This is a genomic window from Marinicella marina, assembly GCF_030065545.1.
Taxonomy (GTDB): Bacteria; Pseudomonadota; Gammaproteobacteria; order Xanthomonadales; family Marinicellaceae; genus Marinicella; species Marinicella marina.
In genome coordinates this window covers 54,739-112,409 of sequence record NZ_JASJNC010000002.1, presented here as the reverse complement: position 1 = coordinate 112,409, position 57,671 = coordinate 54,739, and the positions used below count along the sequence as shown (strand labels likewise).

Annotated in this window: 50 protein-coding genes and 1 tRNA gene (2 of these 51 only partly in view); 17 read left to right on the top strand and 34 right to left on the bottom strand. The window is 44.3% G+C overall.

All coding sequences use genetic code 11. The features are described from left to right. A protein-coding gene (locus QNI24_RS03215; RefSeq protein ID WP_283708490.1) for a calcium-binding protein crosses the window boundary here: on the top strand, positions 1 to 2,875 show its 3' portion. It extends 647 nt beyond the left edge of the window; the window shows 2,875 of its 3,522 coding nt (coding positions 648-3,522); its start codon lies beyond the left edge, outside the window; the stop codon is at positions 2,873 to 2,875. Positions 2,876 to 3,073: 198 nt separating this feature from the next. Further along, positions 3,074 to 3,586 (top strand): hypothetical protein, encoded by a 513-nt coding sequence (locus QNI24_RS03210; RefSeq protein WP_267174843.1) that lies wholly within the window; start codon positions 3,074 to 3,076, stop codon positions 3,584 to 3,586. Between the two features lie 30 nt (positions 3,587 to 3,616). Here the strand turns inward: QNI24_RS03210 and QNI24_RS03205 are convergent, their stop codons facing one another. Next, positions 3,617 to 5,803 (bottom strand): tetratricopeptide repeat protein, encoded by a 2,187-nt coding sequence (locus QNI24_RS03205; protein WP_267174842.1) that lies wholly within the window; start codon positions 5,801 to 5,803, stop codon positions 3,617 to 3,619. Between the two features lie 149 nt (positions 5,804 to 5,952). Continuing rightward, positions 5,953 to 6,078 (bottom strand): YqaE/Pmp3 family membrane protein, encoded by a 126-nt coding sequence (locus QNI24_RS03200; protein ID WP_458367998.1) that lies wholly within the window; start codon positions 6,076 to 6,078, stop codon positions 5,953 to 5,955. Between the two features lie 214 nt (positions 6,079 to 6,292). On the opposite strand from QNI24_RS03200, the gene QNI24_RS03195 reads away from it, so the two are divergent. Beyond that, positions 6,293 to 6,709, top strand: coding sequence for an MAPEG family protein (locus QNI24_RS03195; RefSeq protein ID WP_267174841.1), 417 nt, complete (start codon positions 6,293 to 6,295; stop codon positions 6,707 to 6,709). Positions 6,710 to 6,886: 177 nt separating this feature from the next. Here QNI24_RS03195 and QNI24_RS03190 read toward each other — a convergent pair whose 3' ends face one another. After that, positions 6,887 to 8,728 carry a hypothetical protein gene (locus QNI24_RS03190; protein ID WP_267174840.1) on the bottom strand — a complete coding sequence of 614 codons (1,842 nt, stop codon included), beginning with the start codon at positions 8,726 to 8,728 and terminating at the stop codon, positions 6,887 to 6,889. A 3-nt stretch (positions 8,729 to 8,731) separates the two neighbouring features. Beyond that, complete coding sequence (locus tag QNI24_RS03185) at positions 8,732 to 10,594, bottom strand: tail fiber domain-containing protein (RefSeq protein ID WP_267174839.1); 1,863 nt, start codon at positions 10,592 to 10,594, stop codon at positions 8,732 to 8,734. 381 nt (positions 10,595 to 10,975) lie between these two features. Here QNI24_RS03185 and QNI24_RS03180 point away from each other — a divergent pair, with 381 nt between their 5' ends. Beyond that, positions 10,976 to 12,589 (top strand): hypothetical protein, encoded by a 1,614-nt coding sequence (locus tag QNI24_RS03180; protein WP_267174838.1) that lies wholly within the window; start codon positions 10,976 to 10,978, stop codon positions 12,587 to 12,589. 103 nt (positions 12,590 to 12,692) lie between these two features. On the opposite strand, the gene QNI24_RS03175 is transcribed toward QNI24_RS03180, so the two are convergent. Further along, entirely contained in the window at positions 12,693 to 13,361 is a 669-nt protein-coding gene (locus QNI24_RS03175) for a helix-turn-helix transcriptional regulator (RefSeq protein WP_283708489.1), read from the bottom strand. A 141-nt stretch (positions 13,362 to 13,502) separates the two neighbouring features. Between QNI24_RS03175 and QNI24_RS03170 the strand changes: the two genes are divergently transcribed. After that, on the top strand, positions 13,503 to 13,889 hold the full coding sequence (locus QNI24_RS03170) for a VOC family protein (protein ID WP_267174836.1): 387 nt from the start codon (positions 13,503 to 13,505) through the stop codon (positions 13,887 to 13,889). A 111-nt stretch (positions 13,890 to 14,000) separates the two neighbouring features. On the opposite strand, the gene QNI24_RS03165 is transcribed toward QNI24_RS03170, so the two are convergent. The 6 genes from QNI24_RS03165 to rluF form a co-directional block, all read right to left on the bottom strand. Continuing rightward, complete coding sequence (locus QNI24_RS03165; protein WP_267174835.1) at positions 14,001 to 14,432, bottom strand: BLUF domain-containing protein; 432 nt, start codon at positions 14,430 to 14,432, stop codon at positions 14,001 to 14,003. 170 nt (positions 14,433 to 14,602) lie between these two features. After that, on the bottom strand, positions 14,603 to 15,385 hold the full coding sequence (locus QNI24_RS03160) for a DUF1028 domain-containing protein (protein WP_267174834.1): 783 nt from the start codon (positions 15,383 to 15,385) through the stop codon (positions 14,603 to 14,605). Between the two features lie 195 nt (positions 15,386 to 15,580). After that, positions 15,581 to 15,796, bottom strand: a complete 216-nt coding sequence (locus tag QNI24_RS03155) for a hypothetical protein (protein ID WP_267174833.1) — start codon at positions 15,794 to 15,796, stop codon at positions 15,581 to 15,583. A gap of 200 nt (positions 15,797 to 15,996) precedes the next feature. Then, positions 15,997 to 16,230: a hypothetical protein gene (locus QNI24_RS03150; protein WP_267174832.1), complete on the bottom strand. Its 234-nt coding sequence runs from the start codon at positions 16,228 to 16,230 to the stop codon at positions 15,997 to 15,999. A 171-nt stretch (positions 16,231 to 16,401) separates the two neighbouring features. Beyond that, positions 16,402 to 17,241: a S1 family peptidase gene (locus QNI24_RS03145; RefSeq protein ID WP_267174831.1), complete on the bottom strand. Its 840-nt coding sequence runs from the start codon at positions 17,239 to 17,241 to the stop codon at positions 16,402 to 16,404. Between the two features lie 110 nt (positions 17,242 to 17,351). Further along, on the bottom strand, positions 17,352 to 18,044 hold the full coding sequence (gene rluF, locus QNI24_RS03140) for a 23S rRNA pseudouridine(2604) synthase RluF (RefSeq protein WP_267175168.1): 693 nt from the start codon (positions 18,042 to 18,044) through the stop codon (positions 17,352 to 17,354). Positions 18,045 to 18,358: 314 nt separating this feature from the next. On the opposite strand from rluF, the gene arfB reads away from it, so the two are divergent. Further along, entirely contained in the window at positions 18,359 to 18,778 is a 420-nt protein-coding gene (arfB, locus tag QNI24_RS03135) for an alternative ribosome rescue aminoacyl-tRNA hydrolase ArfB (protein WP_267174830.1), read from the top strand. Between the two features lie 151 nt (positions 18,779 to 18,929). Here arfB and QNI24_RS03130 read toward each other — a convergent pair whose 3' ends face one another. After that, positions 18,930 to 19,805 carry a tetratricopeptide repeat protein gene (locus QNI24_RS03130; RefSeq protein WP_267174829.1) on the bottom strand — a complete coding sequence of 292 codons (876 nt, stop codon included), beginning with the start codon at positions 19,803 to 19,805 and terminating at the stop codon, positions 18,930 to 18,932. Between the two features lie 71 nt (positions 19,806 to 19,876). After that, positions 19,877 to 20,668 carry a DUF2306 domain-containing protein gene (locus tag QNI24_RS03125; RefSeq protein ID WP_267174828.1) on the bottom strand — a complete coding sequence of 264 codons (792 nt, stop codon included), beginning with the start codon at positions 20,666 to 20,668 and terminating at the stop codon, positions 19,877 to 19,879. 176 nt (positions 20,669 to 20,844) lie between these two features. On the opposite strand from QNI24_RS03125, the gene QNI24_RS03120 reads away from it, so the two are divergent. After that, positions 20,845 to 21,969, top strand: coding sequence for a helix-turn-helix transcriptional regulator (locus QNI24_RS03120; RefSeq protein ID WP_267174827.1), 1,125 nt, complete (start codon positions 20,845 to 20,847; stop codon positions 21,967 to 21,969). A 125-nt stretch (positions 21,970 to 22,094) separates the two neighbouring features. On the opposite strand, the gene QNI24_RS03115 is transcribed toward QNI24_RS03120, so the two are convergent. The 6 genes from QNI24_RS03115 to QNI24_RS03090 all read right to left on the bottom strand — a co-directional run bounded on the left by QNI24_RS03115 (position 22,095) and on the right by QNI24_RS03090 (position 30,961). Continuing rightward, positions 22,095 to 23,300, bottom strand: a complete 1,206-nt coding sequence (locus QNI24_RS03115) for an RtcB family protein (RefSeq protein ID WP_267174826.1) — start codon at positions 23,298 to 23,300, stop codon at positions 22,095 to 22,097. Between the two features lie 118 nt (positions 23,301 to 23,418). Continuing rightward, positions 23,419 to 23,495 (bottom strand) — tRNA-Leu (locus QNI24_RS03110). A gap of 559 nt (positions 23,496 to 24,054) precedes the next feature. Next, positions 24,055 to 24,618, bottom strand: a complete 564-nt coding sequence (locus tag QNI24_RS03105; RefSeq protein ID WP_267174824.1) for a hypothetical protein — start codon at positions 24,616 to 24,618, stop codon at positions 24,055 to 24,057. Positions 24,619 to 24,933: 315 nt separating this feature from the next. Then, positions 24,934 to 26,178, bottom strand: a complete 1,245-nt coding sequence (locus QNI24_RS03100; protein ID WP_267174823.1) for a ribonucleotide-diphosphate reductase subunit beta — start codon at positions 26,176 to 26,178, stop codon at positions 24,934 to 24,936. 290 nt (positions 26,179 to 26,468) lie between these two features. After that, on the bottom strand, positions 26,469 to 29,354 hold the full coding sequence (locus QNI24_RS03095) for a ribonucleoside-diphosphate reductase subunit alpha (protein WP_267174822.1): 2,886 nt from the start codon (positions 29,352 to 29,354) through the stop codon (positions 26,469 to 26,471). Positions 29,355 to 29,629: 275 nt separating this feature from the next. Beyond that, positions 29,630 to 30,961 (bottom strand): MATE family efflux transporter, encoded by a 1,332-nt coding sequence (locus QNI24_RS03090; protein ID WP_267174821.1) that lies wholly within the window; start codon positions 30,959 to 30,961, stop codon positions 29,630 to 29,632. Positions 30,962 to 31,044: 83 nt separating this feature from the next. Between QNI24_RS03090 and QNI24_RS03085 the strand changes: the two genes are divergently transcribed. Together QNI24_RS03085 and QNI24_RS03080 are read left to right on the top strand one after the other, a co-directional pair. Further along, positions 31,045 to 32,022 (top strand): NAD-dependent epimerase/dehydratase family protein, encoded by a 978-nt coding sequence (locus QNI24_RS03085; protein WP_267174820.1) that lies wholly within the window; start codon positions 31,045 to 31,047, stop codon positions 32,020 to 32,022. After that, entirely contained in the window at positions 32,022 to 32,702 is a 681-nt protein-coding gene (locus QNI24_RS03080) for a YjjG family noncanonical pyrimidine nucleotidase (RefSeq protein WP_267174819.1), read from the top strand. Before QNI24_RS03085 ends, QNI24_RS03080 begins: the two co-directional genes overlap by 1 nt. A 60-nt stretch (positions 32,703 to 32,762) precedes the next feature. On the opposite strand, the gene QNI24_RS03075 is transcribed toward QNI24_RS03080, so the two are convergent. The 11 genes from QNI24_RS03075 to QNI24_RS03025 all read right to left on the bottom strand — a co-directional run bounded on the left by QNI24_RS03075 (position 32,763) and on the right by QNI24_RS03025 (position 42,582). After that, positions 32,763 to 33,326: a hypothetical protein gene (locus tag QNI24_RS03075; RefSeq protein WP_267174818.1), complete on the bottom strand. Its 564-nt coding sequence runs from the start codon at positions 33,324 to 33,326 to the stop codon at positions 32,763 to 32,765. A gap of 127 nt (positions 33,327 to 33,453) precedes the next feature. Continuing rightward, on the bottom strand, positions 33,454 to 33,762 hold the full coding sequence (locus QNI24_RS03070) for a hypothetical protein (RefSeq protein WP_267174817.1): 309 nt from the start codon (positions 33,760 to 33,762) through the stop codon (positions 33,454 to 33,456). Positions 33,763 to 33,927: 165 nt separating this feature from the next. Further along, positions 33,928 to 34,464, bottom strand: coding sequence for a hypothetical protein (locus QNI24_RS03065; RefSeq protein ID WP_267174816.1), 537 nt, complete (start codon positions 34,462 to 34,464; stop codon positions 33,928 to 33,930). An 11-nt stretch (positions 34,465 to 34,475) separates the two neighbouring features. Next, positions 34,476 to 36,215: an OPT family oligopeptide transporter gene (locus QNI24_RS03060; RefSeq protein ID WP_267174815.1), complete on the bottom strand. Its 1,740-nt coding sequence runs from the start codon at positions 36,213 to 36,215 to the stop codon at positions 34,476 to 34,478. Between the two features lie 154 nt (positions 36,216 to 36,369). Then, positions 36,370 to 36,564, bottom strand: coding sequence for a hypothetical protein (locus QNI24_RS03055; protein ID WP_267174814.1), 195 nt, complete (start codon positions 36,562 to 36,564; stop codon positions 36,370 to 36,372). A 1-nt stretch (position 36,565) separates the two neighbouring features. Beyond that, the gene (locus tag QNI24_RS03050; RefSeq protein WP_267174813.1) at positions 36,566 to 37,765 is read right to left on the bottom strand and encodes a type III PLP-dependent enzyme; all 1,200 of its coding nucleotides are present in this window, start codon (positions 37,763 to 37,765) and stop codon (positions 36,566 to 36,568) included. Beyond that, positions 37,762 to 38,625, bottom strand: coding sequence for a polyamine aminopropyltransferase (gene speE / locus QNI24_RS03045; RefSeq protein WP_283708487.1), 864 nt, complete (start codon positions 38,623 to 38,625; stop codon positions 37,762 to 37,764). The genes QNI24_RS03050 and speE overlap by 4 nt, the downstream gene beginning before the upstream one ends. Continuing rightward, entirely contained in the window at positions 38,622 to 39,113 is a 492-nt protein-coding gene (gene speD / locus QNI24_RS03040; protein WP_267174811.1) for an adenosylmethionine decarboxylase, read from the bottom strand. Before speD ends, speE begins: the two co-directional genes overlap by 4 nt. A gap of 244 nt (positions 39,114 to 39,357) precedes the next feature. Then, positions 39,358 to 40,314, bottom strand: a complete 957-nt coding sequence (locus QNI24_RS03035) for a hypothetical protein (protein WP_267174810.1) — start codon at positions 40,312 to 40,314, stop codon at positions 39,358 to 39,360. After that, positions 40,301 to 41,638 carry a hypothetical protein gene (locus QNI24_RS03030; protein WP_267174809.1) on the bottom strand — a complete coding sequence of 446 codons (1,338 nt, stop codon included), beginning with the start codon at positions 41,636 to 41,638 and terminating at the stop codon, positions 40,301 to 40,303. Before QNI24_RS03030 ends, QNI24_RS03035 begins: the two co-directional genes overlap by 14 nt. 89 nt (positions 41,639 to 41,727) lie before the next feature. After that, positions 41,728 to 42,582, bottom strand: a complete 855-nt coding sequence (locus tag QNI24_RS03025; RefSeq protein ID WP_267174808.1) for a substrate-binding domain-containing protein — start codon at positions 42,580 to 42,582, stop codon at positions 41,728 to 41,730. A 98-nt stretch (positions 42,583 to 42,680) separates the two neighbouring features. On the opposite strand from QNI24_RS03025, the gene QNI24_RS03020 reads away from it, so the two are divergent. Then, positions 42,681 to 43,436 carry a hypothetical protein gene (locus QNI24_RS03020; RefSeq protein ID WP_267174807.1) on the top strand — a complete coding sequence of 252 codons (756 nt, stop codon included), beginning with the start codon at positions 42,681 to 42,683 and terminating at the stop codon, positions 43,434 to 43,436. Position 43,437: 1 nt separating this feature from the next. On the opposite strand, the gene QNI24_RS03015 is transcribed toward QNI24_RS03020, so the two are convergent. Together QNI24_RS03015 and hemL are read right to left on the bottom strand one after the other, a co-directional pair. Further along, positions 43,438 to 45,333: a DedA family protein gene (locus QNI24_RS03015; RefSeq protein ID WP_267174806.1), complete on the bottom strand. Its 1,896-nt coding sequence runs from the start codon at positions 45,331 to 45,333 to the stop codon at positions 43,438 to 43,440. A 2-nt stretch (positions 45,334 to 45,335) separates the two neighbouring features. Further along, positions 45,336 to 46,610, bottom strand: coding sequence for a glutamate-1-semialdehyde 2,1-aminomutase (hemL, locus tag QNI24_RS03010; RefSeq protein ID WP_267174805.1), 1,275 nt, complete (start codon positions 46,608 to 46,610; stop codon positions 45,336 to 45,338). 99 nt (positions 46,611 to 46,709) lie between these two features. Here hemL and QNI24_RS03005 point away from each other — a divergent pair, with 99 nt between their 5' ends. Beyond that, positions 46,710 to 48,146, top strand: a complete 1,437-nt coding sequence (locus QNI24_RS03005) for a gamma-glutamyltransferase (RefSeq protein WP_267174804.1) — start codon at positions 46,710 to 46,712, stop codon at positions 48,144 to 48,146. 335 nt (positions 48,147 to 48,481) lie between these two features. On the opposite strand, the gene folE2 is transcribed toward QNI24_RS03005, so the two are convergent. Next, complete coding sequence (gene folE2 / locus QNI24_RS03000) at positions 48,482 to 49,402, bottom strand: GTP cyclohydrolase FolE2 (RefSeq protein ID WP_267174803.1); 921 nt, start codon at positions 49,400 to 49,402, stop codon at positions 48,482 to 48,484. 85 nt (positions 49,403 to 49,487) lie between these two features. Next, on the bottom strand, positions 49,488 to 50,618 hold the full coding sequence (locus tag QNI24_RS02995) for a class I SAM-dependent methyltransferase (protein WP_267174802.1): 1,131 nt from the start codon (positions 50,616 to 50,618) through the stop codon (positions 49,488 to 49,490). Positions 50,619 to 50,623: 5 nt separating this feature from the next. Between QNI24_RS02995 and QNI24_RS02990 the strand changes: the two genes are divergently transcribed. The 6 genes in view from QNI24_RS02990 to QNI24_RS02965 are tightly spaced (at most 13 nt apart) and all read left to right on the top strand, a layout consistent with a single transcriptional unit that may run on beyond the window. Then, positions 50,624 to 51,217: a 4'-phosphopantetheinyl transferase family protein gene (locus QNI24_RS02990; RefSeq protein WP_267174801.1), complete on the top strand. Its 594-nt coding sequence runs from the start codon at positions 50,624 to 50,626 to the stop codon at positions 51,215 to 51,217. Next, positions 51,210 to 52,946, top strand: coding sequence for a phospholipase D-like domain-containing protein (locus QNI24_RS02985; protein WP_267174800.1), 1,737 nt, complete (start codon positions 51,210 to 51,212; stop codon positions 52,944 to 52,946). The genes QNI24_RS02990 and QNI24_RS02985 overlap by 8 nt, the downstream gene beginning before the upstream one ends. A gap of 13 nt (positions 52,947 to 52,959) precedes the next feature. Next, a complete protein-coding gene (locus QNI24_RS02980) occupies positions 52,960 to 54,285 on the top strand; it encodes a hypothetical protein (protein ID WP_267174799.1) in 1,326 nt (441 codons plus the stop codon). A gap of 6 nt (positions 54,286 to 54,291) precedes the next feature. Then, positions 54,292 to 55,257, top strand: coding sequence for a FecCD family ABC transporter permease (locus tag QNI24_RS02975; RefSeq protein WP_267174798.1), 966 nt, complete (start codon positions 54,292 to 54,294; stop codon positions 55,255 to 55,257). Continuing rightward, positions 55,257 to 55,967, top strand: a complete 711-nt coding sequence (locus QNI24_RS02970; protein WP_267174797.1) for an ABC transporter ATP-binding protein — start codon at positions 55,257 to 55,259, stop codon at positions 55,965 to 55,967. The genes QNI24_RS02975 and QNI24_RS02970 overlap by 1 nt, the downstream gene beginning before the upstream one ends. Next, a protein-coding gene (locus QNI24_RS02965) for a GspE/PulE family protein (protein ID WP_267174796.1) crosses the window boundary here: on the top strand, positions 55,945 to 57,671 show its 5' portion. It continues 43 nt past the right edge of the window; the window shows 1,727 of its 1,770 coding nt (coding positions 1-1,727); the start codon lies at positions 55,945 to 55,947; the stop codon falls past the right edge of the window. Before QNI24_RS02970 ends, QNI24_RS02965 begins: the two co-directional genes overlap by 23 nt.

Sequence of the window (57,671 nt, the reverse complement as noted above, 5' to 3'; positions counted from 1 at the left end):
AGACTACACCAACGCTGTTTTACAATTGAGCGAAGCTGGTGAACTGTTACTCACCAACAACGAGACCGAAGTGCTCGAAGTGGTCAATGCTGGCACCACACAAATTGAACAAGATTTGGCAGCAGCCGATGAGACAATCAATGAAATTCTGGTTTACTTGGATAAAAACAAGCACAACACAGCGCATTATTTTAATTGTATTGACCAAGGTGGTATCCAGCTTGAAAATGATTTGAATGAGTTTGAATTGGTGGCTGACGCCTATGAAGAGGAAAGTGACCGTGAAGATCCTTTGGAAGACCCTTTGGATGATTTATCTGAAGCTGAAGAGGCACACTATGATGCGTTACAGGAGGAGATGCACAACTGCGTTGGCACCGAAGAATCAATTGAACAAATGGCCAATTATTTGCCGACGGTAAACATCACTGAAACAGGTGATTACCAAGAAGTTGCAGCATTTGAAGTCAGGGCCACAGGCCTCATGACAGAGGCTGAATCATTGGGAGTTCTAGCCTATGACAAAGGAATGAGCTTTGTTGATACCGCCACTGCCATCGTAAACGTTGATGAACTGGCCTCAATTGAACATGCATTTGATGCTTGGATCAGTCCTGCTTACCTCGAAGCCACAAGCGAAGGTGTTGATCAACTTAACAAAAACTCCGATCAATGGCTCAACCGCAGAAAGCCTACAGATGCTGATGAAATCGCACAAAAGTTAAGCGAGACTTTGTGTGAAGATTACACAGATTTTGACATTGAATTTGATGTATTTGGCGTCGGTGTGGTGATTGGCACCCCTTTGGATGACAGCATCAAAACAGGAGATGAGCCCAATTTGGTGGTGACACTACAAGGTGATGACTGTATCGAGACCCATGACGGTGTGGACTTCGTTTTCGCTGGCCCCGATGAAGATAAAATTTTTGGTGGCGACCACCATGATTTTTTGATTGGTGGAAAAGGAGATGATGAAATCCACGGCAGCGCGGGTAAGACCTACAGCTGGGCTTCTGGCAATGTTGACATCGGCAACCTGATTCTGGGCGCTGGTGGTGATGATAAGTTGTTTGGTGGTGAGGATGATGCTGACAAAGGTGAAGACGGCATTGTTGCCACTGAAGGTTTCACTGACATCATTTTAGGTGATTTGTGGTACACCGGTGAGCCAGGTAAAGACACCATCAAAGGTGAGCGTGGTATTGATTTTATTTTTGGTGAACAAAAAGATGACACCCTAAGTAATGCCAAGACTGGAGCCATTAATTTGTATGGCATTAATTTCAAACTAGGCAGCTTTTTCTTCGCCGGCGATGGCAACGACAACATCACCGGTTCTGATTCCACTGGTGCAGGCCTGACCCAGTTGTTGGGTGACTTTGTTTTTGGCAGCCAAGGCAACGACACCGCCGATGGCAAAGGTGGTTTTGATTTCATCTTTGGTGGCGAAGGTAACGACAACTTATCTGGTGGAAAATATTTTGACCTGGTTTTTGGCAACAAAGACGATGACACCGTAAAGGGCAATGACGGTGCTGATTTAGTCTCTGGTGACACCGGTAACGACAAAGTTTATGGCAACGATGGTCCCTTTGATTTGTTGTTAGGTGGTGTCGGAACCGATGCCATGTATGGCGGCAATGGCGTTGACTTAATTTTTGGTAGTCAAGATGCTGATCGCATTGAAGGCAATGATGGGGTTGATTTGATTTTTGCTGGCGATGCATCTGACACCGTTAATGGCGGTAATGGCGTTGACCTTATTTTTGGCAGCCAAGGCGCTGACTTTTTATATGGTAACGATGGTGTTGACATCATCTTTGGAGGCGACGATGCTGATTACATTTCAGGCGGTGGTTCTACAGATGTGATATTCGGCAATGAAAATGGCGAGGGCAGTAAACGTGACCGCTTATACGGTGATGCTGGTGTAGATATCATTTTTGGTAATCGCGGCGAAGATTACATCAACGGCGGTGCTGATACCGATGTGCTATTTGGTAACAGTGACAACGATGAAATCATTGGCGGAGAAGGCGTTGATATCATGTTCGGGAATACTGGTGATGATAACCTCTCTGGAGAAGGCGGAACGGATGTGGCTTTTGGTAACTCAGGCAACGATACCATCTCAGGTGGTGGATCAACTGATGTCATATTCGGTAATTCTGGCTGTGACATAATTTCAGGTGATGGCTCCACTGATGTGTTATTTGGTAACAGTGGCGCCGATCGAATCATGGGCGGAGATGGCACCGATGTCGCATTCGGTAACACCGGAAACGACATGATTTATGGTGAATCCGGTACAGATGTGCTGTTTGGTAATTCAGACAATGACTACATCAATAACGGCAGTGGCACCAACATTACTTTTGGTAACAGTGGAAATGACCACATCATTGGCGGTGATAACAAAGACATCATTTGGGGTAACAGCGGCAATGACTACATCGCAGGTGGCGCGGATAAAGACTTTATTTGGGGTAATCGAGGCCATGACACCATAGATGGAGGCAGCAGCGGTGACATCATCTTTGGTAATCGTGATAATGATTTAATCAACGCAGGCTCTGGTACTGACTGGATCTGGGGTAACCGTGGCAACGATCGCATCCGTGGCCTGTCTGGTAAAAATCGCATTTGGGGCAATCGCGGCGATGATACTTTGGATGGCTACCTGGCAGGCGGTGATACCAAAGATAAATTACGTGGCAACCGCCACAGCGATACGCTGACCGGTAACAGTTCTAATTCTCGCGATAAATTACGCGGTGGTTGGGGCAGTGACACCAAAATGAGGAACGTTACTTTATTGCCTGCAAATTTATTCAATGAGCCCACTTATGCGGTGGATGCATGTTTACAATAACTTTAAACCGCATTTAACAGAAGGGCCCCGCGGGGCCTTTCTTGTTTTTCAACCATCAAACTCCTTCCACCTAACTGGCTGATGCCAATGGTTTTTTATCAAAGCTTCCCGCTTTATACCCATGTTTTAACACCTATATTTTAACTACAGGCTATAATTATTTTTCCCGATAAAAGCGATAAAAAAAGAGGTAACAAAATGAGTGATAACAAGCACAGCACCCTATTGAAAACAGCAGCAGCTTTGACCTTGGGTCTACTGTATGTCAGCAACAATGTGATGGCTCACCAAGATGCATCGGATCCGACATTCTGTTCAGAGGGATCGTTGATTGAAATTGGTACGGTCAACATCACCGGCAATGCCATGGAAGGGATGCTGAAAGACAAACCGGTTGATTGCCCTATTGGCATCAAAGATGTGAAACAACTGAGTGGCAATGACAAGGAGCTCAAAATTTATGTGGGTGGCGTTTTAGTCAATCGAAACCCAGTGAAAAGACATGATTTTTTTGATAACACGCCCGCCAGGCTGGCTTATGCTTATGCCAGTTGTGTTTGCGCCAGCATGTCCAACCAAGATTACAGTCCCAGTGAAGTAAGGCCATTGATTCTTGGCCCAGCTGTGCTACTTGATGAGAATCACCATGTTGATTATGACTTGAGTGAAGGCTTGGAGTTCTCTTGCCAAGTTTGTAAAACCAGACAGTAAAATAAAGTTAACCAGTCATCATTACCTGATTTAAATACCTGAAGTATAAGCTTTTAAGTTAACCATAAATACTTCCAAACGATCATTGAGGTACTTGCGCTGCTCAAATGAGAGTTGACATTCAGCCAAAATATAATGACTGGTTTTTACCACAGAACGCCAACGCGGTGTTTTCGGTAATGTTTTTAAACTCAAGTAACGGTCCATGGCCCGAGTACGTAACCTGCCATCATCAATGGTCACTTTCCAAACGGCACTTTTTTCTGCCAGTGTGATGCGATCACCTTGGGTGTTTTTGCGCCACACTTCCAGATTGCTGGTCATCAGCTCAACCATCGAAGTACGGTATGCTTGGGACAAATCATCGACCCCGGAATCAGCCAGTTTAAGCTTTTGATCAATTTGTAAGATTAAATCTTTGGTCAGGATGTTATTGGTGTTTTTCAGCACATTCAATTTAGCAACAATGGCATTGATTTGGTTGCTGTTTGCTACCAGGTTGAAACTATCTGTTGGCAGCGGTTGTTGGTGCTGCTCAAGTTGTAATGACAACACGATGGTATTATCCATATGACTCATGACGTTGATCCACATCAGCACTTGTTTGGTTTGACTGATCTGCACCGGCACAAACTGCTGCTTGGGTAATTCATCCTGATTGAATGTGATGCCATTAATCGCAACCTCAAAAACCGGCAGGAGGGTTGGTAAATGCATTTGTAAACTGGAATCCATTTGTAGTTTAAAAAACTGACAAAAAGCGCTGTTGAGGTGAGTGATGCGATAGGTTTGATCAACGCACACCATTGGTTCTTTGATGTTTTTAAAAAATGATTCCAAGCGCTGTTTTGGTGTTTTCAACTCATCTAATTGTTTTCTGTGGTAGGTGATTTGATTTAATAACTGTTGTTTTTCTGCGGCTTTTTTCTTGAAATACCACCACACCAACAATGCTGAAATTGCTGCCAACAACAACACCGAAAAAACCAACCACTGTTGATTCCTGATTTGAAGCTCTTGAATTTCATTGTTCTTCTGTAACAGGCTTAAATTCTTTTGTTGCACCTGTAATTCGATTTCGTTTTGTAAGTACTTGATGCCTGTGTCGTAGTTTTGTTTCAAGTTATTTTCATGAGAAGCAATGAATTGACGCAAATAATTCAATGCAGCGGCATCATCACCTTGGGCCTGGTTGATGTCCGATAACATCTTAAAAAACAATGAAATCTGTTCTTGGTCTTTGTTCAATTGAGCCAAATTAAGTCCAGCCAAAGCTTCACGCTCTGCTTGAAAAAAATCGTTTTGGGCCCTATGAACTGCGGCATACACCTCATGCCTTAACAGCACTTGGTCAGACCTCATGCCTGATATATCCTGAGTTTTATTAATGGCATCATATGCTGCTGCAACTTGTCCATTAAGTAAGTAAATTTTCGCTAAATTACAATGGGTTTCAAATAACAACAATTCATGCGCAGGCCATTCACTTGTCTGTTGAATTGACTGTTCCAAGATCTCAATGGCTTCATCTACTTTACCGATCCGGCTGAGCGCTAAGGCTATTTGGTCTTTGATGTGGATGACTTGTTCTCGACCATCAAAGTCTTGTTGATCAAATTGTTCAAACAATGCCAACGAGCGACGGTGGTAGGTGATGGCTGACTCGTACTTTCCCATTAACAACAGCACATTAGCAATGTTATTCAAAGACTTGGCAATCTCCAAATCAATGCCAAGCGTTTCTTTGATTTTTAAGCTTTGCTGATAAGCAGACAGTGAGTCAGCAAATCTAGATTGGGCTTTATAAACCACACCCAAATCATTGTAGCTTTTTGATAAGGCCAACAAGTCCTGTTGAACATCCGCAATATCAAAAGCTTGTTGAAAAATTTGTAACGCCTGTGAATAATCTTTTAAATAGTAATGGTTGATACCCATGTCTCGGAGCAGTTGATGCCTGATTAGAAACTGATTGGTCAAATCCGGGAACTGCTGCGACATTGACAATAAAAATTCATTACTGCGTGCGAATTCGCCTTGCTGTTGGTATAAATCAGCCACCCTAAAACCGACCTCAATGGCACCGTGGTTATTGGCGCTGTAAGCTGCACTATCATATGCCTGCAAACACAATGCCAATACATCAGTATCCTGATCTTTTTGCCAACAATCAGACTGTTGCTGAGCAGCCACACTGAGACACAAAGAAAGGCTCAAAATTGATACAAACCAGTTTATTAAAAGGCGTTTTCTGAATGGATAAAAGATCAAAATTTCAATGTCTATGAAGGTCTTTTTTACTTTAACACAGCTTGCCCCATTCACATAGTTGGCATCCTTTTTAGCCACTTGTTATTTAAATGACCTTATTTTTTTGCAATGACATAGCTCGCATGAACCACGCCAGGAATATAACCCAAGATGGTTAAAATAATGTTCAACCAAAACGCACCGCCCAATCCCACTTGCAGAAATACCCCCAGTGGTGGGATTAATATTTAAAATAAGATTCTGATTAAGTCCACGTATCCTCCTAGATAATTAATTGCTCAAGAATAATCTTTTCAAACATGCGGTAAAAAGTGTGTCAGAATATCATTAACAGCTTGTATAAAAAAACCAAATGGTCATTGGATGGGGTCTAGAAACAGCGGGTCATTCAGTGGCTGTAGATTGATTTAACGCGCTATAAAACATGAACATAGAATGAAAGAAACATACACCTTGGCCTACCTTGGAATACTCATTGCACTGACGACCTTGGTCACACAATCGTTGATAGCTGCGACCACCAAAGCCAGTCAAAAAGGGGCTGTACCTGGAAAAATCGATAAAGATCTGAGTCATTCCTCTTTTGTTTTTCGGGCACACCGAACCTTTATGAACTCATTAGAAAATTTTCCTGCCTTTTTGGGAGCCGCGTTATTGGCTGTGATGACAGGTGCCAATGTGATTTGGGTCAACGCCTTGGTTTTGACTTTTGCAGCCGCACGAATCGTACACATGACTTTATACTATGCCATAGCCACAGAGAAAAACCCCAGCCCACGTTCCTACTTCTACTTAATTGGTATGGCATCTACCATTGGTCTGTTGGTGTTGTGTGCCATGGCTTTGATTTAAAAAAGACTATTCAGCAGTATTCCGTGGCATGTGTCTGAAGTAGCTTACTCTGTTTAGAAAAAGCTGAATATTCTTTTAATCAAGCTATGTTGCATGAGAAGTTACCTGCACGGTCAAGGTAACTCCTCTTGAATAGACATGCCATAAAACTGAACACTTTGAGTTTCAGTAAAGGCTTTATTGATTCAATGGCTCAAAACCATCCTTAAATATCAAATCAGCGCTGCCACAACCAATGATCACATCAACAACAGCTTGACCTGATACATTTCCAGTTGCATTTTCAATGGTACAGGTCTGTATGGGTGATGTTGGTTTTTCGATTATGGTCACTTCATATGTGCCCAAATCATCAACCTGATCAGTAAAAACGAAATCACCGTTCTCACTCAAGATCAATTCATCATTGCCGTTGTTTTCAATGGTTAAGGTCTCTCCAGGCAAAAGCCCATTCAAACTACCACCAATCGTATAGGTAACAACCACACAATTGACATTCACATTGATGACATCATCTCCTGTTACAGTTCCAGCTCCTTGGTTGATTTGACAGTTTTGATCTGGCTCGGTTGGAGCAGTAGCTACTGTCACGTCGTAATCAGTCTTATCAGCCAACGGCTGTGAGAAGACAAAGGGTCCGTTGTCACTTAAAATCAAATCATCACCGGAGTTATTTTGCAGAATCAGTGTATTGCCATTTTCTGTGACTAAGCCTGTTAAGCCGCCACCCACAAAATATTCATTGACTTCACATGACACTGAAACATCATTGACATCAGCGCCAGCCAAGGTACTTGATGCATTGGTAACAGTACAAGTTTGATTCGGCGTGTCAGGTTGGCTTAACACGGTGACTGTATAAACACTTTCATCTTCTAACGCAGTCAAAAACAGGAATGCACCATTGGCGCTGACAGATAAGTCATCGGTCAGGTTGTTTTGTAACACCACTGAATTACCGGGCGCCAAACCACTGACCGTGCCACCGATGCTATAAGTATTGGTTGAACAGCTGATAACAACATCTGTTACATTGACACCATTAATCACACCACCACCATTAATCACTTCACAGGTTTGGTTTGGTGTTGTTGGGTTTCCGGTCACCAGAATGTTATATGTTGATTCATCATCCAGTGCTGTGGGGAAAACAAAGCCACCATTGCCATTTAATAGCAAATCATCTGTTCCGTTGTTTTGAATCACGACTTGATTGCCGGCTGCCAAACCAATGACGTTGCCACCTACGGCATACGTATTGGTCACACAATTCACATCGACATTGGTGACAGCACCACCGGTAACGGTTCCTGTTCCGTTGTTGACTGTACAAGTTTGGTTCGGTGTTGATGGCTGGTTGATAACCAAAACTTCATAGTTACTGTTATCGTCCAAATCGGTTGGGAATTGGTAGGCTCCATTGGCATTGACATTGATGATTTCGCCGCCATTGATTTGTAGAAATACCTCGTTACCTGCAGCCAATCCGGTGACGTTACCACCCACTGGATAAATAAATTTAAACAATAAACTGAAATCATTACCATCACCAGCAAAGTAGCTGGCGTAGAGTAATTCCCCATCAATGGTATATGTAGAATTTTCTCCAATCGCATCAAAAGGACTGAGTATCGAATCTGCCCCATCATTATCGATAAACACATACTCATCCAAAACTTGCATGCTGTAACCGTTGGTGGTGGCGTTCAATGAAGCTTCATTCAAATCAACAGTTCCATTGACCAACAACTGAGAATAGGTACTGCAAGGGCTGTTTCCTGAGATTGTCGTCTTGAGTTCACTACCACTAGAAAAGCTCGCATTTGAGACCGATAAACATGATGTAAATGGCTCAACTGTGCCACCAGTATTGACTGCCAAATCACCCACAATGACTCCAGTACCGCGTAATGTGGCGCCATCATTGACTGTTAAGGTGCCTGCTTGAACCATTTGTGTGACCAATAAAACCAGCAGCAATGTAACCAAATCAGTCAGCTTGTTTTTTTGTGAATTCATCGATCAGTCCATTTGATCCAATAATTGATTGATCAAATCACTTTGTCTTTCAAGTTTCTCTTCTAAGCTCAGAATATGCTGCTTTTGTTTTTCATTGGCCTCATTCATCTCATTGATGGCATTAACCATAACTGGAATCAAGCCTTGGTAGTTGACAGACTTCATGCCATCATCTTTGACCTTAACTAATTCTGGAATCACTTTTTCTAGCTCTTGAGCGATTAATCCATAGCTGGCGCCATTACCTTTTGAGGCATCTCGCCATTGGTAGGTTTTACCATCAATTTGCTGAATCAAACCCAAAGCGCCAGAGATGGGCTCCACGTTTTTCTTCAACCGTGCATCAGAATTTAATGTCAAATCACCGGCAAGCGTAGCATCACCAGTGTTATTGATACTCAACAAATCTACATCAGCACCTGTTGCAAATGATGTGATTGAAAAACTGCCACCGGTGGCTGCATTGATTGACCATTGGTCATCTGCGTTGGTCGCATTATTGGCGAACATGTTGATGCGTGCGTTGTTAGCCAACGGTGCATCCACTGAAACCTGATTACTGATCACATCTGCATAGCGATAATCCACGCTGCCTAAACTAGTGAATGAATCCAGATTGGGCATTTGAGCCACTGTGGTGTCATTACCAATCACAACGGTATCAACAGCCTTGGTGGTTGCGCCGTTACCCAACGCGATTGAGTTTCTGAATGTCGCTTCGGTACTGACGCCAATGGCAATCGAATTGGTATTATCACTGCGTGAGTTGTATCCTATAGCAATGGAATCATCTTCTCCTGCCGAAGCAAAAGCCCCCAGCACGGTGGTTCGAAATATGGTGTTATCTGACCCTGAAGCCCCTAAAGAAGTTCCAGGTAACCAGTCAATTCCATTTTGAAAATCAGCCACAGCCGTGTCATGGTTGTAGCTAGGTAAACGCCTGCCAGAATCAGCAAAGGCACCCACCCACACATTATCTGATCCTTCTCTATTGATGTAACCTGACAAAGTTCCCAAACCAGTGTTGCGTTGGGCCCTGTTATTATCTGTTGTGTTGGTCCTGTTGTTGTCAGAACCAGAAAATGCGCCCACAAAAGTATTGAAATCAGCGTATTCAGTGGCTTCACAGGAATTAGATCCCAAACAAGTGTTTCCAACTCCGTCCCCAATGTCAATACCCGCCACATTTCCTACCGCAGTGTTTCTTGCCGCATTAAAATCCGCCGTTCTGCCACCGATATCATAACCTGCTTCATTTCCAACAGCTGTATTAAATCGTCCGGCTGTGTTTGAACGCAGTGCTTGATTACCTAATCCAGTGTTATCCGAAGCCGTGGTGTTGTTAAAACCTGCATCCTCACCCACAAACACATTGTCAGAACCTGTGGTGTTTTCAAAGCCAGACTCTTCTCCAATAAAAACATTGTCAGAACCGGTGGTGTTGTTAAAACCAGCCTCAGCACCAACAAAAGTAGCATCTGTGGCTGCGCTGTTGGCACCTGCTCGACCACCGATAATCACATTGTCGGTGCCACCGGTACCTTCATGGTTAGCACGGTAACCTATGATGACAGAGTCAGTTGGGTCACAATCAGCTATTGTTATTGGAGCAGCATTGCCATCACCCGGATCTGGTGTGCCAGAAACTGATCCATCATCTAAATCTCCAACACAAGCCCGATAACCCATGATTACATTTTGTGACTCAGCATCAATAGTTACCCCGGCATCATCGCCGTAGATCACATTGTAATCACCAGTGGTTATGTCTTGTCCCGCGCGAGTTCCTTGAACTTCATTGGCAGTTTGGGCGAAAGTGATTGGAGTGAATGATAGGATCACAGCTATCTGACATAGTTTTTTCATGGTAAGCATCTCTGTTTTGTGTATTGGTGTTCGTTATGGAATTGAACTAGCATGGTTCATTTCTCCCCATCAACATTATATTCGTTGTTGGGTTTATTTACATCCGATTTATCATTGCAATTTTTTATGGATTTTTAAATGTCCCTTTGAGACAGTTAAATCAACGCCTTGCATGACTGAAAATAGCTGTTGCTTTCCTGCTCATACAATTAATTATTTCAGTTGTAATTCATTAAATATTTTACGTAACTGAAATTCCCTGCTGTTAAATTTAAACATATGTGTATAATTAAAATGCGCACTATAGGCAAAACTTGTTAAATCTTTATCTGTCTTAAGCGTTAAAAACTATTAAATCCAATCATTACTAGGGGGAAGAAAATGAAGCAACTTATCTTTAATTTAAAAGAGCATCTACAGCACAAAACATACGGCGACAGAAGGCGTGTTCCATCGATTCAAGCCTGCCTTATGCTGCTGCTCATCACCACTATCAACACGGCCATGGCAGATCAATCACCAACCGGCATTGATCAAGCCATGTATTTTAAGAGTCATGTGCGTGACGCTGATTACTGCAAAAACAGAATCAGTGTCAAAGATGAGGCACTTATATTCAGTCAAGTCAGCAGCCCAGCCATGTCGTGTCCAGATGCCTTTGCTTGGAAACAATTCTTAGAAGCTGTAAAAGCAGAATTTTGGCAGAATTGGGCGATTGACCAACAAATTTGGGTGGCCAAGCCAAAAGCTTTTTGTGCCGATAAAAATGCCACCGATTGCTGTGCCTTGGATGCCAAAACAGGCGGCACCAAATACCGGGGCTCAGCTAAAAACGGCGATGCACATTGCCCACTCTACCCAGCATCAATTGGCGGTATCAAATTAACCGAGTTCAATGACAAACAACAACTCTCGCCGCATTCGGCCAGTGAAGCCAGTCACTTAGATGATGATGTCTCGCGGGTGGCCAGAGACGTCGAGGCTGAAATTGTTTACCACAACAAACCGTTCTTTAATTACAGTGTTGAAAACAACCTGTACCACACCAACGGCTTGGTGGATATTTATAAGCAAGAACAATACCAAGCCAGTGAACAAGCGCCCTATCGGCCCGTGGGTCAAGGTGTCAGTTACCCACAAGAAGCAGTGATGTTCAAAGTGGATTTTGTGTCTGAAGAAGTCATGTTGGCATTGGGCTACATCAGCGATCATGATAACAACCCAGACACACCGATGAACCATGCTGAGCACCCTTACATCACCATGGAAATTCAAAGTCCTGAAAGTAAAAAAACCAGGACCCATTATTTGGTGGCGGTTACCGGTGCCTCAAAAGCACTGCCCAACTGGCACTGGTATGCCTTCGAGCATGTGAATAACATCGGTCGCTGTGACTACATCGGCTGTAATGACAGCTTTGGTTTCAAAACCACCGTTGCACTGAACACCGCTGATGGCACCCAAAAACAATTCATGAGCCACTACATCCCACCGAAACAAGTGACTTCAGATTTGGGAGATAACTTATTTGTCAGGAATGAAAAGTACCCTTCTGCTGACATGACACCTCAGTTGGCCGCCTTATTCAAAGGCATGGACATCGGCCAAGGCAAAGTGTCTCATGTCAGTAAGAAAAACCCCATGCCAACCACGACCAGTGCAGCCTGGCAAAGTTACCGCCTCAAAGGCACTCAGACCAGTTACTACAACAATGACGGCACACCGGTGATTCTTGGCGCTTCGGTAACCGAAGGCGGCTTTGTTAACACCGCCTCGTGCATGAGCTGCCACGTCCAAGCCGGTGCCAATGCGGAAGGGCCCAATGGCAACACCGTCGGTGGCATCCAACAACTGTCACTTGATGGCATCGGTAAAGTCACCAACGGCGCACCAGAAAAAGCCGTGTTCTTCCAGCCCGGCACGACACAATTAAACACCGCGCGATCAGATTTTGTTTGGGGGGTATTGAATGCCAGTCCCTTATCAGATGATTGAAAATCAATGATTTAATCAGGACACCTTAAAGGGGCTTTTTTGCCCCTTTTTTACTGCTCTTTCAAATACTGGCCCGTTATTTAAAAAACTCGGTAACAAACTATCATTCATGGCACACACCCACCGAGACCAAATAAGCCGAAAGATTCTTGCCTACTTCATCAACAAATTTTTGCTCTGTGATTGCTGTAGAACGAATTCGATCCAGGCGGAAATTGCGGAAATCTTGGCGTTTTTCACACCAACCTAACAACAGCCAGACTGGGTTAAAAAAGAACAAGGCCAAAGGATTAATCACTCGAATGGTTTCATGATTATGCTGATCAACGTATTCAATTTCGAGCTTGGTCTTTGCGCGAATGTGCTCACGCAATTCTGAAAAGCTAACGCTCCAAGTTCGGATCGGTTGGTTGAGTACGGCATAAGTGGTGATTTGTTTCAATTCACCTTGCAGTGCAGTTGGTAGCACGGCCTCTATTTTTGCAAAGGCACTGGCCGCTTTTTCAGCAAACCGATCGTCAGTCCATTGCCGAACCATATTGATACCCAAGCCAATGGCTTCTAATTCATCGGCATCAAAAGTTATCGGTGGCAGGTAATACTTTTTATCAATGGTGTAACCGACACCAGCCTCACCACGGATGGGTACACCACTGTCCATCAGGCATTGGATGTCTCGATACACCGTGCGTTGGCAAATATCAAAAGCCTCAGCCACTTGTTTGGCGGTAACAGCCTGTCGTCGTTGGCGCAGGTAGTGGGTGATTTTCATCAGTCTGTCAGCTCTTCTCATGATTCATTTTTAAGTGTAATGGTAATAATTATAGCTTAGCAAAACACTGCTGACACCATGCTGTCAGTAGACCTTTTTTACAATGGCATTTTTAACAACACAACAACAGGAGCAATGAAAATGATTGGATACGTCACTTTAGGAACTAACGATTTACCTCAAGCCACCGCTTACTATGATGAGCTGTTTAAGTCCATCGGCGTGGGTCGTTCGATGGAGGAGGAAAACTATTTTGTGGCTTGGTCACCGGCCATCGAAGAAGCTGGTATGGCCATCACAAAACCTTTTAACAAAGAACCTGCGACCGCCGGCAACGGCACCATGGTGGCGGTTTTTTTAAAAACACCCGAGCAAGTAAATGCATTTCACAAAAAGGCGCTTGAATTAGGTGGCACCGATGAGGGCAAACCAGGCTTCCGCCCTGAAAACGCTGACAAAGGTTTTTATGCCGGTTATTTCAGGGACTTGGATGGCAACAAATTGAATGCGTTTTGTATGGTCGAATAATAACTGCTAAGGGTTATCTGAGCCCAAAATATTGGGTTCAGACTTCATCCCATAACTGCTATTTATCACTGAAAAACCAGCCACCCAAAGTTGCTTTATTGCGGCGGGTGATCATATCATTTTCAGAAAAGTCTCAAGCAAGTGTTTATTGTTTGGATTCAATTGGCCTTTAGCAAAGCCGAAGTGAGTGATTTGTTGGAATAAATTATCAACGTAATGCCGATTACTGACGAATCTCATAGCCCATTTTTCAAATTTTCTTGCGCTGGTTCTGCCTGAATAGATGAGGGTTATGTCACTGTGCCTGTGATCTTTTGAAATCTTTTTGAAGGTCTCGAGAACATTGATTTCCTCGCCTTCTAGGTATTGTAAATAGACGCCATGACTGAAATACAACAAACCGGTGACACCAGTTATCTTGTTTTTAAGGTCACATGTATAAATAATATCATCATTGGCTTTCTTTAAATCTGCCTCGTCCTTGTATATTGAGTTACTGATGTAAGCCAAGGCAAACAAGTCTTGCTGATTATTTCCTTTCATCACATAAAATTTGATTCGAAACCTGACATTATTAATTATTATAATATGTAATTAGGATAAGAAGGTGAGGTAATCGCATTAATTGACATTAATGCACAAATACGCCTGAACCTGAATTCAGGCCGAATCCTTTTACCTGGGCGCTTGTAAAAGATTAAATTTGCTTGAGCTCAGTCAAATCCATCTACAAAAATCACGTCAGTGATACAGGGTTCTGGTTCAGGCAATGCGTTGAACTGTGACTGCAGCTCATCGATGGGTTCAAAGACATCATTGCTGTTGCTGATCCAGACGTTTAAATCTATTGGTAACTGCCCTATATCACTGTTTGTATCGCATGATCGTGCCACCCGGATAAAAGCCGATGCCGAGCTCACACCCAATTCTGAACATCGAGAATCGGCGCCAACCCGTTTGGCCGCTTGCATCGCCGCCATCAGTCGTTCAGCCAACGAGCCCTGACTGGTGGTGAAAGCAGTTTCCATATCTGTGACCACCGCTTCAGAAATAAGAATATTGCCCGCTATGGCGTACCCAGGACCGGCTACATGGATCTTTTCATCAAAATTTCCCGAACCTGTGAACCCAGCACTGCGTGGGCTACCTTCATTCAAATCCACCGCAATGTACTGTCTGCTGGGCGGGTTGTTACTGACGTCATTCGAAACCAGCCAATCCATGATTTGTTGTGGGCTTTCACCCAGTTCCATGCGCACTCTGGCATTGTTTTGGTTGGTGGGGCTATAAAAAGACTGGGTATGAATCACCCCTGTATTCAGCACAATATCACTGATCACAATCGCACCATCCTCCGCACCAATACAAGTGGCACCGGCACTGCCCAACTCACCCGTTTCAGGATCAACAGCGACAATCGAAAACGTGGCCATGGTTGGCAGTGACAGCGACAATAAAAAGAGCAATAGGGTCAATGTTTGGGTTATTTTGTTCATGGGTATTTAGGTCAATTGAGGTGGGATAAATTGTACACACATTATACCACTTGTTATTTCTGTTTCTGTGAACTCAACCTGTTGTTTTAGAAGCTGTATCAATGCTTTAAAGGTAAAAAGCAGGCACTTGGCCTGCTTTCAAATTCAATACCTGATGTCAGTCAGGTTTTTAGGTTATGGGTCTTGAGCTGATGGTTACAGATCATAACCTTCATAAATAATACCGCCATCGCGCGCGCAGGCATCAAAAGCATTCTCCCAACTTTGATGGTCATCGTCTGCGAAATGGGTAATCCAAGATTCATAGTGTGGATTTTCAGTGGTTGAGTTGTGTAAACAAAACAAGTGGTATGCTTGGCTATCAAAAGACAGCGTTGATGCGAATAGTGTTGCGAATATGAATTTTTTCATGTTGTTTTCCTCTTTTTATAAAATGAATGACTTTATCAATGACCTGGATCTGCTCTTGAACGCTTAGTCTGGTTTTATGATGATTCAGTGATAGTCGCGAAACATCACCACTGCGGTTAATCAGCACATGTTGTTGTAATCTGATCATCCCCTTAAAATCACACTTAAAGATTAAGCAGACTGGTCATGCTATTTATCAGTTATGGATAGTTCACCATTGGGTCGCCAGCACCAAAGTACATCAATCCACCGTTACCCGAACAAGCATCGATGGCATTGGTTAGGCTCTGTGTATCACCACTGGGAAAAGAAGTGACCCAAGACTGATAATGTGAATTACCTGTGTTTGAATTATGCAAGCAAATCATATAATCAGCTTGACTCTCAAACGATAAGGTAGATGCGAACAAAGCGGCGCAAATAAATTTCTTCATGATATTCTCCTGTTTAATTGAAGTGACTCAATTATAGAAATGAACACCATCAAGTTAAGCGACTTCAAGGGTGCCTTTGGGGCAGTTTCTGGGGTTGTTTTGGGAAGGTTTCCCAACAATCTTGATTACAATCAGTACGATATGCCGTTTAGGTGTATTGGTTAACTAAAGTTAATCAATATGATTTTTTATCCAATTGCTTATCGTACTGATTCGAACATAATTTTCTGTCCAACCATATTTTCCTTCAGCGCTTATCTCATCACTCTCGTTGGCATAATATCCTCTCGAACTGACACCAGCGATATACAAATTTTTATTTTTTTCTATCAAAGCCGGTCCTCCACTGTCACCCGGCCCATTCACTCCTTCTAATTCCAATACCCGGCTGGAACCAGGCGAATCAAAACTGAAGGCCAAGTAATTATCCTCAATGCCCTCAATTAGATTGTGGGCTTTTCTGAACTGTCCATCATTAGCCGGTTCGTTTCGAAGTGTTCCCGTTTTTCCGTTGGCAAAATCGCCCCAGCCTAACAGCACTATTTTTTGATTGATTTCATCACTGCTGGTATACAGTTTAACTGGCCTTACTCCTTGAACGGCGCGTGATAACTCAATCAACGCTACATCATAGCTCATATTTTTCGGCTCCATAATGATATCTACCAGCGCTCCATCCTCACCACGGACTCCTTGTACTTTGCCGAATTTTGGGTGAATAAAAACTGACTTGACTGCATGGTACGCTTTATTGATTAAGACCTCATGCGGTTGCTTACTCTCGAGATTGATCAATACCGTACAATGTGCGGCAGTGATGGCCCAGTTCGGCGCTATCAAAGTAGCCACGCACTCTTTTCTTTTTTCTTTAACCTGCACAGGAAATACCGCTGGATAATCACTTTCGTTGGCCAGGTAAAGCGCTGGGTCAACATCATGACGGATGATCATTGACAGTGCATCGGTGGTTAAAAAGATTGAGACGAACAACAGAACTGTTTTAATTTTCATGTTTTTGATGGTTAAAAAAGCCCATAAGTTATCAAATGACTTGTAGGATATTGTTAATTCTAAAAATATATCTGCGACACCTACAGATAACAGCGCAACCGGCCTCAACGTTAGATGCTTTGAATCAGTTCAGAGAATTCATCGTCGGTTAAATCACGCCATTCACCCAGCGCGATGCCATCTAAGTTGATGTGCATGATTCGAATGCGTTCCAGTTTTTTTACCCGATAGTTGTGGTGTTGGCACATGCGACGGATTTGTCGGTTAAGCCCTTGCATTAAAGTGATTCTGAAAACAAATGCCGACTCCTTAACTACCTGACATGTTTGGGTGACCTTGCCAAGTATGGACACACCGCTGCTCATCTTGGCTATGAACCCATCGGTAATTTCCTTATTCACCGTCACGCGATATTCTTTTTCGTGGTGATTCCCAACACCTAAGATTTTATCAGCCAAATCAGCTTTGTTGGTCAGAAAAATCAAGCCTTGAGAATCCTTATCCAATCGTCCGATGGGGAAAATCCGTGAATGGTGCCCGACATAATCGATGATATTACCTTGCACAGCTTCAGCGGCCGTACAAACCACCCCAACCGGTTTATTCAGCGCGATAACAATCACCTGATCATCAGTCAATGGTTCGATCCATCGGCCATTGACAATAACCTCATCACCCACCGCCACTAAATCGCCCAGCACGGCCTGCCTCCCGGCTATGAACACCACGCCATCCTTGACCAAGCCATCTGCCGCTTTTCTGGAATACAGACCAGTGGAACAAATGTACTTATTGATTCGAATGGGTTTGTCAGTAGAAATATATTTCTCGTTAGTTACAAAGCATTAAATATGAATTTTCCTTGTTGTTATCCATTATAGCTTGGTTCTGGTCAGATGCAGTCACTAAGGAGTCTGACCCAGTTTATTCAGTGAGACAGAAATAACCTTCAATATTTTATCTTAGGTTGGGCTCCACCCAGCACAGGTGGCTTTTGATGGATAAAGCCTAACCTGTATGGCTTCGCGAAAAATACATTGTCCCTTGGTATTCCTTGCTATCATACAGTAGCTGATCAAAACTGATTATTGCTGATAAAAACTGAACCTAATATTTAATGCTCAAACTATCCAATACCGTAGAAATACCTGCTGCTGAAATTGAACTGACCGCCATCAGGGCCCAAGGACCTGGCGGCCAAAATGTCAACAAAGTGGCCAGTGCCATACACCTGCGTTTTGACATTCAAGATTCCAGTTTGCCGACTTTTTATAAAGAGCAGCTGCTGCAGTTATCTGACCAACGCATCACCAAAGACGGCGTTATCATCATCAAAGCCCAACAATTCAGAACCCAAGATAAAAACCGGGAAGACGCCCTCAATCGCCTGGCACAACTGATAAAATCAGCGGTTGTTCAGCGCAAGAAACGCAAAAAATCACGTCCTGGCAAAGCCGCGAATAAAAAACGTCTGGATGCCAAAACCCACAAAGGCCAGATCAAAAAAATGCGCCAACCGGTTTCAGGTAATGAATGAATCATGTGCTGGGCAGTACGCCATGATTTTCAGGGTTTCAGTTTGGCTTAACTCCATTTTGAACTTTGTACATGACCTTTTTGTAACTTGCCTATCCACACCTTTACCGAACCCATCAATTCTAACCCCAGCGGTTTTAGTCCACCTAAATTCAATATTGACTCAAAAATGAATCAATTTTATCTTTCAATTCATCCAAGTCAGTTGTGGATCTAATGGCCAATAATTCTGTTTTGTCACGGCTTCCTTGATTATTTAAAAATTCCAATTGGGCCATTCTGAACCTGATCCAATCTTGTGGAATTGTTTTCGCTGCACTGGGAAAGTTGGCATAGCGTTGTATGTGTTTCAGGCCAACATCAAATTGGGATTGGCTTTCTGCCGAAAGTTTGGCCAATTGATAATGGCGCATGACCAAAGATTCGTCATTGAGGCCATTTTTATTCACATCGATTGATTGCATGATTGTCAGTGCTTTTTGAAAATGACCATAAGCAGAAAACCACATGGCAACATCAAACTGGAATTGTCCTTTATCCATTTTTGATGGTGAGTTTAATGCTTTTAAATACATTTGTTCGACAGATTCAAACGCATTCTTCTCCAACAGCTTGGGTGCTTGCATCACAAATGCCACCTTGGCATCCACGGTACTTAAATGTTGGAATAATTCTTGGATGGATTGCTTGTCAGCACCTGCCATAACAGGAGCCTGTTGATGAAAGCGAATTAATCCAATGATTGATTCGGTATGTTTTGGGTTGAGGTTTAAAATCTGTATGTAGTGTTTTTTTACCTTATAAAAGTAATAGGTTTGACTGATGAAGTTGGCCTGCTTGGTTTGTGCTTCAGCAATCTGTGCAGCCAAGTACAGGGTGCTGACATCATCGACAGATTGACTGTTCAGCCTTGCAATAAGGTGTTCAGCCTCTGCCAATTTTTTTTCAGACAAGGCCACTCGGGCTTGGTCATAAAGGTCTTGGTTCAGTGACAGTGGATTGGCTTTGAGCGCGGTTGAAAATAGCAATATAAACAGGCTGAATTGAATGCAAGAAATAAGCCTATTTACAATTCTGAGATTTGATTGGCTGCATGACTTCATGACTGTGATCCCTCATAGTTAAATTCATTAGGCTGTGCTGAAGACTTCAAAACTGTGTTGGATTGATTGTTATTTTGCTTAAGTATTTTTAATTTCCAAGCCCAAAAACTTATGTACGCCAAACAAATAACTGTAGGTGTGAACCAATTGTAATAACCACCCAGAATGTCCTGTGCGACAAAAAAACCTGTTACAGCAGTGGCATAACCGGCCAACATTTTGGAAAGGTGACAGAACAGCCAAAACCTTTTCAACTTATGTGAACTGTTGAAAATCCATAGATCGACCGTGCCGAACAACACTGCTACAGCGCCAAAAACTGTTCGTAATGGACTTATTTCGCCATAAACAAATATCGGTTGTAAAAACAGCGCCACACTGACAACAATAAGCGTGTAAGTCATCGCTTTGTCTATCAATAAACGGTGGGTATCCTTTCTGAATGACAGGCTGCGAATACCACCAATGAGGAAATACAGTGTCATCACACTGATTTGAAACATCGAAGGGCTGACATGAAATGGCATCACAGAAACCACCAGGGTAAATGATGCTGAAAAAGTCATTAACCAGAAAAATATTTTTCCTGAAATGACATGCAGTTGACTGCCTTTTTTGGCCAATAAAGCTGGCGCGCCCATGATAAATGCCAGTGATCCTAAAACCACATGCACCACTATTAAGGCATTAACTAAACGAAAATCGTAAATAAAATGAAGTAAGAAAATGCCTAACAAACTGCAAACAGCAGTCATCAGAAATGATTTGTTTTGTACGAGATGAGTCATTGGCTTGAACCATTTAAAAATGTGAAATTTAATGATTTTGGCACTACAAAACCTCTTAAAAGGTCTTTTGAGAGTATATTTATTGGTATTTCTGCCTATTTTGCATTGATTGTAGAAATGATTACCGCATAATCGGCGCTCTTGTATTATTAAATTAGTTCCACAATAATTTATTTATGACTTTCTCGTTTTTTGACCTGTTGTTACTCATTGGCATGACTCAAGGGGTTATCGCTTCTTTGTTATTGCTATTCACACGTGATGAAAATCCAAGTCATGTGTTTTTGGCATTGGCCATCCTGAGCTTTTGTTTATTATTTTTAAAGATCATAATGAATTACAACGGTATGTTAAGCATGCTGTCATTCAGGTATTTTCCTAACTCCTTTGAGCTGGCTACAGCACCGTTGTTTTACTTTTATCTCTTGGCCCTGACAGACAATGGTTTCAAATGGCGCATGCGGAATTTAATTCACTTCCTGCCTTTTGCTTTGGCACAGGGCTATGCTTTGTTACTGTTTTTTGTCGTTCATGACCTGCCAACCATCCATGCCAAAGATTCAATCGCCTCAGAACTTCATTATGTTTTGATTAAAGAAGTTGAAGACTGGTTGATAGTCATCTCAATTTTCTCTTACTTGTTTTTTGGTTACAGAAAATACATACAATTTCACAAGCAGGTCAAAGACAACACCGCAGACAGTGCTTACCCCACCTTATCATGGCTACGCAACATATTGATGTTGAGTGCGTTGTTGGTGGTATGGCTGTTAATCAACATGACCATCAGTCGCTTGAATTTGCTTGAAGCAGACACAGAAATACATTGGAAGCTGTACTTTATCTATCAAGCCGCGGTCACCTATTATTTGAGTTTTATGGCCTATCGGCAACAAAAACCCGATCTGCAACAAATTTACCCATCAGAAGACCATAGAAAAAACAACGGCGTTTCCGCCGAAACCGCAAAGTCATTGGCCCAAGAGTTATTGCTGTTATTGGAGCATGAAAAAATTTACCTGGAACCGGGTTTGAACATCCGTCAAGTAGCCAAAAAACTCTCTGTCAGTCCATCGATTATGTCAAAAGTCATCAATGAACAACTCAATAAAAGTTTTCGAGAACTCATCAATGAATACCGCATTGAAGACATCAAAGTTAAACTCATTGAGCCAGAGAACACCGCTTCAATTTTATCACTGGCATTAGAATCAGGTTTTAATTCGGAGGCCAGCTTTTATCGAGTTTTCAAAAACAACACCGGCCAAACGCCCAAAGCATTTATCAAATCACAGCGATGATTTTACTTTTTAGGGTTGGCAGAGCCCACCCTAGGTCTTGATGGGCAGAGCCCATCCTACTAAGTATTCTTTATTTTTAATAATCTAGGGCATTGAACCTCAACACCCCAGACATGCTACTGCCATTAGCCTTTAACACACACCACTTGCTTTAATGTGTGCACGATTTCAACCAAATCTTTTTGTGCGTTCATCACTGCGTCGATGTCTTTATAGGCTTTGGGTGTTTCATCGATGACTGCGGCATCTTTTCTACACTCAACGCCTTTGGTGGCATCAATGTGGTCTTGTAATGAAAACACTTTTTTGGCCTTGGTACGGCTCATCACGCGTCCTGCGCCATGAGAACACGAACAAAAAGAATCTTCATTACCCAATCCTTTCACAATGAAAGACTTGGCACCCATAGATCCGGGAATGATTCCATAATCATCGACTCGGGCTCTGACTGCACCTTTCCTGGTTACAATCACGTTTGAACCAAAGTGATTTTCGCGCGAAATATAATTGTGGTGACAGTTGATGGCCTGTTTTTTGATACCGAATTCAGGTAAATGTTTAGCCAAAGCTTCCAACACCAAATTCATCATCACTTGACGATTTTTAGCTGCATATTTTTGCGCCCACTCAACCCAAGTCACATACTCATCAAAATACTGAGTGCCTTCACTTAAGTAAGACAGGTTGGTGTCTTCCAAGTTGATGTGATGAACACGCATGTCATTCTTGGCTTTCTCAATAAAATGACGACCAATGATGTTCCCAATTCCACGTGACCCAGAGTGTAACATCACCCAAACATCATCGTTTTCATCCAGGCACAATTCAATGAAGTGGTTGCCACCACCCAATGTTCCGGATTGGTTCATCACTTTAGCAACAGGATCCTTAAGCATCTTGTTTATTTCAGGATGCTGATCTGTTAGATCCTTAACATCCTTCGCCCAAATCTTTTGTTGCGCATCATCAAGTACATTTTCTTTGTGTTGTGCAAACCCAACCGGAACGGCCTTTTCTATCTCGCTACGAACAGCCGCTAAGCTCTCAGGAAGATCTTTGGCATTCAAGCTTAATTGGATGGCCATCATGCCACAGCCAATATCCACACCCACCGCAGCAGGAATCACCGCACCTTTGGTGGCAACAACCGAACCAATGGTTGCACCTAAGCCAAAATGCACATCAGGCATCACCGCAATGTGATTAAAGATAAAAGGCAAAGAAGCGGTGTTTTGTAATTGCTTAATCGCTTCAGGTTCCACAGGAACCCCTTTGGTCCACGCTTTTATATGTTTGTTTTTTGATTCATATACTTCATAATTTCTCATCATTTTTCTCCTTATTACGGCATTGATTGCCTGCTGTGCTGAAAAACCCTTTTTCAGCTTTGAAACTGGATGTCTCCAGTTCGCTTACTTCAACTGGTGTTTTTTACGCCAATCAAAAGTGTGGTACCCAAGGTGGGAGTCGAACCCACAAAATCCGGTTTCTAAAACCGGCACGTATACCAATTCCATCACTTGGGTATAAATTTAAGCAAAAAAAAACCCTCTCGGAATAATCTGAGAGGGTTTTTAAATAATTTAATATGTAACTTACAAAATTATCGCGCGCACCTCTCCATTCCCGATTTCATCAGGCTATTTTGCAGATCCGAATGTGTGCGATAAAAATTCATAGGCGGCAAGAATACTGATACAACTTTTGTTTGTCAAAACAAAATCAGTGCTTAGTTGAATCAGTTGGCGTTTTATTTCAGGGTCAAAAATAAAAAAACCTTTGTTATTTTGATGGGCAGAGCCCATCCTACCTGACTTTATAGTGTGGGCTAAGCCCACCAAAGATATATGATTGGCAAGACTCATGACACCCGGAAATTCGATAGACAGAGACCAAATCAATGACTCTGACCCCATTGATTTGTTTTTTCATTTTTTTCTTTTTGAATCGGGATTCTAAGGAAACACCAAATTTATGATGAATCCCGTAGGGTGGGCTCTGCCCACCGATAATTCAATGGTTTTTATTTAGTGGAACTAAAATTTATGATGCGAATTGATGGGTGGAGCCCATCCTACCTAACTTTTATTTTATATTATGATTCAATGAATTTTTTATGAATTGATACCATTCGTCATCTTCTGACTTAATCATTTCGTATGACTTATAGTTAAATTGGGATTCATTAAGAATCAAGTAATCAGTATCAAAGTTAAAGCAGGTAGTCAAACCATGATCTTCTCTGTGATTTGACATAACCATCCGACCTGCATTGGAACTCCAAAAGTTTGACTCAGTATGACCAGTAAAGTCATTATTAAGTTTGCAAGGATCTGTCAATTCAGTTTCTTCAATCCTTATAATAATTGTTGATTCTTCTTTACCCTTTAAAACTTCTTTAACTTGAAACAAGTAATAAGTAGCATTAGGCGCCACAGCATTAATCCGTACTACATTCACTAAATCATCCAAATTCATTTTATCAGATTGATTTCTGGAATCAATTAAAGTCGTTTTACTTCGATAAATTTGAATTGGCTCAGCTAAATATATGTTCTCTGTATTAGATAACAATTCTTCAGTTCTAATAGCAGTCTCTGAACTTTCATAACTTTGAATATTTAGAAAAAATATAACAAGAATCAACATAATTACATCAATAAATAATTTAGGTTATTTTACATATGAAACTAAAGGGAACAGTACCCTTTAATATTTGAATTATTACTGCTCCAACAAAAAAGCCCGATTCATCACTGATCGGGCTTTTCGTTTTTCTAATGGTAAAACTATTCCTCTCTATAATCTAAATATTTCAGATATTGTGCATCAATAGAGTTAATCATATTGTCGTTGCAAGACAGAATTGTGGTGGGCGGAGCCCACCCTACGAGGGATTCATACTGCGCATAAAAAAGCCCATCATCTGACAGGCTTTTATTTTTTAATCTTATTGGGTTTACCTCAATCCCAACTCAAAGCCCCACCGGTCTGATACTCAGTCACCCTTGTTTCAAAGAAATTCTTTTCTTTTCTCAAGTTGGATTGTTCATCGAGCCATGACAGGGTGCATTCGGCGCCGGGGAACGGCTCGTCAATGCCGAGTTGGCGGGCGCGTCGGTTGGCGATGTAGCGGAACTGTTCGCTGTGGTCTTCGGCGGAGTAGCCGAGGATGGGGCGACGCAGCAGGAATTTGGCGTAGGTGGTTTCAGCGGCCTCAGACTCGTCCCACATTTCGCGGACTTTAGCTGGGTCGAGTTTGACGTTGTTCTCTTCGATGATTTGTTTCACCACGCGGATACCGAATGAACAATGCATCACTTCATCACGCATGATGTACTGTAGCTGCTCGGCGGTGCCTTTCATCAGGCCGCGTCTTTGTAGCGCGAAAATGGGGCTGAAACCGTTGTAGAACCAACAGCCTTCGAACACGGCGCCAAAGAACATATAGGCCAGCACGAAGTTTTCCATCTCGTCTTTGTCGTTCAAATCGATGTCTGGACGCATGATGGAATCCAAACGGCGGTTAGCGACTTGGATTTTTTGGTTGATCTCTGGGATCACGCGGTAGCGGTTATAGATTTCACCTTGGTCCAGACCAATGGTCTCAATACAGTGCTGATAGGTCCAAGTGTGTAAGGCTTCTTCATAAACCTGACGCGCTTGGTAAATTTGTAATTCTGGGGCAGTCATTTTTTCCATCACCGCCAGGCCAATGTTGCGCATCGCCAGAATGTCTGAAGTGGTCAGATAGGACAACACGTTCTGGTACACGTGTTTTTCATCTTCAGTCAGTGTTTTGTTGTAGTCGTGGACGTCTTGGGTCATGTTGATGTCCAAGGGCGTCCAGTGGTTTTTGTTGGCGTTCAAAAAGAACTTCCAAGCCCACGGGTATTTGAACGGTGCCAGTTGGTTCACATCGGTTAAACCGTTGATCACGCGTTTGTCCTCAGCACGCACTGGTTCCACACCACGCATGGCGTTTTGGTGGGTGTTCTCTGGTGTCACGTTAATCGCTGCAGCTGGAGTTTCAGTCGCTGCAGGTTTAACCGTGGTTTCTGTGACCACTGCCGGTTTTTCAGCTGCCTCTGGTGCTGCTGACTTTGGTTCAGCTGGCTTGGCGGCTGGTGCTTTGTTGGTTTGAGGTATTTGAGGTTTGGCTGCCTCTTGATTGTTACCGAGTCCGAGCGGATCGTCCCAATTCATCATGTTAATTACTCCGCGATTGTTTTGAGCCCTGCACGATGTAGCATTTTTACATCATTGATACATCTTTATTTCAGGGTTCTTTTAGTTGTTGTTTTTTTGTTGAGTGACTGGATGCCACACCATCCTGTGATCACTCCCTATTTATTCTACCCAATTATGTGCTGCTCATTCAAGGCCAATTCTATGGCATTTCATGTTCAATTCACTGCTTGGGGTACTTCAGCTGGCCGACCCAAACACTGAGTTTTGGCCAGCTGAGTATTTGCTGTTTTATATTTAAGATTTTTTATTTACTGACAGGCTTCACAATCCGGGTCAAGGATTGAACAGGCCTGTGGCGCTGCTGAACCGGGCTGGGTATCAACCACCGGCGCTTGGTTAGAGCTGGAATCAACGCTCTTCTCAACGTGCGTTGCACCGACTGAACGCAGGTAGTAAGTGGTTTTTAAACCACGCACCCAAGCCAGTTTGTACAATGAATCCAGTTTCTTGCCAGAAGGTTCTACCATGTACAGGTTCAATGACTGACCTTGGTCAATCCATTTCTGACGGCGCGATGCCGCTTCAACCAACCAGCGCGAATCCACTTCAAAAGCAGTGGCGTATTTGGCTTTCAGGTGATCCGGCACACGATCGATCGGCTGTACGCTGCCATCGAAGTATTTCAAGTCGTTAACCATCACATCATCCCATAAGTCCAGCGCTTTCAAGTCTTCGACTAAATACGGGTTAATCACGGTGAACTCACCAGAGAGGTTCGATTTCACGAACAGGTTCTGATACACCGGCTCAACCGATTGTGACACACCTGAGATGTTTGAAATGGTAGCGGTTGGTGCGATGGCCATGGTGTTGGAGTTACGCATGCCCTGCTCTTTGACTTTTTCACGCAGATCATCCCAATCCATCGCCATGCTTTGGTCTTGGTCAATGAATTGACCGCGTTCATCTTTGAGCATTTGTACCGAATCAATGGGTAGGATGCCTTGTGACCACAATGAACCTTCATAAGAAGGATAGGCACCGCGCTCGGCTGCCAAGTCACTGGAGGCATTAATCGCGTAATAAGAAACCGCTTCCATGGTGTTATCAGCGAAGTTAATCGCTTCTTCAGTGGCATAAGCCATGTCTTGGATGTACAGTGCGTCTTGGAAACCCATCAGACCCAAGCCTACTGGACGGTGCTTCAGGTTCGAACGCCTGGCTTGTGGCACTGAATAGAAGTTGTAATCGATCACGTTATCCAGCATGCGCATGGCGGTGGTGATGGTTTTCTTCAATTTCTTATGGTCAATGCCTTTTTCATTCACATGGTGCGGCAAGTTCACTGAACCTAAATTACACACCGCGATTTCTTCATCGGAAGTGTTCAAGGTGATTTCAGTACACAAGTTAGATGAGTGCACCACACCGACATGTTGTTGTGGTGAGCGGATGTTGCATGGGTCTTTGAAAGTGATCCAAGGATGACCCGTTTCAAACAACATGCCTAACATCTTGCGCCACAGTACGTTGGCTTCGACTTTTTTGAAATTGATGATTTCACCGGCTTCGGCTTTTTGTTCGTAGTATTCGTATTTTTCCTTGAAAGCTTTGCCGTATAAATCATGCAGTTCAGGTGTTTCTTCAGGTGAAAACAAGGTCCAGCTTGCATTGTTGGCCACGCGCTCCATGAATAGATCTGGAATCCAATTCGCGGTGTTCATATCATGCGTGCGGCGACGGTCATCACCGGTGTTTTTACGCAACTCTAAGAACTCTTCCATATCGATGTGCCAAGTTTCCAAATAAGCACACATGGCGCCTTTGCGTTTGCCACCTTGGTTAACCGCCACTGCGGTGTCATTGGCCACTTTCAAGAAAGGAACCACGCCTTGTGATTCACCGTTGGTGCCTTTGATGTGCGCACCCAGGCCACGAACACGTGACCAGTCATTGCCCAAACCACCGGCGTATTTAGATAACAACGCATCGTCTTTGATGGCACTGAAAATACCGTCCAGATCATCTGGCACGGTGGTCAAGTAACAAGACGATAACTGCGGACGCAAGGTACCAGAGTTAAACAGTGTTGGGGTTGAACTCATGAAATCGAATGATGAGAGTAAGTCATAAAACTCAATGGCTCTGGCTTCACGGTCGATTTCGTTGATCGCCAAGCCCATAGAGACACGCATGAAAAATGCCTGTGGCAATTCAATGCGGGTTTTGCCCATGTGGATGAAGTAACGATCGAACAGGGTTTGTAAACCCAAGTAAGTGAATTTTTTATCGCGTTCTGGTTTAATGGCTTTGGCCAAACGCGGGAGGTCGTAACGGGTCAATTCTTTGTCTAACAAATTCAATTCAGCACCGCGCTGGATGTATTTACCGAAGTAATCAGGGTAAATCTCATTCATGTCTTTCTGAGTGGCGTGTTTTTCCTCACCGTATATGAAGCTCAAAGCTTCGGTGCGGATGCCATCCAATAACAAACGGGCAGTGACTTGAGAATAATTAGGGTCTTTTTCAATCAACGCCCTGGCTGACATGGTCAGTGAAGCATTGACATCAGATTCTGCCATGCCATCAAAAACATTGCGGCGCACGTCTTTGGCAATCAAATCTTTGGTCACACCTTTCAAGCCACGGGTGGCTTCGGTGATCAAGGTGTCAAGGCGATTAAAATCCAGTGGTTTGCGGTTACCCTTGGCATCAATCACATGCAACACATCTTCCGCTGCTGCAGGTGAAGGGTCTTGCTTGTCGGCTTTGGCTTTGGCGCGAGCACGTTTTTCGTTTTGTTTTTCACGATACAAAACATAATTACGTGCCGCTTTGTGTTCGCCAGCACGCATCATTGATAACTCAACTTGGTCTTGGATGTCTTCGATGTGAACGGTGCCACCGTCTTCCATGTGTCTGAACAAAGCAAAGTGTACTTGTTCGGCCAACTTTTCCACGGTTTCCCTGATGCGCCTGGAGGCAGCCGCTTGACCGCCCTCAACCGCCAAAAATGCTTTGGTCATTGCCACCTGAATTTTTGACTGGTCATACGACGTGACCTTGCCATTTCTTCTGATGACTTTGAAGCGACTGTTTTGTTGGTCGGTGGTGGTATTTTCGTTGGTGGTTGATTTGGGTTCGGTTCCTTGAACTGTGCTTGCTTGGCTTTCCGATTGATCTGTATGTTGCATAAGACTCGCTGATTTTTGTTGTTTAGTGTAGTAAAAATTTTAAGATTCAAGCTGTTGAAAACAGCCCAATCTTCGCCCCTAGATTTCTTTTGTTAATCAAGGATGTTATCGCAACCGTTTGACTGCTGGCAAGGATAAAATTTGTTTATTTTTTTCCTCAACCCAATATCAATAACTTAGCAAATGATTCTCAATTTCTCATCAAAATAAGTGTGAAATCATGCTTAATATGATAGGCCCAAAAAGGTAATAAATCTGTGAAGTGGTTGTTAAGTTTATGGTGCAGTTTTGTACTTAAATCGCCAAGTATTCAAGATGGCAGCAGCTGTTAAGCCAACGATGATGCCGACCCACAGACCGGGCGCACCCATACCCTTCTCGAAGCACAAATACCACGATGCGGCGAAGCCCAAGCCCCAAAATGAAAGCAGGTTAGAAAGCATGATGAAGTTCATGTCCTTGATGCCACGCAAAGCACCTGCAACAGCCACTTGAATGCCATCTGACAGCTGGAAAACTGCGGCATAAAACAGCAAACCAACAGCAATCAAACCGACCGCTTCGTCATTGGTGTACAGGGCCACAATCTGCGTCGCAAATAAAATCGTGATGCTGGCCGATATTACTTGAGTAAACAGCACCATACCCACCCCAATGAAACCAGCATTTTTGATGTCAACCGGATTACCTCGACCAACGGCATTGCCGACCCTTATGGTGATGCCCATGGATAAGCCCAACGGCACCATGAATAACAGCGACGAAAAGTTCAAAGCAATCTGATGAGCCGCCACGGTTTCCGTCGCCAGTGATGAGGCCAGCAAGGTAATCACCGCAAAAAAGCCCACTTCGGCAAACATTGAAACACCTACTGGCAGGCCGAGTTTAAAAAAGCGTCCAATTTCGCTCCAATCGGGTCGATCGATTTGACTGAAAACCTGGAAAGAACCCATCACCTTGTGTTTGTGGGTGATGATGAAATAAGCCAACATTTGTACTGTGATAACGATGGCAGTAGCGTAACCACAACCCTGTGCGCCCATGGCTGGAAAACCCAATTTCCCAAACATCAATATGTAGTTCAATGGGATGTTCAACAACAAACCCAAAAAGCTCACATACATGGTGGTTTTGGTCACCGATAAGCCATCGGCCAAATAGCGCATGGCAACGAAAAAGGACAATGGAATCACACCCCAAGCCAAAGCATGCAGATAGGCTTCGGCCTCTGGAATCACCTCAGCTTGGGTGTTGAACAGAGCAAACATCGGACCCATTGAGAGGATTACCACAGTAAAAATAATACCCAATATCAGTGCCAACCACATGGCCTGCCGGAAGAAAGGCGCTATTTTGTGGTGGGCCTTGGCACCATCCATGTCTGCCACCACCGATGGTATGGCCATTAAAATACCAAACACAAAAAGAATCGCAGCTGACCACAGAGAACTGCCGACAGCGACTGCCGCTAAGGTCACTGAACCGAGGCGACCTGCCATCACCGTATCCACAAAAGTCATGGCCACCACCGTGACCTGACTGATGATCAAGGGTAAGGACAATTTGATGGTTTGTGTTATGTGCCGTTTGGCTGGCATCACATCCATGGTTTCACCTAAATTACTTTCAGAATGGTTCTAAATCAGTCAAAGAATCGATTAAACTGTTGTATTTAAACAGACGATTTCATATGACTGCTACCGCTTTTGTTACCGGCTCAACGGGGTTTTTGGGCCGACACTTATGTCAACAGCTGGTTGATGCTGACTGGCATGTCACTGCCATGTGTCGCAGCATACCAGAAAATCCAGTTGATGGGGTCAAGTATGTCACCGCTGACTTGTCTGACAAAGCAGCCATGGCGGCTGTCCTGCCTGATCATGTACATGTTATTTTTCACACCGCAGCAGACACCAGCACTTGGCGATTGGAAAGTGCACAACAAACCCAAACCAATGTCCAAGGCACGCTGAATTTGATGCAAGTGGCAATCGAAAAAAATGCCAAAAAGTTCATCTATGTCTCATCCATCACTACTTTTGGTGTCGATCACCATGGACTGATTGAATTGGACGAGAACACCCCACAGGAAGGCGAATCCAGTTGGGTCAATTATGTCCGCACCAAGAGCTTGGCTGAAGGGCTGGTCAAAGACCATGCCGACAAACTCAACGCCCTGGTGGTTAACCCCACCCACATCATTGGCCCTGATGATCAACACAATTGGATACGTTTGTTCAAAATGATGATCAGTGATTCATTGCCTACTGTGCCGATTGGTTCAGGCTCGTTTGTGGATGTCAGAGACGTGGCTCGAGGCTGTATCTTGGCTGCGGAAAAAGGCCAACCTGGCGAAAACTATATTTTGGGTGGTAACAATTTGAGCTTCGTTGAGTTTGTCAAACAATCGGCTGAAGTATTACAGCTCAAAGTTACCTTGCGTAACAAACCACAGTGGTTGTTGAAAGCGGTGGCTGCCATTAAGCTGTCACTGAGCCATTTGACCAGAAAACAACCCGATCTGACACCGGAATCCTTACAAATCATTTCACATCAATTCACCACCACCAGCAACAAAGCCAAAACTGAATTGGGTTATGTAATCAGGCCCATAGAGAACAGCTTGAAAGACATCAAGACAGATTTGGAGCAGCGCGGTATTTTGTGATGTTTAAGTACCAACAAATCATTTTCGATGCCGATAACACACTGTTCGATTTTGACCAAGCCGAAGCCGCCGCCTTGGTCGCTACCTTGGCCCACTTCAAGATGCCAAGACCACCTGGATTGATTGATTTTTACCGCCAGATGAATGTTGGTTTGTGGCAGCAACTGGAGGCCAGAACCATCAACATTGAACAATTAAAACAACGCCGTGCCGAGCAGCTCTTTGATTTCGTTGGACAACAAGCAGACATCAAAACCTTCAGCCTGCACTACTTGGATGAGCTGGCCAAACAACAAATCCTGTTACCTGGTGTGGCTGACACATTGGCGCATTTAACGCCACATTGTGAAATGGCCATCATCACCAACGGCCTGGCACGGGTTCAAAAACCGCGTTTTGCCAACAGCAGTATTCAAGATCACTTTGGTGCATTGGTCATTTCAGAGGAGCTTGGTGTGGCCAAACCCAACCCAGAAATATTTGCTCACACTTGTGACTTAATGGGCTGGGAGGATCCTGCGAAGGTTTTGATGGTGGGTGATAATTACACCTGCGATGTGCAAGGTGCGGTGGATTTTGGCATGCGCAGTTGTTGGTTCAACCTGCGTCAAATTAAACACAACCACAGTGACCACCACTATGAAATCAAGCAGTTTGATCAACTGCTCACTCATATCTGACAGCAACGCATAAAGGTGCTGTTTTACAAAGTTACGATTTTACTCAATGCGCACTGGGCATCAAGCAGCTGCAGGCCACAACCATGCAAACGTACCAGCCACCACTGCGGCATAAATCAAGGCATCAATCAAATAACGTACCGTATTCGACCATGGATGACCATACCAGATTGAGAAAGGAATCAGGCCAAAGCCAAAAGTCAGGAAACCGGTTGCCATCACCTGCCTGAAAACTGCCAAATAATCAGCACCCATTGGCAGCGAGAGGTGCGCCACATAAGCTATCAATAAAACGGCCACCCAATAGTAGATGATTTGTTGCACCATCAACTTACCCATCGGTGGCATGCCATTATCCATGACGCTGACCATGGCAACCGGGCCCTGTTTGAATTTTTGTTGCATGCCCTCATCGTTCATGGCCTGCATGTCCTTACAATGCGGCAAGGTATACAAACCCGGTGCTGTTCCACGGAGCGCGTCTGAGACCGCGTCCTCAGCTCCCAAGGCTTGGTAATCTTTGTCATGGTGTTTAACCACCATATGAAAAAGGGCGCTAACAACCCAACAAAAAATGCCACCCAATAAAATGGGCAACCACAACGAAATTAAAGTCACTGACATAACATTCTCCACACTCAAATGAGATACCAGCATAAAACTGCAACCCTGAGATTTCAATCATCTCAATAATTAAATAACTCAGGGCATGATTCTACGACAACAACTACGCTATTAAATCAGAACGGCCTTAACCGCCTTTTTCCTCAGCCAGTCTAAGCTGAATCAAGGTGGCGTTGCTTTCAATGGTTTGTTGCGCCGCTTCACGATCTCGCTCTTTTTGACCGACCGTGGTACAGACTTTTTGTTTGCGGTGTGAACCGGTGACAATGCGCCTTTCACAAACGATTTTTTCCTTGGTGTCATTATCCAGAGCCATGGCAGCTGAATTATCAGGCTTATACAACTCATCACCCACTTTCACAGCAGCCACTTTATTGGGGTTGCTGCCACAAGCCGCTAAAGCAACCACGACAATAATCAACAATATACTTTTCATAAAACCTCCTTACGATTAGATTAGTAGTTTAATTAAAATGGAAGATTTTCGTACTAAGCTAACAGTAAGAGGGTTTTTTAGTACCCATAGTGGCAACAAAAATGCGCGCAACGATAGAAAAAAGGCCGCAAAAAGCGGCCTTTGAACGCAACCAAAATTGCCAACTTACCGCCCGGCTGATGCTGCCTCGAACTCCTCTTTGGCATGTTCAAACTGCGCCAAAGATTTCTCAACATACATCATCACTTCATCGATATAACCATCTGTCGAAGCCGACCAAACACGATTGATGTATCGTTCACCAGCAGCAAAACTGGACATGACATCGGCATAGGATTGAATGCCAAATAAATGCTTCATGCTGTCACGGGCATCGGCAAAATTCATTAAATCTTCACGAAATAATCGATCAATCTCAAAGCGCATTTCATAGGTTGGCACCTTATCTTTTCGGCCATTCAGTGCCTTTAAATTATCCAGAATATTGGCCAATGAAACCACCAATATTTCACGGTTCTTTTTCAACAAGTCACCGTGTTTCGCTGCTGCATTCGATTCCTTTTTATAAACTATCGCAGCCACAAAACCAATCAACATGACCGGGACAAAATAAGTCCAATTCATGACCTTTTCATCTAATGAGGCCAAATAGGCTCCTGCCAAGAATGCCGCCATCACTGTTATTAACGCTGTATTTTTCATATTAATTCTCCTTATCCTGCGGTTGAAATCACATAAACGGCGTTACCCACACCAACCAAAGCTTCACCAACAATCAGACCAGCCGCTATGGGAATACCCACCGATTCTGACCATGATTTGCCTTTGGTGCGATCCACCACCTCACGCAACAAAGTACCTAAGGCGTAAGTCAAAACAATTTCAAACGGCAGATAAAAACCCAGTCCAACGGTGATGCCCAAGCCAGCTTGTAGCAAGCTCAACAAGCCACCCAGTAATGCACCAGCAAAGTATTTTTCAGAGGGCACATCACCACCGGTTATGCCTTGCACCATAGAAGCCAAAGCTTGGCCTTGTGGCGCCGGAAATTCATCACCGCCCAAACCAAACGCCTTGTCTAATGTGAATATCAGAATAATGATAACGATGGGGCCTAACCAGGCACCAAAAAACTGCCCCAGTTGTTGTTGCCTGGGTGTGGCACCGACCAAGTAACCGGTTTTCATATCCAACATCAAATCAGTGGCTTGGCTCATCGCCACACAAGTAGCTGCACCAACTGTTACCGCAGCGACAATGGCCGAGCCCGTACTCATACCACCGAAGGTTTGGGTGATCATAATCAGCAGCGTTACTGCAATAAGCGTCATACCTGATAACGGCGACCAATTGGTTCGACCTATGGCCTCGGATAAAATAATACCAGCCATCCAGATCCACAAGGTACCTAAAACTGCCATCATGATACCGCGAATCAGACCCACTTCTTGGGCAGAGGTTACCGCCATAACTCCCAACAATATAGCCGCACCTACCACCGCAAAATATAACAGTTTAATGGGCAGTTCATCCTTACTCATGGCCGCCTCTTTTTTGGCCGAGGATTGCATCGATTTGATTGCAGATTTAATCAATGGCAGCGCAAACAACACACCAATCACTGCACCACCAATCAGCATGCCAATGCCTGTGGGTCTGAACAGCATCAAACGCAATTGATTTGGATCAGTAACAGCTACTCCATCGACCACCGGGAATGAATTGGTCAAGTCCAACATTGGCGCTATGAACCAATAACAAACAAAGCCACCTATAATAAAAGCCAAACCGCCACGACCGGCAATGAAAGCCACACCTATGGTCATCAAAGACAAATACCAAGTACCGTTGAGGTAGTCAGGCAGGCCCAATTGTTCGAATAAAGGCCAGTACTCAACACCGGTGTATAGACTCAAAACATGCACCAAACCGGAAACCACCATGGCACCGACCAACAACATGGCTTTTTTGATGCCAGCACCGGGTGATTTGAGAATTGAAGCCACAGCCACCCCACCAGGGTAGGTCAGCCGCTCGAAGTCAATCATCTGTTTTCGCAATGGTATGATAAAGGCGATGCCCAAAAAAGCACCGGCAATCGCGCCGAAAGTTAACACATAGGGATTGAACTCCAAGCCATAGCCAAGAATGAAAATAGCTGGTACTGAAAACATCATACCAGATGATGCGCCATTGACAGCTGAGGCCACTGTTTGAGCAACGTTGTTCTCGATGATAGATCGACGCCTTAATATCCCCCGCAAAATACCAAAACCCAGTATTGCGGCCAGTTCAGAACCCTCAATAGAAAAACCCAATTTGAGTGATGCATAACCAATTGAAATGGCTAAAATCACACCCAAGAAATAGCCCACCAGCACCGCATGTGGCGTCAGTTCCGGATACGCGCCACGCGTGATTGGGCCTGTAGCAGTTACCTGCGAATCAGACATATATTGCTCCCGTTTTTTATTGTTTTATTGACGTTGGCACGCCGGCTTATCAAAAAATTATAACCCAAAACTCACGCCACAGTCCGTTCACGCCAAACATCAACAGTTAAAACAGATAGTAACCACCATGAACTCGGGCACCGAGGGCTTCAACTTATTTTTGGTATATCAAGAATGTGGTTTTGTCGTCTTGCCGATTATTAATGTCTTTAATCACTTCATCAATATCCAGTTCTGAATGACAAAAAGCGCATTCATATTGATGGGTGTTTTCTAACCATTTGATGGTTTTCTTGAACTTGTGATCACAATCGGCACACTGCAGGATGACTTTTTCGTTTTTGTTCATGTTAATTTCCAGCCATTAATTCCTTCTGGCCACTTAACCACAGGGCATTGGCCTTAGGGTATAAATTAAACTCGGTGGCTGAAGCCAAACTGTAGGCGCCCACCTGAGTTACTACAAATATATCACCGATTTCTAATGGTGGCAAAACAATGTCATCATCAATCACATCAATGCTGTCACATGTCGGTCCAGCCAGAACACTGGGCATCAAACCCTGGGTCATGTCATGAGATTTTAATGGCGCGATGGGGTACTTGGCATGGTCAAACATTTGGCCACTTAAGACACCATAAACGCCATCATCGAGGTAATACCAGGTTCGCGCACCTCGTTGCGCCATCCCTACCACACTCAGCAGTTGGATGGCACTGGGCCCAGCAATGTACCGACCCGGTTCAGCCAAAACCTCAACCTCACTACCAACTGCCTGCAAAGCGGCGTTGATGGGCGCACAAAAATCTTCAATCACTGGTCCGGGACCGGTGTACTCGATGGGAAACCCGCCACCGATATCCAATATTTTCCAGTTCACCTCAGGCATGTTGGCAAACACATCAAGACACTGTTCAATGGCCTCTACATGTGCATAGGGTGCCGGTACCTGTGAACCCACATGAAAGGATAAACCCACGATGTTGATACCCAATGATTTGGCCTGGGCCACCAGCGCCGGTAGCTTGGTTAATTCACAACCAAATTTCCGTGATAAATCAACCACCGCATCTTGATTGCGGAAATTAACCCGAATCAACAGTTCAACCTGATCTTTATAGGCAATGAACTTATCTAATTCATGGCTGTTATCCACCACAAAGTATTGACAGCCGAATTCGATGGCGTGACGGATTTCCGAATCCTTTTTGATGGGGTGGGTATGAATAGTGTCAGCAGCATCTAAAGACAGGCTTCTCAATAATTCAATTTCCCCGGCAGTGGCCAGATCAAAACCACAACCCAGTTGAGCCAAATGCTTGACCACTTCAGGGTGTGGCAGGGCTTTGATGGCATAACGCATCTTCACCTGCGGCAAAGCCTTGATGAGGTTCTGGTACTGACGGGTGATGATGTCTTGGTCGATGATCACAGTTGGGGTGCCGTGTTGTGCCGCCAACTGAGCCAGTTTGCGGCGCGAGTAATTGCCCAGTTGATCGGGGTAAACCTGTTCAGCAAAGTGCGCTTTGAGCTCCTGGACCTGGTTCATACCGATGTTCCAAGGGCAGTTAAAATATACCGTGGCAATGCAAAACTGGCCTGGTGTATGGCAGCTGTGTGGTATTGGGTTTTGATAGCAGCTTGCTGAATCTTATGTTCCAGTTGACTGAGATCGAACTGCCTCAAAGTTGGATTTTGACTGGCCCATGCAAAAGTCATGATGCCACCAACATAGGTAGGCACGGCTGCAGCATAAAAGCCCACGTCTTTGAAACAAGGACTCAGTCTTTTATGGGTGGTAATGACTTCATCAAGTTGCATAAAACTGACACCATTCTGGGCCACAAACACTCCATCATCGGCCAAGCAAGATTGTACGCCATGATAAAACTCTGAGGTGAATAGTGACTCACCGGGCCCTATTGGGTCGGTTGAATCAGAAATAATCACATCAAACTTCTGGCTGCATCGGCTGACATAATTCACTCCATCATCAATCACCACATCAACCCGTTCATCAGTAAAAGCTCCAGCTGAATGATTAGGTAAATATTTGATGCACATGTCGATTACAGCTTGATCAATTTCCACTTGAGTAACGTGCTTGACTGACTGGTGTTTCAACACCTCTCGCAATATACCACCGTCACCACCGCCAATTATTAATACCTTTTGTGGGTTATGGTGACTGAACATCGGCACATGAGTCATCATCTCGTGATAAATGAACTCATCTTTCTCAGTGGTCTGTACCACACCATCTAACATCATCACTTTACCCCATTGTTGGTTCTTAAAAATCACCAAATGTTGGTGTTCAGTTTGATGTTCAAAAAGCACCTTCTCGGGACTGAACGCTTGGCCCCAAGAAGGGTACAAGCGCTCTATTTTCATCTCTGGGCGGTTCATGAAATTTGACCGCGCAAGAGGTTATCTACTTGACAAGAGGATGGCTTGAAAAATGATTTAAAAACCTCAACCGCTTGCTCAGGTTCTGCATCACCACACATGAATACATCAAAAGCGGCAAAGTTCTTTTCTGGCCAAGTGTGCACACTGATGTGAGATTCTGCTAATACGGCCACTCCTGAAATGCCTCCATTCGGTGTGAAATGATGTAAGTGGATGTGCAGCAATGTTGCTTTTGATTTTTCAACAGCCAAGCGCATTGCAGCTTCCATCTGCACCAAGTCATCAAGACCTGATGCACCCCACAAATCTATGATCAAGTGGGTGCCAGCAAAAACTTTACCGTCACGGTGAATGAAATGATCCAAACGATCATCATCCGCATCTTGTTGAAAAGAGGGCCAGGACAACTGGCTCTCAGTTGCTTTTTGGTCCCATGAGTCATTTTCATCAGCATCATGGTGCTGGTAATAAGGGTTTTTTAACATGATTTTTTCCACTTTAAAAAAACATTGTGAATGCTAATTTCACAATAAAAAAAGCGGCTGACGTTGATTCGCAGCCTTGCAAAAAAAACTGCTCAACATAGGCGAACAGAAAAAGTTGGCGCATTATTCACAAAGCACCCATGAAATGCAATAAAAAAATTGCTGGTTCAATCAATTAGGAATGACTATGGATTTACGCTGGGGGGATGGTGTGGAGACCTCAAACAATTTAGCATGATTTAAATTACCTTACTTGGCTCTGGCTCTGGAGGAAATCAATCATGATATTGACATCTTGGCGCATGCCCGGCAAGGTGTTATTTTGGAACCAGGTGTAGTAATCCATGCCACATGAATCGGGCTGTTGGGCGCACATGATGACCATCAAATAGCCGTCTGGTTGACAAGCCTCTGCTGGGGTGAAACCACAAGCCATATGGGTTACAGCCAATTGCTTGATTTGCGAGAGGTATAACTGATCATTACTTTTCAGTGCCTGTGCAGAATTATTATAAGCCTGATAGCCGAAAGAATAATTAAAGGATGATTCGATGGCAATGAAACTGTTTTTGCTTTCAATCGCTGCCAGTAAGATACGCTCGGCCAATTCACCTTTTTCCGCCCTGCTCAGCTCTTGATCGTTTTTGCGTTGTTTTAACAGCTGTCCCAGCTGGCTGTTGGGGCTGATTTGATTCATCAAATCATCGCTGCTCAATGAACTGACTGTGGGGTATTGTGCATTGTGAGATTTACACTTGACTTTGACGCCACCCATGATGTTTTTTTGTTCAGGAGTCATGTACCCCAACGAAGAATCCATCCACTCTTCGATGGCATCGGTCTCAGAGCAAAGTTTTGAAATACCCCGCAGCGCATACAGCTCGACGTAGGCATCATCACTGTATTGCCGCTCACTGATTTCAAGCATGACTGCATCTCGTTCAGACTCGGGTTGTTGCGATTTTGGCTGTTGTATATCGGGCGCAATAATGTCCAATGTATTGAATTCGGTATTTTCTTCAGCAGCCAAATTAACACCCCTTTGGGTTTTATTTGCTGCGTTGTCTTGGTTAAGCTGCGGTGATACTTCTGCCTCAATCACTTGCCGTTGATCATTGCTTTCAAACAGTTTATCGCGCTGGATAATGATGACCACCCAAGCCAACATCACCACCAGAAAAAGGTACTTAAGGGGCTGCATAGGTCTGTCTCAAAACATTGACAACATACTGGACGTCTTGCCACTGGTTTTCGCTCATATAGGCATCCTGATAAAAGCTCACTAAGTCTGCCTGGCAGGCTGCTTCATGAAAAAAACTGTAACCCAAATGACAGTACATCGGGCTCCACTGACCAGCTGGCCCGCAATCAGCACCCAGTTCACAATGATAAATTTTGGTGGCATGATTGATGACTCTGGCAAAGATTTGGTTGTCTTGTATGCCAATGACGTTTTTGATCACTTCACCTGGCGATACATATTCTATAAAAGGCAAAGCAACCTTATTTTTACCGATATTTTTATACGGTGAATAACCAAATGCATAAAGGTTTTGCTGGCTGATTTCTAAAGCAGTTTGCACCTCAAAAAACACATCAGGATCTTGACTGCGCAGTTTCAAAAACATCTGTGCATTGATTAACTCAAAAGCCGCAATGGCTTGATTTCGTTGTATTAAATTGACTTTTTTGCCTTGGATGATTTGTTGTTTAAGCCCTCTGACTTCAATCCAAATCTCATGAATGCGGTCAGATTCTTGTTGGCTTCTCATCGCTCTGTCAATGGCCATAAGACCACGACGCTCCTGTTCAAGCGAGGCCACTTGCGCTTCTAATTCCATCACTTCAGGGGGCTGTTCAGTGTCATCACCTTTGGACGCCTCAAGCACTGCATCAAAAGCGTTTTGCCATGCTGCAGCCAAACTCAAAGCATCAGCAATCGCCATCTCCTTGGGCGATTTGGGTGTCATTTCTGACAGGTATTGGCGCAACCGATCTCTGAGTTGGATGTAGGTCGGGTTCAAACTGTCATCATCAGACTTTTGATACAAATTCAAAGCCTGCATTTGACGCAAAAGGTACTGGCATGATGCTGCATGTTCAACCACCGCTTTGATTTGGATGGCTGATGGCCATTGGGGGTTGGTGGCTTTTTGCTCGGCTCGAATTCTGGCACTGAATGCTGCCACCGGATCAAACTGCTCCTCCTCCAATAGCCGATACAAAAACTCTTGGCAGCCACTGAATTTTCGCCACATGCGATAAACATCCAAATAGGTCAGCGCACGTTCCTTGGCTGTTACCACATCGGCCTCATCAAGCGCCCACTCAGTGGTTGCTGCTGTTGCTTGCATCGCTGCGTCAACGGGCTGCACTGCATTTTGACTGTTTGGCTCGGTGTCTTGGCGACTGATTGTGTTCGCTGATGTCAGGTTTTTTTGACCATCAGGACTGCTTTGCCAAAACCAGATAACGGCTGCCAGTAAAACAATAAAAATTAATTGTGTGAGGTGTTTTAACCCCATATCTGCTCCTTAATGGCATGGGTATATTCTTTTAGTAGTATGACTGAATGCCCATTTTTCGAATAAGTATCGACTTATTGATGGTGTACTTACAACTCATGGTAGGTTTGTTCCACCTTAAATTTTTGATGCACCAAACCCAAATCCTTCAAAGTCTCAGTGGTTTCGGCCAAAACTTCTTTTTTTAGTTCAATTTTTTTAGCCCACTTGGTGTATTCAAACCAAGCCTCAACATCTTCTGGCAACAAATCAAATTTATCAGCGATGATTGAAACCCGATTGGGATCTTGATATAACTTTTGTGCATGCTGCAAAGTGACTTCAATCAAAGTTTTGACCTTATCGGCATGCAGTGCCAAGGTTTGGTGACTGGCCACCACCACAAAACAAGACCACGGTGTGGGACATTCACCGATGCGCCTGAATTCACCGTTATCAACATATGGTTTGGTGGTGAACTTCTCCCAAAAGAATACGTCTGCTTTGTCTTCACGAAAAGCCATGCGCGCACCATCTAGGTTATTGATCACGCGGAACTGAAGTTTGTGAACCGGCCATTGCTTTTCTCTGGCGTGAACATAAGGCATCAGATGTGAACCTGAGCCGTATCGGCTGATGGCGTAACGGTGGTGGTAAATTTCATTGACATCAACTATGTCTGAATCAGCTGGCACATGGATACCCCAGATGATGGGAGAGTCGGTGTAAAACGACACGATTTTATAATTGGCACTGCGGGAAATCCCTGAAATGGCACCTTCAGTGAGTAAAACCGCCACATCCAGTTCATCGTTCTTAATCGCTTGGATCATGCCCCCGGTTCCTTCATAAAAATCGGTCCACTCAGGCTGGATGCCCTGGGCTTGTAATTCGCCAGATTTTCTGGCCATGTGCCACGGTAAATTATAATGCTCTGGTACGCCACCAATTCTGAGTCTGGTCATGATAAGGCTCAATAAAAATTCGCATTGTAGCATTTTCAACCAAGCACTTTGTGACGCCCTGCTCAAGGCGTTAAATTCATTGTGCTAAAATTCAGCTTATGCGCATTATTTATCTCATTTCACTGCTACTGAGTTCAACCCTAAGGGCTGAAATTGAGTTGTTGATTGTCGGTGACCAAACCCAACCCATCCACTTTGTGGTGTTGCCTTTTGACTACCATGGCGATGGCTTGAGCCCAGCTGTCACAGTAGAAAACCACATCATCAAAGCACTTTCCAGTACTGGCCTATTCAGCATGCCTTTGCGTTATGAACCACCACAGGATAATGACAACATGCTGGGGTGGCAATTTGCTGGCATTCGTTATGTGCTGCAGGGTAACCTTTTCGAAGAGCGCGACAGCATGCACCTGACACTGACTATCAATGACACTTTGGTATTGAAACCGACCATCAGTGCTGTCATCTTGAATCCAAAGCAGTTGGAAGTCAGCAGCCAATTATTCGCCGATCAAATTTACCGCAGTTTGTTCTACGCCACCTTCACCAATGACGAAGACAAACAGTACCTCAACAATGAAAACGCCACATTGACCCGTTATTTGAACCAACTGGTCTTGCTGTTCAAAGGTGTGTGGCAGAATCAAACAGGCCAAGGCAGTTGCTCGGTTGAGTTACAACAAATGCCTGGCGGCGTGCCATTCAAAACTAAACTGATGGAAGACTGTTTCAATGGTTCAGGATTAGACAGTGAAGTGCAAAGTGTTTTGGACAATATTGGTAGCCTGCCCTATGCCAGGTATCAGGCGGTTTTTGACAAAAACCTCAGCCTACAGTTCATCACCACTGATTGACTCACTTGCGTTTTTGTATCACTCTCAGAGATTCATCATCTAGCCTGTCGACCACAAATTGACTGCCTGATAAAGCCGATGTCAGTATTGTTTTGTCTTTCTGTGTGGCCTCATAACCCCAATGGTTGAATAAATAAAGATCGGTGTCTCTGCTGTGCAGGGTCAATGAGCCACGATAATACTCATCTTCTGCGCCCAAATCAGACCAAATCCGCAGCGCGATTAATTGATCACCCTGGCGTTTACTCATCAACAATCGCTCTACTTCACCACGATGGACGTATGAAAACAACGGCAAATCTTCGGCATCGGGTTCAACTTGCATGGCTCGATAAACATTGGCCCAAGTTCTGGGTTGTACAGTTTGCCAACCGGCTTGCAGCATTTGTTGTTCAAAATCATTCAAGCTGGCAACCAAGGTAATGTCCAAGGTTTGTTGTCCGTTGTTGGCCCATCCAGTGGTTTTGGCAGTCATTTGTTGTTGCAGCCACACCGGTTTGTTGACCACAGTGGCCGAGGAAAATAATACCCAAGCCACCAATGGCATCAGCAATGTGGTGGTGATGTAGGAAATTTTGATTGGTAAACCCAAAAACTGCTTGCGACTGTGGGTGCGATAAGCAATACCAATCAACATCGACCAAATGCTGGCTGTCAGTACCGATAGAACCACCATGGCCAAATTCATTTGATAGAAAAACAATGTGCTGAAAGCATAAATGATAATCAACACACCAGCCACTACATAAGGCCAGCTGCGCCATTTAACCGGGTAGGCACCGGCCACCAATATCGCCCAGAAAGCAGACACAGAAGTGAACCAAAACACATGGTGTGAGGACCAAATGTGCCAATCATCATGACCAATCAAGCAGATCAAAACAGAGAAAAAATAAGCCGAAACAGAAATCACCAACCAGTGTTGTAAGACCAAGGTCAATCGGCGATAAGCCAACCAGAGTGAAACCACCAATGTGACCGCTAAAATACTGATGTCATGGCCCAAAAATAACAACCACTTCATCGGCAACAAGGTCCATGGGTTGTGGAAAGCGAAGAAAAATGACTCGGTGCTTTGGTTCCAGCGCAGCATGGTGTCATTGATGGCAGCAAACCAAATGGTGGCAATCAAAAACACCAAAATCAACACTGCCAACATGGCCAGAGAACCTTTTTCAGGCTGTCTGGGATCGACCAATCCAGAAGTCAGGCGACCCAATTTCGGATGGTTTTGAGTCCAGGCCAATAAGCGGCTCAACCACTGATACGTACGGGGCACGAGTAAGGCATAAATGAAGTTGATTAACCAGTAAACCACCCAAATCATGACCACCAAGACCAGCACCAGCACAGACAATTTGACTGCCACTTTAGCCATGGTTTCCATCGCCGTGCCGAATAACATACCCGGTAATAAATAAAACGGCGCCCACAACACAGAAGCCACTGAACTGATTACAACGTAACGTTTTATCGGCATCCCCATCATGCCAGCTATGGCCGGTATGATGGGCCGGACTGGCCCCACAAAACGACCAATAAAGACACTGACACCGCCGTGTTTGGCGAAGAATGTTTGACCCTTTTGAATCAGGTCTGGAAATTTATATATCGGCCAAATCTGCAACAATTTACGTTTGTATTTGTGACCGATCCAAAAACTGATGCCATCGCCCAAAAAGGCCCCCAATGTTGCCCAAATCCATGCGGTGTAAAAGTCCAACACACCCAGACCAATCAAGGCACCCAGACTAACCAAAAATGCGGCACCTGGAAAAATGATACCAACCAATAAAATGGATTCAGTGAAAGCAAACAAAAAGATGAGTATGCCAGTCCAATTAGGATTGGCTTGAATCCAATCGTAAACGTCCTTAACCCATCCGGTTGGCTCCATAATCAGGCCCTGATGGCAGTCTTAGCAGCAATTAATGTTTGTTCAATGATGTCATCGTTGTGTTTAGAACTGACAAAACCCGCCTCATAAGCAGAAGGCGCGAGGTAAACGCCGTGCACCAACATGGCATGGAAGAATCGTTTGAAATGATCTTCATCGCATTCAGCCAAGTCTGCAAAGCCAGCGGCTTTTTGATCGCGAAAATACATGCCGAACATGCCGCCTTTGTGACAAGTTGAAAAAGGCACACCCGCCTCATCAGCCACCGCTTGCAAACCATTAACCAACTTGCCTGTTTGTTGCGATAAATGCTCATAGAAACCATCGCGAGAAACAATTTTCATCATCGCCGAACCTGCTGCCATGGCCAATGGGTTTCCAGATAGCGTACCTGCTTGATAGACTGGCCCAGATGGCGCAATGTAACTCATGATGTCATGGCGACCTCCAAAAGCACCGACCGGCAAACCACCACCAATGACTTTACCAAAAGTGGTCAGGTCTGGTTTCACGTCATAGACTTCTTGAGCACCGCCCCTGGCCACCCTGAAGCCAGTCATGACTTCATCAAAGATTAACACCGAACTATGTTGGTCACACAAATCTCGCATGCCCTGCAAATAACCGGCTGCTGGTTCAATCATGTTCATGTTACCGGTGATTGGCTCAACAATGATGGCTGCCACCTCATCACCGACTGCCGACATCACTTCAGTGAGGGCCTCCAAGTCATTGAAAGGCACTGTTAAAGTCAAATCAGCCACCGCTTTAGGTACACCTGGTGATCCGGGGATACCCAAAGTCAAAACACCACTGCCTGCTTTCACTAAAAATGAATCAGCATGGCCATGGTAACAACCTTCAAACTTAATGATTTTATCGCGTCCAGTAAAACCTCTGGCCAAACGAATCGCACTCATGGTGGCCTCAGTGCCTGAGTTCACCATGCGCACCATGTCGATCGATGGAATCATTTGACAGATTTGTTCAGCCAGCGTGACTTCGGCCTCAGCCGGTGCACCAAAACTCAAGCCACGATCCACCGCTTGATGAACGGCCTCTAATACTTCTTCATTGCTGTGACCAGCAATCATTGGCCCCCAACTGCCTATGTAGTCAATATAGGCTTTGCCATTGACGTCATACATATGGGGTCCTTTTGCTGTGGCTATAAACAAAGGTTCACCGCCAACGCCTTTGAAGGCCCTGACTGGTGAGTTTACGCCACCGGGAATGAACTGTTGTGCTTTGGTGAATAGGCTGTGGTTGTTATCCATCTTATTATTTGGGCATCGATTAAATGAACCGCTATTATAAAGGTTTTGACATGATTTTGGGATGACATACAATGGTCATTTTAGCCCGCCATATTCATTTTGAAAAAATCGCTCAAAATTTCATCTCAAAGGCCGCATGCAGTGGCATCCGGACACGAGAAAACCACAGCAGCAGCCCACCAAATCTTACAACAAGGTGGCAATGCTTTTGACGCTGTTTTGGCAGCAATGATGATGTCATTTGTGGCTGAGCCACTTTTATCTTCACCCGGTGGCGGTGGTTTCTTAATTGCCTCTGGCCCCCAACAAAGCCCCAAAGTTTTAGACTTTTTTTCTGATACCCCTGAGCGCTCGGCCGCCAGCATTGACATCGATGATGTGGATTTTTATCCGATCATGGGGGATTTTGGCCCGCGCCAACAAGAATTTCACATTGGCCGAGCTGCGGCTGCTGTGCCTGCCGTGCCTGCTGGCATTTTCAGCATCCATGAGTCGCTGTGTTCATTGCCATTGGCTGATATCGCTCAACCGGCCATAGATGCAGCCAATACAGGCATCACCGTCAATCACCAACAAGCTTATGTGGCGATGATACTTAAACCCATCATTGAATCAAACGATACATGTAAAGGATTATTCAAAGGGTTCAATGCTGGCAGTGTCTGGAAAAATCCACAGCTGGCAAGTTTTCTTGACAGCCTGTCAAAGTCCGACCACGCTTGGTTTTATCAAGGAAAAATAGCTGCCGAGCTGAGCGCCAACCAAGGAAGCCTTTTGAGTCAAGTCGATTTTGATAGCTACCAATGTCAAATCCGCAACCCATTGGAATTGACGGTCGGTTCATATCAAATTTTAACCAACCCACAACCCAGCAGTGGCGGATATTTAATCATTGAACAATTACGCCGATTAAAAAACCGCCATGATGAGCTCGCGGTATTGGAAGCCATGCAGCATGCCGATGACCTCAAACGCAATCCACTGGCTGAAGTATCCCGAGGCACCACCCACATGAGCGTGGCTGATGGCGAGGGTAATTTGGCCAGCTTGACCCTTTCAAACGGCGAAGGCAATGGCCAAATTGTTGGTGATTGTGGCTTTATGCTGAATAACTTTTTGGGCGAAGAAGACATCAACACCCATGGCTTTTTTGCTTGGCAGGAAAAACAACGCATGCGCTCTATGATGTCTCCGACCTTGGTGCTGGGCCCGAATGCACAGTTCGCCCTGGGTACCGGTGGATCCAATCGCATCAAAACCACCTTATTTCAGGTCATAAACCACTTAGTGAATGGTAAAAAACACCTCAAACATGCCATTGAAGCACCGAGAATGCACTATGAAAACAGCCACTTGGACTTAGAGCCTGGATTCAGTGCACAAATAATGGAGCAGTTAATCAAGACCAACCCGATTCACTCCCAATGGCATAACCATAACTTGTATTTTGGTGGTGTCAATGCCGTACAGAGTGGCACAACAACTTCAGCCATAAGTGATTTCAGGCGCAACGGTTGTGGTATCACGGGCCGCTGAACCAAACCAACACAACCGCCCACCAATGATGGCATGAAGCAAAATGTCTTTATCCACAATCGCTGTGGATAACTTTGTGAATAAGTATCAAAAATAAGCCCAACAAGACCAGCCAGTCGATTGCACAGACAGAATGGTTAATTTTTAACCATATTGATTAGGCCGTTAAATATCAACAACTTACACGGATATGTGGATGTGGAATTTTAGATATATATAGTAAATTCTTGTTTTATGACCTCAACATGACACCATGTGCATAAAATCAATAAAGCAATGATTATTTTGTCTTTATTTTAACTTACTAGCAGTCATGCTGTACTTATTCGCTGTACTTATTCGCTGTACGCTTCAGCCGTGGCATCATGCGGGTGCAGTGATTCGTGGTGGGTGACCCGCAGGTGAAACTGCTTCACCAGCTCGTCTTTCATCAAAGCCTGCTTGATTCGGCGTGCAGCATCTTCACAAAACATCAAATTCTGACCATTTCTCAAAGCAAATGCTTGCTCATCGGCCCGCTTAACGGCTGCTTGAACCGCAGTCTGAAGTGCGTTTTCAACCAAGTCTATTAATTTCTGCAGCGGCACTTGCTGTTGCGCTTCATCCAATTTAACTTTAATCACTGCAGAACTGCGTTGTGAGTGGGGTGTGGCATTGATGCCAGTCTCTGAACCCAGCCAATCAACCACCGCTTGGTAGTCAAAATTTTCTGCATCGAAATTTTGCTTGAAGTTCTCTTGTATCAGCTGTCTGGCCAGCGCTGCTGAACACGGACAGGTACTGGAGTAAGTCACTTGAAAACTTAAATACTGACTGATTCCCGATTTATGACATTGCACCACCGTCAACTTAATGGGGTATGAGCGCCAACCAGCGTATTCACTGACCAAGGCCGGACGTCGCAACAAAGCTTCAGATTCAACCTCAATCAAGGCATTGCTGCTCAACTCATGGTGTGTGCGAAGAAACTGATGAGTTAATTCAGTCAACACTGCATAATCAATTTTTTGTTGGCTGAAAACTTCGTCACAAGCCAAGTATAAACGTGACATGTGAATGCCTTTGGACACCTCATCATCCAAGGACACTTCGGCCCTGACTCGAGCCACTGAATTTGGAATTGCAGCATCGGCACTCAATACCAATGGCATTTCTATATCACTCATGCCAACCCACTGCAGCTGGCCACCGACTTTGGCTTTCTCTTCTGCGGCAATATCTGGCAAGGTTGGGGTTTGGTTGGTTGAATCTAACACTGGACTGACTGTTGCTGGGTAATGCTTATAATGCGCCCTATCTTAACAAATTCAAGCATGATTTGGCTATGAATGCATGGCTAAGTTATAGGGTTTGCCAATAATTCACTGAAAAGCCGGACAAATTCAGTGGTAAATTCCTGTGCGCAGCAATGACCTTGAACTTCTCGCCCATTTCCTCAGGCATCACCAATTGCTTCATTTCTGTTACTTGTTGAAAGTAAGTTTGGTACTCACCATCGGCATCGAGGTGCTTATCAATGCCGTTGTTAAGCAAGAAATCGGCTTGATTAGTGAAACCACAAACAGTCAAACCCACAGACTCCATGGCCTCTGCCACGGCCGTAAAATCCACAAAAGCCGTGATGTCCTGTAAGCCTACATCCTGATATGGATTGAAATTGGCTTGGTGGCGGCGGTGACATACCAGGGTGCCGGTGTGCCGCTGAGGATGGTAATAGGTTGGACGTCCATAACCATAATCAACCATTAATACCGCACCTTGTTGCAGGTTTTTCACCACAGATGCAAACCAAGCCGAAAGGTTGGGAATGAATTCAGAGCGGTAGCCCGCTGCCAGCTGCAACTCTTTCTGGGTGAGTTGTGCTGACAAATCAGCGGGGAAATCATCCCAAGTCTCTGTCAATTGACCCGCTTCATCGGTCAGCATCAGCCGCTGATATTGATCATGTTTAAAGCGAAACACTTCCACCGGCAACGCATCGAGCACTTCATTGGCATATATGATGCCATTGAACACCTCATCAGGTGGTGCGTGCAACCACTTGACCCGATCAGCCAATGCTGCTGGCAGCTGCTTAACCGCTTCTTGTTGGGTTTGTTTCAACGCGCCACTGACTTCGAAAATCCAGTAAGCATCAGGCAAACAGTTGAGCTCATCCAAGGCCAATAAAACATCAACACAAAACTGACCACTGCCAGCACCCAGCTCAAAAATCACTGGACTGCTTATTGTTGGTAGTATTTCAGCAAAGCAGCTGGCATGACATTGGGCGAATAGATCGCCCAGTTCTGATGACGTCACAAAATCACCTGCCTTACCAAATTTATGTAAACCAGCGCTGTAATAACCCAAACCAGGCTCATACAAGGCCATTCGCATAAACTCAGCAAAACTAATCGCACCTTTTTGTTTGATTTGTGTACTGATTTTATGTTGCAATGAGCTTTTGATTTTTTCCAGTGAATCGGACATATTAAATGGCTTCAGAACTCAGTGTTTGGTTGCATAACAACCCATATTCTCAAAAAACAGAGGCCAAGCCTCACTCGGATGCCATTTTACAACAGTTGCTACAAAACACGATGAATACTTCGGTTGAGGTGGACATTTTAACCAATAAAAATGGCAAGCCTTATGTCAAAGGTTCGATATTTTTCTCGCATTCTAACAGTGCTAACTTGTATGCCTACGTGGTAACAGAGGGCTATGAAATAGCGATTGATGTTGAGGTAATGAAAGACCGAGAAAAGCTACCCAAATTAGCTCGCCGTTATTTCCATCAGGATGAAATCAATTTCCTTGATCAATTCAGTGGACAAAGCTACGAGGACCATTTTTATCAACTGTGGACGCGCAAAGAGGCATGGTGTAAATTAGATGGCGGAACACTGTGGTCTTATTTGCGTCGTTCTGTGCTGTCTGGTGCCGAATTGAAAACCCAACACGGCGAAACTGTTTACATGCGAACCTTACCCAACATCAAAGGATTTGCTTGCAGTGTGGCCGCCACCCAAGTCATTGAAGACATTTGGTTGAATAACATTGGAATATTACAAAAAGCTTGTGAATAAAAACATTTGGACAACATTATTGGCTGCTGTGGTACTCAGCGCTTGTCATGTCACCCCCGAAACCATCAAAAAAGTTGAGCAAGTCGTTCAAGTTAAAAAAGATGCCACTATTACCTGTCCTACCGAACAAACCGATCGTTGTTCCATAGCATCACCGTTTGCTGATACTTTTGAATTAGCGACAAACAAAGCCCTAAATAGCATGATTTTGCTGGAGCATGGAGAACAGTCCCTGTTGGCCAGACTGCACCTGATCAGAGCCGCGCGCGAAACCATAGAAATTCAAAGTTTTATCTGGGTCAATGATGAAGCCGGTCATCTGGTGATCAGAGAACTGCTGGCAGCAGCCAAGCGCGGAGTCAAAGTCAAAGTCATCATCGATCAATTGTTTTCCATGGGAAATTCATGGTTGGTCACCGACATTGCTACCCTTCATCAGAATTTAGAGTTCAAACTTTACAATCCAGTATTCCAGGACGCCCATACTTCGGCTTTTGAATTTTTCAGTGCCATGGCTTGTTGTATGGCAAGACTGAATAAACGCATGCACAACAAGGCCTTCATCGTTGACAACAAATATGGCATCGTAGGAGGCAGGAATTACCAAAGCCGGTATTACGACTGGGATGAATCTTTTAATTACAAGGACCGTGATGTGATGGCCATTGGACCTGTCGTCGATGATATCAGTACTTCTTTCAGGAGTTATTGGCAAAGCCCACATGTGGTTCCTGTGGAACACTTAAGAGATGTCAGCGAGCGCATCTTGAACGGTCAACGGTCAAATATAGACTGGCAGCAACCCTTATCCCATAAGGCCAACAGCATCCTAGAACAAGCCACCAATCAAAATGTCATCAAGCATACTTTTTTCGATGACATCATCGAGGTTGAGCGGGTGGAATATTTCAGCGACACCCACGACAAACCCTTCAACAAAAAGGCACGCAAAGCCAATGATCAACTGACCCAAAGGATCCACACATTTTTTGCCGAGGCCAAGCATAAAATACTGATTCAAACGCCTTATTTGATTTTCAGTCGGCCTGCCCGCAAAACCCTGAAAAAATTACGCCGACAAATTCCCGACTTAGAATTGCTGGTTTCGACCAACTCACTGGCTTCGACTGATGCTTATTATGTCTATGCCATCTCCTACAAATACAAACGATTTTATCTGAAAAAATTGGGCATGCAAATCTATGAATACAAGGACCGGCCGGGCACAGTGGCCGAGGACTTTGCGCCTCATGTGATTGATGAAAAAACCCGCTTTGGCATGCACAGCAAGTCTTTTGTTATAGATGATTACATATCCATGATTGGTTCTCACAACTTTGACCCCCGTTCTGATGTTTTGAATACTGAATCTGGCTTTGTGATTCACAGCGAAGCATTTGCCAAAGCCCTGTCAGAAAAAATTCAAGTTGATATGACCGATGAAAACAGTTGGGTGGTTGCGGCTAAGGAACAAATTCCATTTTTCAGTCACATCAGCGGCTTCATTGCCACAATTTCTAGAAAGTTACCCATTTTTGACATCTGGCCTTTTCGCTATTCAACCAGCTACAAACTGAAACAAGGCTTTCCTGAAGTGCCGCCAAATCACCCTGACTTTTACCAAAATTATGAAGCAATTGGCAATTTTCCCAATGTTGATTTGTCTTCTAAGCAAATTCAAACGATAATAATATCTGCTTTTGCTGGTTTTGCTGAACCAGTAATGTAACGAGAAACTAAAAATGAACAACACCAATAAAATCATAACCATTGTCATCATTGCTGCATTAATTGGTCTGCCGTATTGGCGAATCACTCATAACAGCGAGTTCTTTGCAGAGGGCCTATTGTCCCATTTAAATGAGCTGGGAGAATGGTCACATCAAAGCATAGATACTTCTCTTAATGGCGAGGTGGTGATCAAAAATTTAACTTTCAGACCCACAGGTTATCAACAAACCATCAGCATCGATGCCATTGAAGTGCATACAGACATGAAAAAACTGCTGTTTTCTGGCTCATCTCGTTTGCTCAGCCACATCCCCACCAACTTAACCATGACTTTCCAAAACGCGCGGGTCAACCCTGGTAACGGAGACTTAAAGACTGCCATCAATCGCGCCAATTATTGGCCCATGGCAGCCAATTACCTCGGCGCCTTTGGATGTGGTGAAGGTGTTGGACCCAGTTTCAGTGATGCACAATGGCAACAAATACTGCCACAAAACCCCAATTTCAATTTGGAGTTGAGTTATTCCTTGGTCGATGATTACCACATCGATTTTAACCTCAACATCAACAGCCCCAGTAATTGGTTCATTGCTTGGTCCGGCACGTTAACCAGAAGCAGTGATGTTGAGCGCATCTCCTTCAATGACACTGTGATTGATACTTTGTATTATTACCATGCCGACCAAGGCTTCAACAAAAAGAGGAACGATGTTTGTGCAAAAGCAAACAAAGAATCCTTCGCTGCGTACCGCCTGAACAGCGCTGAGGAGATACAAAAATATTTGCGGGTTTTTGCTGGCCAAGAAATGTCCTCTTTTTTGAGCAACCAATACCAACGATTACTGACCGAGGACATCGAGCTCAATGCCATTTTTGATCTGCGTGAACCCAGATACATATTTGAAATAGCGGAAATGAGTCAGAAAAACTATTATGCCTTGATTGATATTGAGGCCGCTCTGGGAGAGAGCGAATACCAAAAAATTGTCCTCTCTGAAATCGACTACATCAATTTAGACATGGAAACCTTGCGGGCTGAAATGCAAGCCAAGCAAGAAGAGGCAGATCGCTTGGAAGCCGAAGCCAACAAACCCAAAGAGCTGCTCAAAACCATCACCACCACCATTGGCAAAAGCGTTAATGAGGTGACCGTCAGTGACTGGTCACAAGCAGTGGGGCAAAACATCAAAGTAAGAACCAAACGAGGTCGACCCATTTTTGGCAAACTGTCTTCCATCAATGACAAACAATTGACCATTGTTTCAAAATACATGCGGGGTAATGCCACCATCACAGTGATGCGTGATGATGTGGTATCAATGAGCATCACCCGATAAACAGCTTTGGTATCAACAACAACCAATTTATGGGGCCAATGGTGGTGGTGGCTGCTGCTGTTGATTGTGATTGGCTTGGTGGCACTGACCATGGGTTCTGTCCACACCCCTCTGGCTGCTGTTTTTAACAGCGATTCCGAATACTTTGAGATTATTTGGCAGTTGCGAATGCCGCGAATCATTAATGCCATGTTGGTTGGCGGCAGCCTGGCTTTGGCTGGTTTATTGATTCAAAACTTGGTCAAAAACCCATTGGCAGACCCCTATTTACTGGGGGTTTCAGGCGGCGCCGCCACGGTGCAGTTGGTGGTGATCATTTCTGGCATTGCTTTGGCTCAAAACACACTGTTTTTCTTCGGTTTTTTAGGCAGCCTTGCAGCCACCTTGTTGTTATTAAAACTGAGCTATCACGGTCAAATTAAACCTGAAAAAATCACCTTAAATGGTGTTGTTTTAGCCTTTGGCTTTGCTGCCATCATCAGTTTTGTTTTGGCCACGGCATCTGGTCAACAGGTCAAATCAATGATGTTTTGGCTGATGGGCGACATGAGTTTTGCCCAGCCCAATCTGTTGATGCCAGTGGTCATTTTGGCGTGCATGCTGCTGTTAATGAAACACCATCGGGCATTGGATTTGTTAGCCCGAGGTGAGTTGTTTGCCCTCAAATCTGGGGTCAATGCCCAGCGCATCAACTTAATCATATTCACCATCACAGCCTTGTTAACTGCCATGGCAGTGGCGCAAGCTGGCACCATAGGATTTGTCGGCTTAATCATTCCTCATTTGGTCAGGTTGATGACTGGTTTTAAACACCAAAACCTGATACCCATGTGCTTTTTAGTGGGTGCTTGTTTTTTGGTGGCTGCCGACACGCTGGCCAGAACCATCATGAGTCCCATTCAATTACCTGTTGGGGTCTTTACCGCCATGATTGGCGTGCCTGTGTTCCTCATGCTGAATAGGAAAGTCTGATGTTAAAGTTACAAAACTTATCCATCAGTCAAGACCAAGTGCCCTTGTTTAATCACCTCAATGTGAGTTTTAAACCGGGTCAGTTTTGGGGCATCATTGGCCAAAACGGTGTCGGTAAAAGCACCTTGTTGAGAACCATTGCTGGCATCAATAAACCACTTAATGGTGCGGTGTTGATTGATGGTACTGAGGTGACAACAATGCCGCCACAACTGCGCGCGCAAAAATTCAGCTACCTGTTCCAAGAACAAGAGGCCACATTGGCTTTTTCAGTCAGGGCCGCAGTGGGCATGGGTCGCTACCCATGGCACAGTAAAAAAGCCGATGACAACAAAATAACCGAACAAGCATTGCAACAGTGCGGCATCCAACATTTGGCTGAAAAATCCATACTGCGTCTCTCAGGTGGCGAACGCCGCAAAGTTGAGATTGCCACTTGTATCACCCAACAATCAGATTATCTGCTGCTTGATGAGCCTTTGAACCATTTAGATTTGGTTTACAAAGCACACATTTTAAAAGTGTTCTCAGCAATCAGCCAAAAGCGCTGCGTGGTGATGGTTTGTCATGACTTAGAAGTGGTCAAAAAGCACTGTACTCACGTGATGATGCTGTTTGCGAATGACTGTTATCTGACCGGCACTTCAGCTACAATATTAACTGACGCGAACATAGGCCGATTATTTAATGACCACCACCAGTATGATTAAAAATACATTCATGGCAACCATTGCCAAACAATGGTTAACGGCCAATATCATCAGCCAACAGGAATTCGCTAAGCTGCTGGAAAAATCAACGGTGTCCTCAGCATCTGTCCACCCCTATGTTTCTATCATTGACAACAAATTAGTCAACAAGAAAACGGGTAAACCCATCACCATGGAATTTTTGACCCAGTGGGTAGCTAAAACCAACAAATTGGACTATTTAAAGATAGATCCGACTAACATCAATGTCAATCAGGTCACTCAAGTCATTTCTCAGGCATACGCCAGGCAGCATCAAATCCTACCTGTTTATGTAGACAGTGATGAAATAGTGATTGCCGTGGCCGATCCAAAAAATACCAGTTGGCTGGCTGATATACAAAAAATTCATCGGCAAACCATCAGAAGGGTACATGCCAACCCGATCGATATTCAACGCTTGTTATTTGAGTTTTACGGCGTCAATAAACAAGTCCAAAGCGCCAAACGGCTGCATAAAAACAAAAGCTCCGACCCGATTCTTAATTTAGAACAATTGGTCAAACTGGGCACAAAAAAAGACATCAACGCCGATGACCAACATGTCATAGGACTGGTTGATTGGTTGTTACAGTATGCCTTTGACCAGCGCGCCAGTGACATCCATTTAGAACCCAAACGTGAAAACTGTCTGATCAGGTTCAGGATTGATGGCAAGTTGCTTAAAGTCTATGACTTACCGCCAGCAGTTATGGCCGCAGTTACCAGCCGCATCAAAATCCTCTCAAGAATAGATGTGGCAGAGAAGCGAAGACCACAAGATGGCCGCATCAAAACACTGTCTCAAGGTAACCGCGAAATTGAGCTGAGGGTTTCTACCATGCCGACCACTTTTGGTGAAAAATGTGTCATGCGAATCTTTGATCCCGATGCTGTGGTGGTCAATTATGAAGACTTGGGCTTTTCTGAAGGCGAGGCCGATAACTGGCGCCGCCTCATCAATAGACCCAACGGCATTGTGTTGGTTACTGGGCCGACTGGTTCAGGTAAAACCACCACGCTTTATTCCACGCTGAAAAAACTGGCCACCCCAGATGTCAACGTCTCAACCGTTGAGGACCCGATTGAAATGGTCGATCCCATCCTCAATCAAATGCAAGTTAACCCAAAAATTGGCCTGCATTTTGCTGATGGTGTGAGAACCTTGATGCGACAAGATCCAGACATCATCATGATTGGTGAGATACGCGATTTGGAAACCGCACAGATGGCCGTACAAGCCTCCTTGACCGGCCACTTGGTGTTATCCACCTTGCACACCAATGACGCCCCATCCAGTATCAACCGTTTATTAGACTTGGGTGTGGCTGATTATTTGTTGCGCAGTACTTTGGCCGGGGTGTTGGCCCAAAGGCTGATCAGATTACTCTGCCCACACTGTAAGAAACCGACCAAAGTTGACGCTGAACGCTGGGTTTCAATGGTACATCCTTTTGATATTTCGCCACCCAAAGAACTGTTTGAGGCGGTGGGTTGTGATGAATGTCGCAACACCGGTTATCATGGTCGCTCCGGCGTGTTCGAAATGATGCCGATTCATAACGACATCAGAAAGTTAATTCGCGATGATGTGCCGTCGGAAAAATTAGCCGCTGCGGCTTACCAACAAGGCATGATGCCTTTGCGCATTTCAATTTCTCATTTGTTAAAAGCCGGTAAAACTTC

Bases quoted from the DNA above. Each gene is read 5' to 3' on its own strand.
- QNI24_RS03120 (WP_267174827.1), top strand. From the start codon at position 20,845: ATGACTTTCTCGTTTTTTGACCTGTTGTTACTCATTGGCATGACTCAA.
- QNI24_RS03115 (WP_267174826.1), bottom strand. From the start codon at position 23,300: ATGATGAGAAATTATGAAGTATATGAATCAAAAAACAAACATATAAAA.
- QNI24_RS03210 (WP_267174843.1), top strand. From the start codon at position 3,074: ATGAGTGATAACAAGCACAGCACCCTATTGAAAACAGCAGCAGCTTTG.
- QNI24_RS03080 (WP_267174819.1), top strand. From the start codon at position 32,022: ATGTTTAAGTACCAACAAATCATTTTCGATGCCGATAACACACTGTTC.
- QNI24_RS02990 (WP_267174801.1), top strand. From the start codon at position 50,624: ATGGCTTCAGAACTCAGTGTTTGGTTGCATAACAACCCATATTCTCAA.
- QNI24_RS03085 (WP_267174820.1), top strand. From the start codon at position 31,045: ATGACTGCTACCGCTTTTGTTACCGGCTCAACGGGGTTTTTGGGCCGA.
- QNI24_RS02995 (WP_267174802.1), bottom strand. From the start codon at position 50,618: ATGTCCGATTCACTGGAAAAAATCAAAAGCTCATTGCAACATAAAATC.
- speE (WP_283708487.1), bottom strand. From the start codon at position 38,625: ATGAACCGCCCAGAGATGAAAATAGAGCGCTTGTACCCTTCTTGGGGC.
- QNI24_RS03060 (WP_267174815.1), bottom strand. From the start codon at position 36,215: ATGTCTGATTCGCAGGTAACTGCTACAGGCCCAATCACGCGTGGCGCG.
- QNI24_RS02980 (WP_267174799.1), top strand. From the start codon at position 52,960: ATGAACAACACCAATAAAATCATAACCATTGTCATCATTGCTGCATTA.
- QNI24_RS03195 (WP_267174841.1), top strand. From the start codon at position 6,293: ATGAAAGAAACATACACCTTGGCCTACCTTGGAATACTCATTGCACTG.
- QNI24_RS03150 (WP_267174832.1), bottom strand. From the start codon at position 16,230: ATGAAGAAATTTATTTGCGCCGCTTTGTTCGCATCTACCTTATCGTTT.
- QNI24_RS02970 (WP_267174797.1), top strand. From the start codon at position 55,257: ATGTTAAAGTTACAAAACTTATCCATCAGTCAAGACCAAGTGCCCTTG.
- hemL (WP_267174805.1), bottom strand. From the start codon at position 46,610: ATGGATAACAACCACAGCCTATTCACCAAAGCACAACAGTTCATTCCC.
- QNI24_RS03175 (WP_283708489.1), bottom strand. From the start codon at position 13,361: ATGAAAATCACCCACTACCTGCGCCAACGACGACAGGCTGTTACCGCC.
- QNI24_RS03145 (WP_267174831.1), bottom strand. From the start codon at position 17,241: ATGAAAATTAAAACAGTTCTGTTGTTCGTCTCAATCTTTTTAACCACC.
- QNI24_RS03015 (WP_267174806.1), bottom strand. From the start codon at position 45,333: ATGGAGCCAACCGGATGGGTTAAGGACGTTTACGATTGGATTCAAGCC.
- QNI24_RS03025 (WP_267174808.1), bottom strand. From the start codon at position 42,582: ATGACCAGACTCAGAATTGGTGGCGTACCAGAGCATTATAATTTACCG.
- QNI24_RS03065 (WP_267174816.1), bottom strand. From the start codon at position 34,464: ATGAAAAATACAGCGTTAATAACAGTGATGGCGGCATTCTTGGCAGGA.
- QNI24_RS03055 (WP_267174814.1), bottom strand. From the start codon at position 36,564: ATGAACAAAAACGAAAAAGTCATCCTGCAGTGTGCCGATTGTGATCAC.
- QNI24_RS03180 (WP_267174838.1), top strand. From the start codon at position 10,976: ATGAAGCAACTTATCTTTAATTTAAAAGAGCATCTACAGCACAAAACA.
- QNI24_RS03125 (WP_267174828.1), bottom strand. From the start codon at position 20,668: ATGACTCATCTCGTACAAAACAAATCATTTCTGATGACTGCTGTTTGC.
- QNI24_RS03095 (WP_267174822.1), bottom strand. From the start codon at position 29,354: ATGCAACATACAGATCAATCGGAAAGCCAAGCAAGCACAGTTCAAGGA.
- QNI24_RS03030 (WP_267174809.1), bottom strand. From the start codon at position 41,638: ATGGGGTTAAAACACCTCACACAATTAATTTTTATTGTTTTACTGGCA.
- QNI24_RS03190 (WP_267174840.1), bottom strand. From the start codon at position 8,728: ATGAATTCACAAAAAAACAAGCTGACTGATTTGGTTACATTGCTGCTG.
- QNI24_RS03160 (WP_267174834.1), bottom strand. From the start codon at position 15,385: ATGAACAAAATAACCCAAACATTGACCCTATTGCTCTTTTTATTGTCG.
- QNI24_RS03075 (WP_267174818.1), bottom strand. From the start codon at position 33,326: ATGTCAGTGACTTTAATTTCGTTGTGGTTGCCCATTTTATTGGGTGGC.
- QNI24_RS03020 (WP_267174807.1), top strand. From the start codon at position 42,681: ATGCGCATTATTTATCTCATTTCACTGCTACTGAGTTCAACCCTAAGG.
- arfB (WP_267174830.1), top strand. From the start codon at position 18,359: ATGCTCAAACTATCCAATACCGTAGAAATACCTGCTGCTGAAATTGAA.
- QNI24_RS03035 (WP_267174810.1), bottom strand. From the start codon at position 40,314: ATGCAGCCCCTTAAGTACCTTTTTCTGGTGGTGATGTTGGCTTGGGTG.
- QNI24_RS03155 (WP_267174833.1), bottom strand. From the start codon at position 15,796: ATGAAAAAATTCATATTCGCAACACTATTCGCATCAACGCTGTCTTTT.
- QNI24_RS03165 (WP_267174835.1), bottom strand. From the start codon at position 14,432: ATGAAAGGAAATAATCAGCAAGACTTGTTTGCCTTGGCTTACATCAGT.
- QNI24_RS03090 (WP_267174821.1), bottom strand. From the start codon at position 30,961: ATGGATGTGATGCCAGCCAAACGGCACATAACACAAACCATCAAATTG.
- QNI24_RS03170 (WP_267174836.1), top strand. From the start codon at position 13,503: ATGATTGGATACGTCACTTTAGGAACTAACGATTTACCTCAAGCCACC.
- QNI24_RS03185 (WP_267174839.1), bottom strand. From the start codon at position 10,594: ATGAAAAAACTATGTCAGATAGCTGTGATCCTATCATTCACTCCAATC.
- QNI24_RS03070 (WP_267174817.1), bottom strand. From the start codon at position 33,762: ATGAAAAGTATATTGTTGATTATTGTCGTGGTTGCTTTAGCGGCTTGT.
- speD (WP_267174811.1), bottom strand. From the start codon at position 39,113: ATGTTAAAAAACCCTTATTACCAGCACCATGATGCTGATGAAAATGAC.
- QNI24_RS03050 (WP_267174813.1), bottom strand. From the start codon at position 37,765: ATGAACCAGGTCCAGGAGCTCAAAGCGCACTTTGCTGAACAGGTTTAC.
- QNI24_RS03105 (WP_267174824.1), bottom strand. From the start codon at position 24,618: ATGTTGATTCTTGTTATATTTTTTCTAAATATTCAAAGTTATGAAAGT.
- QNI24_RS03100 (WP_267174823.1), bottom strand. From the start codon at position 26,178: ATGATGAATTGGGACGATCCGCTCGGACTCGGTAACAATCAAGAGGCA.